57 protein-coding genes and 3 pseudogenes (1 of these 60 only partly in view) are annotated in these 55,023 nt (G+C 62.6%); 27 read left to right on the top strand and 33 right to left on the bottom strand.

Annotated elements, in window-relative coordinates:
* Positions 1-175, bottom strand: partial view of an AAA family ATPase gene (locus AC1Q6V_RS30225; protein ID WP_439673233.1) — the beginning only. 536 nt of this gene lie to the left of the window's left edge; the window shows 175 of its 711 coding nt (coding positions 1-175); the start codon lies at positions 173-175; its stop codon lies beyond the left edge, outside the window.
* Positions 176-1,033: 858 nt separating this feature from the next.
* On the opposite strand from AC1Q6V_RS30225, the gene AC1Q6V_RS30220 reads away from it, so the two are divergent.
* A complete protein-coding gene (locus AC1Q6V_RS30220; protein ID WP_492344656.1) occupies positions 1,034-1,966 on the top strand; it encodes a hypothetical protein in 933 nt (310 codons plus the stop codon).
* A gap of 480 nt (positions 1,967-2,446) precedes the next feature.
* Here the strand turns inward: AC1Q6V_RS30220 and AC1Q6V_RS30215 are convergent, their stop codons facing one another.
* A complete protein-coding gene (locus AC1Q6V_RS30215; protein ID WP_492344655.1) occupies positions 2,447-4,579 on the bottom strand; it encodes a site-specific integrase in 2,133 nt (710 codons plus the stop codon).
* Between the two features lie 163 nt (positions 4,580-4,742).
* Here AC1Q6V_RS30215 and AC1Q6V_RS30210 point away from each other — a divergent pair, with 163 nt between their 5' ends.
* The 5 genes and pseudogenes from AC1Q6V_RS30210 to AC1Q6V_RS30190 all read left to right on the top strand — a co-directional run.
* The gene (locus AC1Q6V_RS30210) at positions 4,743-5,732 is read left to right on the top strand and encodes an AbiTii domain-containing protein (RefSeq protein ID WP_232348064.1); all 990 of its coding nucleotides are present in this window, start codon (positions 4,743-4,745) and stop codon (positions 5,730-5,732) included.
* A 139-nt stretch (positions 5,733-5,871) separates the two neighbouring features.
* Positions 5,872-6,696: a hypothetical protein gene (locus AC1Q6V_RS30205; RefSeq protein ID WP_115737219.1), complete on the top strand. Its 825-nt coding sequence runs from the start codon at positions 5,872-5,874 to the stop codon at positions 6,694-6,696.
* A gap of 49 nt (positions 6,697-6,745) precedes the next feature.
* Positions 6,746-7,768 (top strand): DUF4238 domain-containing protein, encoded by a 1,023-nt coding sequence (locus AC1Q6V_RS30200; protein WP_115737218.1) that lies wholly within the window; start codon positions 6,746-6,748, stop codon positions 7,766-7,768.
* Between the two features lie 325 nt (positions 7,769-8,093).
* Positions 8,094-8,405, top strand: coding sequence for a hypothetical protein (locus tag AC1Q6V_RS30195; RefSeq protein WP_232348065.1), 312 nt, complete (start codon positions 8,094-8,096; stop codon positions 8,403-8,405).
* Positions 8,406-8,639: 234 nt separating this feature from the next.
* Positions 8,640-8,843, top strand: a pseudogene (locus tag AC1Q6V_RS30190) (transposase); the annotation flags it as partial.
* A gap of 97 nt (positions 8,844-8,940) precedes the next feature.
* Here the strand turns inward: AC1Q6V_RS30190 and AC1Q6V_RS30185 are convergent.
* The 6 genes and pseudogenes from AC1Q6V_RS30185 to AC1Q6V_RS30160 all read right to left on the bottom strand — a co-directional run.
* Positions 8,941-9,477 (bottom strand): annotated as a pseudogene (locus AC1Q6V_RS30185) (IS110 family RNA-guided transposase); the annotation flags it as partial.
* A 44-nt stretch (positions 9,478-9,521) separates the two neighbouring features.
* Positions 9,522-10,352: a group II intron maturase-specific domain-containing protein gene (locus tag AC1Q6V_RS30180; protein WP_478210278.1), complete on the bottom strand. Its 831-nt coding sequence runs from the start codon at positions 10,350-10,352 to the stop codon at positions 9,522-9,524.
* On the bottom strand, positions 10,261-11,022 hold the full coding sequence (locus AC1Q6V_RS30175; RefSeq protein ID WP_492344654.1) for a reverse transcriptase N-terminal domain-containing protein: 762 nt from the start codon (positions 11,020-11,022) through the stop codon (positions 10,261-10,263). Before AC1Q6V_RS30175 ends, AC1Q6V_RS30180 begins: the two co-directional genes overlap by 92 nt.
* A 554-nt stretch (positions 11,023-11,576) precedes the next feature.
* Complete coding sequence (locus AC1Q6V_RS30170; RefSeq protein WP_171517101.1) at positions 11,577-11,726, bottom strand: hypothetical protein; 150 nt, start codon at positions 11,724-11,726, stop codon at positions 11,577-11,579.
* A gap of 62 nt (positions 11,727-11,788) precedes the next feature.
* A complete protein-coding gene (locus AC1Q6V_RS30165) occupies positions 11,789-12,097 on the bottom strand; it encodes a hypothetical protein (protein WP_145987316.1) in 309 nt (102 codons plus the stop codon).
* Between the two features lie 425 nt (positions 12,098-12,522).
* Positions 12,523-12,918, bottom strand: a complete 396-nt coding sequence (locus tag AC1Q6V_RS30160; RefSeq protein ID WP_115737216.1) for a DUF305 domain-containing protein — start codon at positions 12,916-12,918, stop codon at positions 12,523-12,525.
* 185 nt (positions 12,919-13,103) lie between these two features.
* Between AC1Q6V_RS30160 and AC1Q6V_RS30155 the strand changes: the two genes are divergently transcribed.
* On the top strand, positions 13,104-13,328 hold the full coding sequence (locus AC1Q6V_RS30155) for a hypothetical protein (RefSeq protein WP_232348066.1): 225 nt from the start codon (positions 13,104-13,106) through the stop codon (positions 13,326-13,328).
* A gap of 85 nt (positions 13,329-13,413) precedes the next feature.
* Here the strand turns inward: AC1Q6V_RS30155 and AC1Q6V_RS30150 are convergent, their stop codons facing one another.
* On the bottom strand, positions 13,414-13,665 hold the full coding sequence (locus AC1Q6V_RS30150) for a hypothetical protein (protein WP_232348067.1): 252 nt from the start codon (positions 13,663-13,665) through the stop codon (positions 13,414-13,416).
* 370 nt (positions 13,666-14,035) lie between these two features.
* Here AC1Q6V_RS30150 and AC1Q6V_RS30145 point away from each other — a divergent pair, with 370 nt between their 5' ends.
* Together AC1Q6V_RS30145 and AC1Q6V_RS30140 are read left to right on the top strand one after the other, a co-directional pair.
* Entirely contained in the window at positions 14,036-15,673 is a 1,638-nt protein-coding gene (locus AC1Q6V_RS30145) for an FAD-dependent oxidoreductase (RefSeq protein ID WP_439673229.1), read from the top strand.
* The gene (locus AC1Q6V_RS30140) at positions 15,670-16,317 is read left to right on the top strand and encodes a c-type cytochrome (protein WP_115737214.1); all 648 of its coding nucleotides are present in this window, start codon (positions 15,670-15,672) and stop codon (positions 16,315-16,317) included. The genes AC1Q6V_RS30145 and AC1Q6V_RS30140 overlap by 4 nt, the downstream gene beginning before the upstream one ends.
* Before the next feature lie 827 nt (positions 16,318-17,144).
* Here AC1Q6V_RS30140 and AC1Q6V_RS30135 read toward each other — a convergent pair.
* From AC1Q6V_RS30135 to AC1Q6V_RS30110, 6 genes are all read right to left on the bottom strand, one after another.
* On the bottom strand, positions 17,145-17,483 hold the full coding sequence (locus tag AC1Q6V_RS30135) for a copper-binding protein (protein ID WP_115737213.1): 339 nt from the start codon (positions 17,481-17,483) through the stop codon (positions 17,145-17,147).
* On the bottom strand, positions 17,480-20,653 hold the full coding sequence (locus tag AC1Q6V_RS30130; RefSeq protein ID WP_439673228.1) for an efflux RND transporter permease subunit: 3,174 nt from the start codon (positions 20,651-20,653) through the stop codon (positions 17,480-17,482). Before AC1Q6V_RS30130 ends, AC1Q6V_RS30135 begins: the two co-directional genes overlap by 4 nt.
* Entirely contained in the window at positions 20,650-22,227 is a 1,578-nt protein-coding gene (locus tag AC1Q6V_RS30125; RefSeq protein WP_439673227.1) for an efflux RND transporter periplasmic adaptor subunit, read from the bottom strand. The genes AC1Q6V_RS30130 and AC1Q6V_RS30125 overlap by 4 nt, the downstream gene beginning before the upstream one ends.
* Positions 22,224-22,523, bottom strand: a complete 300-nt coding sequence (locus AC1Q6V_RS30120) for a hypothetical protein (protein WP_492344653.1) — start codon at positions 22,521-22,523, stop codon at positions 22,224-22,226. Before AC1Q6V_RS30120 ends, AC1Q6V_RS30125 begins: the two co-directional genes overlap by 4 nt.
* A 194-nt stretch (positions 22,524-22,717) precedes the next feature.
* On the bottom strand, positions 22,718-24,409 hold the full coding sequence (locus tag AC1Q6V_RS30115) for a site-specific integrase (protein ID WP_439673226.1): 1,692 nt from the start codon (positions 24,407-24,409) through the stop codon (positions 22,718-22,720).
* A gap of 133 nt (positions 24,410-24,542) precedes the next feature.
* Positions 24,543-25,319: a slipin family protein gene (locus AC1Q6V_RS30110; protein ID WP_439673225.1), complete on the bottom strand. Its 777-nt coding sequence runs from the start codon at positions 25,317-25,319 to the stop codon at positions 24,543-24,545.
* 262 nt (positions 25,320-25,581) lie between these two features.
* Here AC1Q6V_RS30110 and AC1Q6V_RS30105 point away from each other — a divergent pair, with 262 nt between their 5' ends.
* Positions 25,582-26,256: a c-type cytochrome gene (locus tag AC1Q6V_RS30105; protein WP_439673224.1), complete on the top strand. Its 675-nt coding sequence runs from the start codon at positions 25,582-25,584 to the stop codon at positions 26,254-26,256.
* Positions 26,257-26,354: 98 nt separating this feature from the next.
* Here AC1Q6V_RS30105 and AC1Q6V_RS30100 read toward each other — a convergent pair whose 3' ends face one another.
* The 10 genes from AC1Q6V_RS30100 to cueR form a co-directional block, all read right to left on the bottom strand.
* Complete coding sequence (locus tag AC1Q6V_RS30100; RefSeq protein ID WP_439673223.1) at positions 26,355-26,678, bottom strand: P-II family nitrogen regulator; 324 nt, start codon at positions 26,676-26,678, stop codon at positions 26,355-26,357.
* A 45-nt stretch (positions 26,679-26,723) separates the two neighbouring features.
* Positions 26,724-27,329 (bottom strand): ubiquinol-cytochrome c reductase iron-sulfur subunit, encoded by a 606-nt coding sequence (gene petA / locus AC1Q6V_RS30095; RefSeq protein WP_439673222.1) that lies wholly within the window; start codon positions 27,327-27,329, stop codon positions 26,724-26,726.
* 58 nt (positions 27,330-27,387) lie between these two features.
* Positions 27,388-28,047 (bottom strand): methyltransferase family protein, encoded by a 660-nt coding sequence (locus AC1Q6V_RS30090; protein ID WP_151073220.1) that lies wholly within the window; start codon positions 28,045-28,047, stop codon positions 27,388-27,390.
* A 66-nt stretch (positions 28,048-28,113) separates the two neighbouring features.
* Positions 28,114-28,323 carry a DUF2933 domain-containing protein gene (locus AC1Q6V_RS30085; protein WP_151073219.1) on the bottom strand — a complete coding sequence of 70 codons (210 nt, stop codon included), beginning with the start codon at positions 28,321-28,323 and terminating at the stop codon, positions 28,114-28,116.
* A gap of 114 nt (positions 28,324-28,437) precedes the next feature.
* Positions 28,438-28,566 (bottom strand): hypothetical protein, encoded by a 129-nt coding sequence (locus AC1Q6V_RS30080; RefSeq protein ID WP_439673221.1) that lies wholly within the window; start codon positions 28,564-28,566, stop codon positions 28,438-28,440.
* Positions 28,567-28,640: 74 nt separating this feature from the next.
* Positions 28,641-28,877, bottom strand: coding sequence for a DUF2933 domain-containing protein (locus tag AC1Q6V_RS30075; RefSeq protein WP_492344652.1), 237 nt, complete (start codon positions 28,875-28,877; stop codon positions 28,641-28,643).
* Positions 28,878-28,932: 55 nt separating this feature from the next.
* Positions 28,933-29,250, bottom strand: a complete 318-nt coding sequence (locus tag AC1Q6V_RS30070; protein WP_439673219.1) for a hypothetical protein — start codon at positions 29,248-29,250, stop codon at positions 28,933-28,935.
* Positions 29,251-29,403: 153 nt separating this feature from the next.
* Complete coding sequence (locus AC1Q6V_RS30065; protein WP_439673218.1) at positions 29,404-29,733, bottom strand: hypothetical protein; 330 nt, start codon at positions 29,731-29,733, stop codon at positions 29,404-29,406.
* 502 nt (positions 29,734-30,235) lie between these two features.
* Positions 30,236-32,527, bottom strand: a complete 2,292-nt coding sequence (locus AC1Q6V_RS30060) for a heavy metal translocating P-type ATPase (protein WP_439673243.1) — start codon at positions 32,525-32,527, stop codon at positions 30,236-30,238.
* 140 nt (positions 32,528-32,667) lie between these two features.
* Positions 32,668-33,096 (bottom strand): Cu(I)-responsive transcriptional regulator, encoded by a 429-nt coding sequence (cueR, locus tag AC1Q6V_RS30055; RefSeq protein WP_439673217.1) that lies wholly within the window; start codon positions 33,094-33,096, stop codon positions 32,668-32,670.
* Between the two features lie 258 nt (positions 33,097-33,354).
* Between cueR and AC1Q6V_RS30050 the strand changes: the two genes are divergently transcribed.
* The 7 genes from AC1Q6V_RS30050 (at position 33,355) to AC1Q6V_RS30020 (ending at position 41,955) form a co-directional block, all read left to right on the top strand.
* The gene (locus AC1Q6V_RS30050) at positions 33,355-33,756 is read left to right on the top strand and encodes a hypothetical protein (protein ID WP_439673242.1); all 402 of its coding nucleotides are present in this window, start codon (positions 33,355-33,357) and stop codon (positions 33,754-33,756) included.
* A gap of 70 nt (positions 33,757-33,826) precedes the next feature.
* A complete protein-coding gene (locus AC1Q6V_RS30045; RefSeq protein WP_439673216.1) occupies positions 33,827-35,128 on the top strand; it encodes a TolC family protein in 1,302 nt (433 codons plus the stop codon).
* Positions 35,125-36,669, top strand: a complete 1,545-nt coding sequence (locus AC1Q6V_RS30040) for an efflux RND transporter periplasmic adaptor subunit (RefSeq protein ID WP_439673215.1) — start codon at positions 35,125-35,127, stop codon at positions 36,667-36,669. Before AC1Q6V_RS30045 ends, AC1Q6V_RS30040 begins: the two co-directional genes overlap by 4 nt.
* Positions 36,666-39,836: an efflux RND transporter permease subunit gene (locus AC1Q6V_RS30035; protein ID WP_439673214.1), complete on the top strand. Its 3,171-nt coding sequence runs from the start codon at positions 36,666-36,668 to the stop codon at positions 39,834-39,836. Before AC1Q6V_RS30040 ends, AC1Q6V_RS30035 begins: the two co-directional genes overlap by 4 nt.
* Positions 39,833-40,186: a copper-binding protein gene (locus AC1Q6V_RS30030; RefSeq protein ID WP_439673213.1), complete on the top strand. Its 354-nt coding sequence runs from the start codon at positions 39,833-39,835 to the stop codon at positions 40,184-40,186. Before AC1Q6V_RS30035 ends, AC1Q6V_RS30030 begins: the two co-directional genes overlap by 4 nt.
* Before the next feature lie 783 nt (positions 40,187-40,969).
* Entirely contained in the window at positions 40,970-41,476 is a 507-nt protein-coding gene (locus AC1Q6V_RS30025) for a CzcE family metal-binding protein (RefSeq protein WP_492344651.1), read from the top strand.
* 131 nt (positions 41,477-41,607) lie between these two features.
* Positions 41,608-41,955 carry a hydroxyquinol 1,2-dioxygenase gene (locus AC1Q6V_RS30020; protein WP_151073210.1) on the top strand — a complete coding sequence of 116 codons (348 nt, stop codon included), beginning with the start codon at positions 41,608-41,610 and terminating at the stop codon, positions 41,953-41,955.
* Positions 41,956-42,658: 703 nt separating this feature from the next.
* Here the strand turns inward: AC1Q6V_RS30020 and AC1Q6V_RS30015 are convergent.
* Genes AC1Q6V_RS30015 through bufA1 form a run of 4 tightly spaced genes read right to left on the bottom strand, consistent with a single transcriptional unit; the run spans position 42,659 to position 45,123 of the window.
* The gene (locus AC1Q6V_RS30015; RefSeq protein ID WP_439673211.1) at positions 42,659-43,129 is read right to left on the bottom strand and encodes a DoxX family protein; all 471 of its coding nucleotides are present in this window, start codon (positions 43,127-43,129) and stop codon (positions 42,659-42,661) included.
* Positions 43,130-43,145: 16 nt separating this feature from the next.
* Positions 43,146-43,934 carry an HvfC/BufC N-terminal domain-containing protein gene (locus AC1Q6V_RS30010; protein ID WP_439673210.1) on the bottom strand — a complete coding sequence of 263 codons (789 nt, stop codon included), beginning with the start codon at positions 43,932-43,934 and terminating at the stop codon, positions 43,146-43,148.
* On the bottom strand, positions 43,906-44,796 hold the full coding sequence (gene bufB, locus AC1Q6V_RS30005) for an MNIO family bufferin maturase (protein ID WP_439673209.1): 891 nt from the start codon (positions 44,794-44,796) through the stop codon (positions 43,906-43,908). Before bufB ends, AC1Q6V_RS30010 begins: the two co-directional genes overlap by 29 nt.
* 12 nt (positions 44,797-44,808) lie before the next feature.
* Positions 44,809-45,123 (bottom strand): BufA1 family periplasmic bufferin-type metallophore, encoded by a 315-nt coding sequence (gene bufA1 / locus AC1Q6V_RS30000; RefSeq protein ID WP_439673241.1) that lies wholly within the window; start codon positions 45,121-45,123, stop codon positions 44,809-44,811.
* Between the two features lies 1 nt (position 45,124).
* Between bufA1 and AC1Q6V_RS29995 the strand changes: the two genes are divergently transcribed.
* The gene (locus AC1Q6V_RS29995; protein ID WP_492344650.1) at positions 45,125-45,913 is read left to right on the top strand and encodes a sigma-70 family RNA polymerase sigma factor; all 789 of its coding nucleotides are present in this window, start codon (positions 45,125-45,127) and stop codon (positions 45,911-45,913) included.
* Positions 45,910-46,563: an NrsF family protein gene (locus AC1Q6V_RS29990; RefSeq protein ID WP_439673208.1), complete on the top strand. Its 654-nt coding sequence runs from the start codon at positions 45,910-45,912 to the stop codon at positions 46,561-46,563. The genes AC1Q6V_RS29995 and AC1Q6V_RS29990 overlap by 4 nt, the downstream gene beginning before the upstream one ends.
* Positions 46,564-46,834: 271 nt before the next feature.
* Here AC1Q6V_RS29990 and copK read toward each other — a convergent pair whose 3' ends face one another.
* Together copK and AC1Q6V_RS29980 are read right to left on the bottom strand one after the other, a co-directional pair.
* A complete protein-coding gene (gene copK, locus AC1Q6V_RS29985) occupies positions 46,835-47,116 on the bottom strand; it encodes a periplasmic Cu(I)/Cu(II)-binding protein CopK (RefSeq protein WP_439673207.1) in 282 nt (93 codons plus the stop codon).
* A 97-nt stretch (positions 47,117-47,213) separates the two neighbouring features.
* The gene (locus tag AC1Q6V_RS29980; protein ID WP_439673206.1) at positions 47,214-47,549 is read right to left on the bottom strand and encodes a hypothetical protein; all 336 of its coding nucleotides are present in this window, start codon (positions 47,547-47,549) and stop codon (positions 47,214-47,216) included.
* Between the two features lie 274 nt (positions 47,550-47,823).
* Between AC1Q6V_RS29980 and AC1Q6V_RS29975 the strand changes: the two genes are divergently transcribed.
* The 8 genes from AC1Q6V_RS29975 (at position 47,824) to phaP (ending at position 53,241) form a co-directional block, all read left to right on the top strand.
* On the top strand, positions 47,824-48,396 hold the full coding sequence (locus AC1Q6V_RS29975) for a TetR/AcrR family transcriptional regulator (protein WP_439673205.1): 573 nt from the start codon (positions 47,824-47,826) through the stop codon (positions 48,394-48,396).
* A 58-nt stretch (positions 48,397-48,454) separates the two neighbouring features.
* Positions 48,455-48,688: a hypothetical protein gene (locus tag AC1Q6V_RS29970; protein WP_439673204.1), complete on the top strand. Its 234-nt coding sequence runs from the start codon at positions 48,455-48,457 to the stop codon at positions 48,686-48,688.
* Entirely contained in the window at positions 48,670-48,990 is a 321-nt protein-coding gene (locus tag AC1Q6V_RS29965) for a carboxymuconolactone decarboxylase family protein (RefSeq protein ID WP_492344649.1), read from the top strand. The genes AC1Q6V_RS29970 and AC1Q6V_RS29965 overlap by 19 nt, the downstream gene beginning before the upstream one ends.
* Before the next feature lie 786 nt (positions 48,991-49,776).
* Complete coding sequence (locus AC1Q6V_RS29960; protein WP_439673172.1) at positions 49,777-50,229, top strand: DUF302 domain-containing protein; 453 nt, start codon at positions 49,777-49,779, stop codon at positions 50,227-50,229.
* A complete protein-coding gene (locus tag AC1Q6V_RS29955) occupies positions 50,207-50,413 on the top strand; it encodes an MGH1-like glycoside hydrolase domain-containing protein (protein WP_492344648.1) in 207 nt (68 codons plus the stop codon). The genes AC1Q6V_RS29960 and AC1Q6V_RS29955 overlap by 23 nt, the downstream gene beginning before the upstream one ends.
* Positions 50,414-51,103: 690 nt before the next feature.
* Entirely contained in the window at positions 51,104-51,637 is a 534-nt protein-coding gene (locus AC1Q6V_RS29950; RefSeq protein ID WP_439673175.1) for a hypothetical protein, read from the top strand.
* A 667-nt stretch (positions 51,638-52,304) separates the two neighbouring features.
* A complete protein-coding gene (locus AC1Q6V_RS29945) occupies positions 52,305-52,502 on the top strand; it encodes a hypothetical protein (protein WP_492344647.1) in 198 nt (65 codons plus the stop codon).
* A 172-nt stretch (positions 52,503-52,674) separates the two neighbouring features.
* Positions 52,675-53,241: a TIGR01841 family phasin gene (gene phaP / locus AC1Q6V_RS29940; RefSeq protein WP_439673177.1), complete on the top strand. Its 567-nt coding sequence runs from the start codon at positions 52,675-52,677 to the stop codon at positions 53,239-53,241.
* 294 nt (positions 53,242-53,535) lie between these two features.
* Here phaP and tnpC read toward each other — a convergent pair whose 3' ends face one another.
* Both tnpC and AC1Q6V_RS29930 read right to left on the bottom strand, forming a co-directional pair.
* Positions 53,536-53,877 (bottom strand): Tn3 family transposase post-transcriptional regulator TnpC, encoded by a 342-nt coding sequence (gene tnpC / locus AC1Q6V_RS29935; protein WP_439673178.1) that lies wholly within the window; start codon positions 53,875-53,877, stop codon positions 53,536-53,538.
* Positions 53,870-54,949 (bottom strand): annotated as a pseudogene (locus AC1Q6V_RS29930) (Tn3 family transposase); the annotation flags it as partial. The gene tnpC and the pseudogene AC1Q6V_RS29930, both read right to left, overlap by 8 nt.
* Between the last annotated feature and the right edge of the window lie 74 nt (positions 54,950-55,023).

Below are 55,023 nucleotides of genomic sequence, written 5' to 3'. Positions count from 1 at the left end.
TCGTCATTGCTTCTGGTGCGGCGCCGTCTTTCGCCCAGGTCTTGACCGGATGGTTTGGATCGGCATCGATGACCGTGACACTCTTTCCGCGCTCGGCAATTTGAGTAGCGAGCACCAGTGACGAGGTCGTTTTACCTGCACCCCCCTTAGGGCTCACAAAGACAATTGTTGGCATCGCGTTGCTCCTCCGGCGTTGACTGGATAGCTGGTAGCTACCGGCTAGGCTGAGTTAGCTGGTGGCTATCAAGTAGCGGATAGTATATCTGGTCGCTACGTGGCTATCCAGTATCTTTGTGGTAGCTGGTAGCTATCCAGCATTACGATCTGGTACCAGTACGCTATGTGGCAGCTATCAATCAGATAGCAAACAGCTATCTAAAACTAGTAGTACTCCATTGAATTTAAAGGGATTACCTGAGATAGACAGTATAAGTGGACTAGCCAAGAGATATCGGATAGCTAGCCAAAAGATACCTTTCAACTGGAGGTCGCTGGGTTCAGAAGTGTGGGGAATTTGCATCAAATTTAGGGGGGGTACCAGATAGCTATCAGATATCGATGCTAAGAGATGCAGCGCTTAGTTGACCGCCTAGCGGACGGAGATCGAACAAATGCGGCACACATCAATGTGTTACCAGAAAGCTATCTGGCTGCTATCCGATACTAGAAGGCTATCGGATATCGGAGGGATATCCTGATGGTTCCGATGGTCCGTTTTGGTCGGTGCCAGACACTCGCAGCACCAGATAGCTGGTAGCTATCTGGTACCTCTGTATCCCTAGGCCGAGCTGTCAAGATTGCCATTCGGCCTGGTAGCTATTAGGTAGCAGAAAGGCTGTCAGATGGCCCCGGCGGCGCCAAACGGTCGCATTCGACCAGCTCATCGGCGCGAGGATTCAAGTTGTTTTATTGGCTATCCGATAGCTATCAGCTAACTTCCTCGTTGGGGCCGGACTGGATGGCTGCTATTCGTGCATTGGTGAGGGCAGGGGCGCCGTGAGGCTCTGGCCCCGAATCGGAGAGCAAACCGGCGATGACCTTGATGGCGCGCATTGCCCTTGTTCCCACCAATTGCAGAAACTTGACCCGCCGCGCCGCGCAGTGGATAACGTCAGCTTTCCGCCAATTGCGAGGAGAAATGTCTACCTTCAGTCCGTCCTGGATAGCGGCCGGTCGTCGGGTCTATTCGTGGCAGCACCCACTCACCAAGCATGTTATTGCCTTCGCTGTGTTTTCCGTTGCCGCATGGTTTCACAGGTACACGCTGCTTTGGTCTGACCGGCAGTTCCCGCCTTGGGCGATGGTGAAGTGTCTTCGCGCGCTTGAGCGGCTGGTTCACCCCGACTTGCCGGCTTGGATTGAACATGCAGCCACAGGCCTGTGGATCGGGTGGGCTTGCTTTATTTTGCTAGCGGCGGCGGCATGTTCTGCGGCAGCATGGGAGGCGGGGAGAGGGTGGGGCTGGTCAAAGCGACCGTGGCTGGCGTGGCGCACGTGGTGGGTCCGCGCTGCTGCCGGACTAGGCTGCGCGTGGATCGCCTATCAGGCGACGCTGCTGAGCCCATATTCGCATTTCGAATATTGGATGGTGTGGCCGGTCACAGCATTCACCTTTTTGTTGGGCGTCTATTCGCCAGAGGGTTTCTCCTATGCGATTCGCCGACCAGACATCGCAGTCATTGCTCTTGGCTTGCCAGTCTGGCTCAAGTTCTGTTTCGCGTGGGAAGTGAAACAATGGTGGACATGCAAGTCGACCATTCCCGAGTCAGCGCTCCAGTTAGCAATCTCCGGGACGGGATTTCTCGCCACGGCATTCTATCTCCGCAGTGCGCTGTCACCTCTCGTCCTTCGAGGTGAGGAACATGCTTCGGTGTACTTGCCCCAGCAGCAAGCAACAGCACGGCGGCGTCGGCGCCGCCGCCGAATCCTGATTGAAAAGTGCTTGCGTCGCGTCGGGAAAAATTAGCGCGGCGTCGGCCACCCGCAAGTCGGTCAGGCGATAATCAGGTTACCATTCGCCGCCAAACGATATACCTCCTGTGGGCCGCGACAACGCAGGTGGTGCAGGGGTTCCAGGAGCAGGGCTCATGGATCCGTCGTCGATCTCCGTGGCGATTCGGCTCAAGGCTCGCGTGGGAAGGCTCCGCACGTCCGGTGACTGGGCTTGGCTTACTGGCAGCTGTGTTGTCGAGCAAAGGCGCCCCTTCCCATAGGGGAGCGGCGCCCAGTTATGACTATTCCAGTCGGCTAGCCGGTAGCTATCGGATACCAAGCAGTACGCCGCGTTGTCTCGCTGTGCAGTTATATACTGAAAATCTCTTTGCTCGGTTGGGGCGCAGCCACGACGCTGCGGGAGCTGGCAGCGGCCATTTCCACTGACAACCAGCATAGTTAAGCTGGCAGAACGTCGGTCCGGCATGCTGATTGGCCAAGAGTTTGGGACTTCTCAGGCATTCTTGAACTCGGCCCAGACCTTCTGCATCGCTGCCATCCGGCGGGCCTCTTCGGTAGTGACGTAGCGCGTGGTGGTATCAAGCGAGGCGTGGCCAGCGTTCTGCTGCACTACCTCCAACGGCGCTCCGGCTGCCAGCGCGTGCGAAATGTGTGTATGCCGCAGCCAGTGAGTACTGGCCGCGGCCAGGCGCTCAGATCCACGCTCATCCGTGTCGCGTAGCGCCGCCGCGCACAACGCGAAGAAATTTTTCATCTGTTCCGCTAGTGTGTTCACGCTCAGGCTGGCAGCAGGATTCACGGTTTTGCGCCGTGCCCATGCCGCGCGTTCGGGCGCATCGACCGCTTGCCCAAGCAGCGCGACACCGCGGGGCAGCCGGCCCTTTGCAGGGTCAGCTTCGAAGCCGCGGCTGGCCAGGTAGGCGCCCAACTGGTTGACCACGGCTGGCGACACCGGCACGCGGCGCAGCTTTGTGCCCTTGCCAAGCACTTCCAGCCACCAGCCCTCAATGCGTTCGGCGGTCCCAGGGCGTGGCAGGCTCACCCATTCCAGATGGTCGGTTGTCGCTGCCACGGCTTCCGACAGGCGCAGGCCCGTGGCATACAGTAGGGGCAGGGCGAACTGTAGCCGGGAGTTCGCGGAGGTCGGCGGCAGGGCGGCGAGTTGGGCCAGCACGAATTCCCACTGCGTCTGCGTGAGGCTTCGGCCCACGTCCAACTTGGGAGTCGCGCTGCGCGGGGCATGCACGCCATGCCACGGGTTGCCCATCAGGTAGTTCTGGTCGACCAGGAACCGGTAGAGGTTGTTGAGCACCCCGAGCGCATAGGCTTGGGCCCGGTGCGACAGCGGCCCTTCAAACGGGCGCCAGATGGGGCTCCAGCGTTCGCGCGAGCGCGGCGCGCACCAGTCGGCGGGTGGTGCGCCGAGGAAGTCCCGGTAGGCTACGCAATCCTCCTGCGACATCGAGGACAGCGGCTTTCCGCGCACCAGGATGGCCCACAGCAGGAAGCGTTCGGCCTCCTTGCGGTAGGCGCGCTGGGTGTGCGACAGCGTCTGCAGCCAATCCCGCGGGCCCGGCGCGGTGCTGACATCGCGACGCCGTTCGCGTAGCCGGGCGACCTGCTCGAGCGGCAGGCCCGGCTTGGCCCGCAGCCAGGCCAGCACGGCCTCATAGTCGTTGTGGGCGGAGAGCAGGCATTGCGCTTGCGGGCGGCGATAGATACCGTTGCGGCCGTCCAGCTCGGCCGGCACCACCAGCTTGTCCAGTGGCACCAGCGCCGTGGCGGGCGGTACCACGCGGGCCAGCTCGTGCGCGTAGCGCTGCCGGCGCGGCACGGCCACATGTTGGCCGACGCGGCGCGTCAGGGTCTCTGCATGGGCGGCGAGAAAGCGCTCGACCGCACGGGCCTTACCGGCCCCGATGCCCGTCAGAGCGCGAGTCCAGCCGCTGCCCAGCCCATTGATGCGGTCGACCAGGTCGCCGACGGTGGCCACGCCAGCCGCTTCCAACCGGTCAGCCATTGTGTCGGCTAGCCAGGCGCGGCAGCCGTCATCCACCAGCACTGGGCGCGCGTACAGGCTTTCCAGCCAGTCGATGGCGGCCAACTGCCGCGCCATTAGCGCGGTGCGCTTCTTCTCGCGCACCAGTGCGGCGCCGAACTTTTCCTCATAGGCTGCCAGCTGTTCGCGCTCGCTAAACCCGTCCAGGCCGGCTGCCGCGGCGAATTCCTCCAACGAGGGCAGGCCCAGCCCCGGGCGACCGATCTGGCGGAAATCCACCTTGACCAGTCGGGCAGTACCGGGACGCTCGGCGCGCACGGCGGCGGCGGCCAGCTCGGCGCGCAGCCAGGCCGTGACCCGGCGCACCTTGGGGTGAGCGGCAAACGCGGAGGCGTCATCGCCAGCGGCGGCGAGCGCATCGGCCTCGGCCTCGATTTCCCCTTCTTCGGCCAGGTAGCGCTCCCACATCGGCCGGGCGTTCAGCCCTTGCACGATGGCGCGCAGAAAGCCGAAGTGGCCGCGGTGGAGGTGCCGGCGGGTGACGGAGCGGCGCCGCCGGCGAACCGGCGATGCGTTGGCCGCCGGCGCGTCGGCTGGGGCGCTGTCACTGTGATCGGTCGAGGCCATAGCGGTTCTTCGATGAGGCTGGCGGTCCAAGTGCTGGGCACCGCCAAGGCCAGTCCTGACGCGGGTTGCGCCGATGGATCACATTCTATCGCCAAGTGTAGGATTGTAGGTAAGCTATGCGTACCTTATTTTGTTACTCCATGATAAGAAAGATTATCAACGGATGGCAAAAGAGCACTTTGATGCCGGGAGTGGCGGCGGCGCCATGCTAGAATCCGCCAAACCGGTTTTGGAGCTCGCGGTGTCCCTGATCCATGACATACAGGCGGAGGCCATCGATGCGACGTCGAGCGTGACGGCGCTGCTTCGCAAGTGCAAGCTGCTGGCTGCGCGGCTCGACCATGCCGAACTGGCCCAGTGGGTGGGATACGAATTGGGCGGATATCCCAACGGCGCTGCGTTGCCGCCGTACCGCCTCGCGACGCCAATGTCCTACGGGAACTTTGCCGGTGCTTTCAGCGCTCGGGCGGAGAACATCCAGATTCCGGTAGAGGTCTTGCCGGAGCACTTGCAAGAGCACTATCGAACGGCCCGCCTTGATCAGCCTGTCAGTACCTATGAAAACCTGGTCCGTGCAGGCACCCCCGGGCGACTCCACATCCCATGGCCGATTCCTATGGCAATAAGACATGCATCGAAGATCACTCGCGACATGCAGTGCATCGAGGCGTGGCAGGACCTGCCGACCGGCGTGATCGACAGATTGTTGGATGCCGTGAAAAATGCGGTGCTCGGCTACGCGATCGAGATCGAAAAGCTCAGCCCGGACGCCGGGGATCTGCCCATGGGCTCGAAGCCCGTCAGCGAGGACAAATTGACCCAGATCTTTAACACCCAAATTGCCGGCAACGTCGGCAACGTAGCCAACGGCGGTAGCGGCGTTTCCCAACGAGCGACGGTGAACGTGGGGGCAGGGGACTGGGATACGCTGCGTCGTTACCTCCAATCGCTTGGACTGCAGGACGCGGACCTGGCCGGTTTGCAGGCTGATCTCGACACGGCGCGCGCCGCTGGCACGGGTATGGACGGCAAGCCGTCGAGCTGGGTTGGCAAGCTGATCGGGAAGGCGGCTTCCGGGGTCGCGGGCGTCGGCGTGGAAGTCGCTGCCGGCGGGATTGCCAAAGCCATTGCCGCCTACCTGGGTCTGTCGTGACAGGACCCAAAATGAAAAGGGCGCTCCGCAGGGCGCCCCCAAAGCAGGAAGTCGGGGGTCCGCCCACCCTTACAGGCAGCTGCCAACACTGATCCCGACTTTTCACTGCCAACTATAAAGATCTTTGCACGTCAAGTCAATGGACCACCTGTCCGACGAAGAAATAGCGGCAGTAGCCGTTCTCCTGTCAAGTGAGCGATTGAGCACCTTTGAACGGCTCGCCGGCTCTAACCGCGGCGCCATTGCCCTGCACCAGGAAATGCTGCGCCTGGGCGCCTCCCTGATGACGGTGACGGCCGTGGTCGAGATCGCCCTGCGCAACGCGGTTTGTGACCGGCTGACCGAACACTTTGGCACCGCCGACTGGCTGCGGAGGCCTCCGAGCCATTTTCGTTGGGATGACGAGCTTAAGGGAAAAATTGGCCTTGCAGAAAGTAGCGCGCGCAAGGCGGCCTATGCAAAGCTGACACAGGAACAGAAGCGGCAACTCGACCCGGTGGCGTTTCGAAAACACGGCGGCACGCCCCCTGCAGGCTTGTCGCATGAGAAGGTGTCCAAGGCCCGGCAGGCCGCGATAACGGTGCCGATGGGCCAAGTGGTGGCGCAGCTGACCATGTACTTCTGGAAGCGACTGTTCTCGGCGGACTACGAACACGCATTGTGGAAGCCCGCGCTAAAGCGCGTCTTTCCTGACAAGTCTTTGACCCGGGCGGCGGTCGCCACGCAACTGGAGGCGATCTACCAGTCCCGTAACCGAATCGCCCACCATGAGCCGGTGTATGGTCGTCGGCTGGTGCAGACTGAGGCGGCGATTGACTTCGTCGCGCGCCACCTGGGCAACCGCGGGCATGACGGGGCGACACCCCTGGAGAAGCTGCTCGAACTGGAACTGAATGAGCTGAAAGTTCGGGCCGACGCGATGCGACAGCGTTTGGCCGCCTTGCAGGCGGGGGAGCCAGATTGACTGATAGGGAAGAGCTGATGTTGATGCCACCAGACCTCGCCGGAGAGGAATGGAACTCTACTGCACGCCAGCACCGCAAGGAGCCAGCGTGACCACAAATCCTCCGAAGGGCAATGACGCTCGCAATCATCACTATGTGCCGCAGTGCTACCTGAAGGGCTTCGCACGCAACCGCAGCAAGAATGCGCAATTGTTCGTGGTCGATACAAAGACGAAGCGGGCCTTCGTTACGACCCCTCGTAACCTGGCGGCTCAGCGCGATTTCAATCGCGTCGAGATCCCGGGCCACGACCCAAATATCGTGGAAGCTGGCTATGCCGACTTAGAAGCCCAGCTTGCCCCCGCCCTCGTGCGCATTGATCAGCACGGGGACTTCTATAGCGAAGAAGACAAGGCCCTGGTCCTGGAACTCATCGCGCTGCTGGCGACGCGCAATCCAGGATTTCGGGAAGCCAGGCGCCAGGCCTTGGAGAAAATTTACAAGATCGTGGGGGGCATGGTGGTTTCCACCCAGGAGCGCTACGAGAGCCAGTTCGGCCAAGCACGTGCGGCTGGCTACCTCAAGGGAGAGCCGCTTCCCTACGAGGAAATGCGTGAATTCATAGAAAGCGAGCGCTATACGGTCGAGGTTCCCTCCACCAGTCCCACCAGTCATGTGGCTACCGAGTTGAAGTTGCTGGCTCACATGCGCGACCTGATTCACCGCCGCGGCTGGACTCTCTTGAGAGCACCATCCCACTGCGGGGGCTTTGTGACATCCGATCATCCAGTCGTTCTCGAATGGGATGACCCCGAGAGAATGAACAGCAAGATCTATTCACCGGGGTTCGGATTGCGAAGCACCACGATTTTTTTCCCCGTAACGAAGCACTTTGCGCTTCATGGGCATTTTGATCAGCAAGACGGTCGCACCATTCAGATCAACGAGCAGGGAGTCGCCGCGATCAACTTCAAGGTGTTCTTGCATGCCCATCGTCAGATCTATGCCGAGAGCGAGCGTTTTGGCTTCATTGGCGTCAACGGCGAGATTCAGCGTGGCAGCGCTTTGCTGGATTTGATCGCGGGCAGATAGCGGGGCATGCCAAGATAAACGTCGGCTATCATAAGCCTTGCGGTCATAACCAACAACATTTCGGTTAGTTATAAGCGCCTGCGGTTGAGATCTGTCACGGCAATGAGTAGTCGCACCTTCCGCGTGAAATCCGGCGATGGTCACCCGCAGAGCCGTTGCAGCACGACTTCACGACAGCGCCGCCTCTTCTCCGCACCCTCAGATGACCAGGCTTGGTTCCCCGCGCGTATCGGCACATTGTGGTTCCCGCACCCTGGTAACCCTTTGATACAGCATCGCGCCGAGGCCCGATGCTATGCTGCCGCCAGAGGCATCACGATACCTAATGCTCAGCATGCAGTCGAAACGCACACAGACCTACTGGCTGGCTCTGGCCGCCGCGCTTTGGGCCAGCCCTGCCTTTTCCGATGATTCTTACTATCGCGCCGGCGGTAAGGAATACAAGGAGAGATTCCACAGTGGCCGCTGCCAGGTCGAGCGCGAAGGCAAACACAACGGAGATTTCAAGGAAGAACGCAAATGCAAGGGTGGGCCGCGTGGCTATGGACAGAAAGAGAAGGTTCGGGACGGTCCTTGCCTAATCGAGCGAGAATGGAAGAGCGATGGGGAGTACGTGAAAAAGGTCGAATGCAAGTAGCCTTGCCATAGGCTGGCGTATTCGGCTGGTCGAAGAGTTCACGCGAATCAGCGTGCATTCCAAGACACCAAGCCAAGCGGGTGCTTGATGCCGACGGTAGTGATCTTGAAATCGATTGGGAGGTTGTGGACCTGCAGCTCCGAGGTTCAAGACCTTATCGCGCACCAATTCCTCCATCGACGTTCGGATGGCGCGCGACATTATTAATAGTTTGCCACCGTCCTCGGCTAGACTATCGACGGGCTTGGCGATTTCTCTTGCGCAATCGCCGGCGTGCCAGCCTCGAAGCTGCGCTCGCTGGCCAGCCAGGCCATGAGCCTGGACGCGGCCAATCTACGGGAGATCCTGCCTGAGAAGCGCTACACGCTGATCGTCGCCTTGCTCAACCATATGCGCGTGCGCACCCGCGACGATCTCGCGGAGATGTTCATCCGTCGCACCGAGGAAGGGCTGCCTTCCTCGGCGGCGAACAAAAGCTTCGCGCCTGACATGGGCTCACACCTTCGCCGCATGTTGCGATCGCAAATTATAGCTGGATGAGCATCCGGAACGAGCCTGGCAACTCATTGGTCGCATCCTCGATCAGCTCCGGCACCTGCCTGGCAATGTTCCCAATGCCCTGGGGAACAACCAACCCAAACTCAGCCAGCAGTCCGCGGATCTGATTGGCCTGCGAGGTACGCGCTTTCACGAAACCCTGACGCGCACGGTGCAGTGCCAGCACCGCCTGCTGCTCAACATTCTTGATCGGCACGAATCTCATGTTCGGTCGTGCTACCGCTTCGCAGATCGCCTCAGCATCGGCCGCATCGTTCTTGTTGGTCTTGACGTACGGTTTGACAAATTGCGGCGCCATCAGCCGCACCGTGTGCCCAAAGCTTTGCAGCTTACGGGTCCAGTGGTGCGCGCTGCCACACGCCTCCATCCCAATCACACTCGGCGGCAGAGTCGCAAAGAACTCGGCCACCTGGGCACGCTTGAGCTGCTTCCTCAACGTCGCTTTGCCAAGCTCATTCACACCGTGGATCTGGTCGGGTAGCAGCGACGCATTACTGCGCCGCCGCCCCCTCAGAACCGGACGTGCAGGTCGCCCCGCATCCGGCTCAAGCCATTCCTTCAGCGCCATTGGGTGGCACCGGGCAACCCGACAGAGCGTTTCGCGGATCGACGGCGGGCAAGGTAGAGGTCCCATGCCGGATCAAATGGATTGGCCAGTCCCCGGATTTTGACGTGGCGCTGAATCGCGACCGTCGTTGCGCGGAAGAGTTGTAGGCCGCAGGTGTCATCCTCGGTCGAACTCCTCGTTGCAAAATCCCAGGACCGGTGTCCGTCTCGCCGGAAGTACCGTTGCCTGACCCACCGGGCTCCTTTCGTGGGGTGCCTACGTCTTGCCCACTTCCAGAGCAGGTGCCAGATGTGCGAGTCGATCGTCGAGAAGGCCGCTTTTGCCACGACGTGGCGATGATACATAGCCCAACCCCGAATGATTGGGTTCAGCCTACGGATCAACGCCTCTTGGGTGACACTCGCGTTGCCCTTGATGACTTCCCTGGCCTTGTCGAGCAGCGATTTGATACTTTTCTTCGCTGGCTTGATCAGCAGTTTGCCGCCGTACTTGCGCACGTTTTGGCCAAGGAAATCGAAACCCTCCGCTATGTTGGTGATCCTGGTCTTCTCTTCGGAGAGTTCCAGACCTCGGGCGGCCATAAACTGCCTGACCGCGGGAAGCACCCGGGATTCCAGCACATCTTTCGACACGCCAGTCACCACAAAGTCATCGGCATAACGGACGACGTTGAGCTGAGCCTTGCTGCGAGCAAGTTTGGATGTTCCCACACTTGCATGGACTGCCGCTTCAAGCCCATCCAGCGCCATATTCGCGATTACGGGCGAGATAACACCCCCTTGGGGTGTAACCCGCCCGCGACTCGAACAGAGTTCCCTCATCGATATCTCCGGCCTGAAGCCACTTTCGCAGAACCCCCTTATCCATCGGTACGTTCTCCAGGAACCAGGAATGACTGAAGTTGTCGAAACAGCCTCGAATGTCACCCTCCAGAACCCATTCTGGCGAGGCACGCTTAGCCAGAACGTTGAAGCACTGCTCGATGGCATCGGCGGTCGAGCGTCCGGACCGAAAGCCGTAGGAATTGGCATCCGCTAGAGTCTTCGCGACGGGTTCCAGAGCGAGCTTCCATAAAGCCTGCATCGCCCGGCACCGCATACAAGGAATTCCTAACGGACGCTTCTTGCCGTTACCCTTGGGAATGTAAACCCGCCGCAGCGGCATCGCCCGATAGCCGCGATGACGTAGCGACACCATTCCGTTCCATCTGGCCGCCGGGGACGACCATATCCTGCCATCCATCCCCGGCGTCCTCTTACCGCGATTTTCCGTCACACGCTTCACGGCCAACATCTTGCCGCTATGCGAGCGGGTCAGCAGACGTTGCAGGGCTTTCACCTTGCCCCATCGGCCTTCCCGGACCACCTTGGCGATACGCACCTGAAGCCGTTTCACCTCTGCCTCAATGTGCGGCCAGTTCGCCTGATCCCACATCTGTGCAGCGTGCGAGGACGCACCAGCTCCCGACACTTTCGCATCGTACGCCGTCATCTGCTTTCCCTCGTATAACGGTTGGTCAAAGTTCTCTCGCCATGAATGACCCTGCGGAAGTCTGCCCACTTTCGTGTCGGGCAATGTTGCAGCCCGTATCCCGGCCATTACAGCCGGGCGTTCGCTTTCTCCGCATTCCTTTACCCACCGTGCCAACAGCGTTCCTTACGGTTCGCCTGCCGTCACCGGCAGCATGATGGGCTTACCCTGTTCCGCATGAATCTCCGAGCGGGGCGGACCCTTCCTCTTCGCCGGCGGCTGGTTGTCCATTGGCCCAGTATTCAAAGACCACTCCTCACCGCATACCGTTTTGGTTCAAGCCTGTCAGCACGTTTGGCTTGTCAAAGATCACGACGTTTATCAGAAGTTCACATATGTTGGTCGTACCCACTCATCCCTTGCTCCTCTCCGCCTTCGTGCTGGCAGATTCCGCTTCGCCTCGCGGCTGGGCGTACCGGTTATCCGGCGGCTACGTTGTCCCCAGAGCTTCACACCGAGCTGTTACCGGCTCCGCATGTCTGGGTAGGGAACGGTTGATGGAACAACCGGTTTCGTCAGGCCATACGTTCTCCTGTGAAACAGAAATTCAGGCGACTTGCAGGTCGCACAAACACATTCTTCGCCAAGTCGATGCCGATCGTCGTGACCTTCATGAGGGATGCTCCTGTTTGAGAGGTTGCCAGGCTCACCAGTTTGGCACTCATGTACCTTCACGGGGAGGGGGCGTCCATCCCATTAACGCCCGGTGCGTCATACACCTTACGCATCACTTGGCCGGCCTATTGCCGTTATTGCAGAGGACAGTAGCGCGGGCGCGATTCGAATTGGCGATACGATCCAGGAAGTCCTGTGTGTTGGCATGCTGTCGGACGGTGATCTCGCCTCGCGCCAATAACTGATCGTTGATGCATTCCAGTTCGGCGATTGCCCATTGCTCCGCAAGCACGACTAGGTCAAACAGCGTCGGCGCTCGCATGACGGTTGGCAGAGCGGCCTCGGTACCGCATCGTCTTGGATTGGACCAAAGATGCATGCCTGCACGCAGCGTGATGCCATGCCAACTGAACGATTTCATCTTCGACTCATGGGAATGTGGTCTCGTTACCACTGCCTGTTGGGCATACGGCTGCGGGATGGCAGCTCCGCGTGCCAAGGTAGCCAGGCGTGGCTAGGGCCTTCCGCGCATACTGAAGACCCCCGGATTCGATTGCTAAGTTGTAATGCGTGCGCAACATCACGGTTAACTCGTGCGTTCTATATTTGATAGTGCCTGATCGACGCTGGCGGGGTAAGCGGCGCGTCCATCTTGCCATAGCTGGTGCCTCTCTCCCCGGGGTCCAGCATGCTTAAGTCCCCGCAGCACCTAGGCTGCGGGGACTTCGTTTTTTCCGATGCACAGATTTCGACGAAAAAGCCCGAAATCGGCATCCGGCGTACCAACCCCGGATGCCGTTGTGCCGCTTGTGCTCCTCAGATCAATTGGGGCGCCAGAGGCCAGGGTCACCTGGGTGTCTTGCCTTGGTCTAACCAGCGATCGAACTTGCCGATATCGCGTTGTGCATCCTTGATGATCTGTTTCGCCAAGGCTTTCATTTCTTTCGAGTCGCCTTTTGCCAGTTCAGTCTTGGCCATGTCGATCGCCATCTGGTGGTGCATCTTCATCATCGTGGCAAAATCCTTGTCAACGTTGCCTGACGATTGCATCGCCAACATTTTGTCCATGCCTGGCGCCATCGAGCCGTGAATCTCTTGTGCGGCGGAGCCGCCTGGCACGGCGCTTTGACCGTGTTCACCGGAAGCATGTTGCGCAAGGCCGGATGAGATGCCCGTCAGCAAAAGGCAAGCCGCCACAACAAGCCGGCGATTCGCATGCAGTTTGGGTTGTAGGATCAGCATGACGGATGCTCCGCAAGAAAGAAGACATTGGCTGTGCACCGCTCCTTTTCAGGCGCACATACATCTTCAGTCATCCCCGCGATGTTGGCCGCGAGGGCTACCGTGTACCGGCTGCAGCGACGGCTGGTAGTCTGGAATGTTAAAGTCACGCTCCAGCATTTCACGTCAATGCCCATGCCTTCGGCATGCCACGTCTCGTTGCACATCCGGATGAGCGCATCATGCCGCCGATCTGCGCCGGTGATGCGGACATTGAGCGGCTCCAGCGAAGTGAAGTGGTGCCTGCTAAAGACTTCGAGAAAGGCGTGCTCAAAGCCCTTGCCCAGTTGAACTCATTCGAGGATCTCGATGGCGGTCTGCTGCTCCGGCCGGACTCGGGGCTGATAGGGAACGCCGTACCAATCGCGTAGCATCGCGAGTAGTCGCAGGATCTCTTCCCGCTGGGCACGATTCTCCTGACGAGCATTTGACTTGATCTTGTTCTAAAGTTGGCCGCTACGGCGCGGGTCGGTACCAGGTAGCCAACTCGGTCATGCGCAAGGCGGAGTAGTGATGGTCGATCAGGAGCACCATCAGCGCAACTTCGAAGTTGGCTGTGATGGCGCGACCAAGGACGGCAGACCAAGTGGGCAGGGCCGACCCGTCGCCATACAGATGCGCCACGTGGGGAGATACTGGGCGCGGCGGCGTGATCGCGGGTGCCAGCCCCTCCCTCTGCGACGCGTCGTTGGGCCGTGTGCGGTTCATGGCAGCCTCTCCTCATCGATCTCTCGTTGGTATGCGGACCATTGTAGAAGGCACATCGCTTCAATCAAGAAGTAGTCAGGTTTGACTTTGCTCACATGGCGAAACATACAAGGACACGTAGTAGAACATGCGCGCGCGTGGCGGATGGCAACGGCGCAATATGAAAGTGGCAGTGTGGCAAATCGCGATTTCTCTTAATTTTTCGCTCGCATTGATTACACGATAATGACGCGTGCGTAAGGTTCCCCTTGGCACGCGCCATGCGTGCATAAGCCGACTGACGACGACGTTGAGTTGGCACTTTAAATGCCGTGCTGGTGGAAGTGTCACCAAACTGCGCATGGCCAACTGAGGGAGGCTACGGATGGGCATGACATCACTGAGGGCGGCGACTTCTACATTGCCGCACCGGGCGGCGCTGACCGGCCGGATTCAGGTTGAGGTCATCGTGGTCGGCGCGGGCATTGTCGGCCTGACTACCGCGCTGATTTTGGCCCAGCAAGGGCGTTCGGTGGCTGTCATTGATGCGCATCGCATTGGGCGCGGCGCTACGGGCGGTTCGACAGGCAATCTCTATGCAACGGTCGCTGACGGTCTTGCGGCCCTTGTCAAGAAATGGGATGCCCAGACAGCGCGAGCAGTGGTGGCTTCACGCACTGAAGCCATCGCCTGGATCGAGCAGCAAACCACTGTCAGGCATTCAGACTGCGCGTTTCGGCGCTGCCCGATGTTCCAATACGCGATTAGTGAGCAAGCAGAAGGGCGACTTCAGGACGAGTTGGACGCGGCGAGATTGGCGGGCATGGCCGTTGACTGGACTGACCACGTGCCAAAGCCGCTACCTGTACCTTGCGGGCGGGTTCTGGTGTTGCCCGGGCAAGCCCAATTCCATCCACTGCGCTACATGCATGCCCTGGCCGCGCACGCCGAGCAATGTGGAGTGCAGGTCTACGAGCACAGTCCGGCCATGGAGCTGGATGCGGGGTCAGGGGTCGTGCGGACCCCCGCTGGCAGGCTGGTCGGCCGCCACATCGTGCTGGCGACGCATACTCCCATTGGGTTTCATTTTATCCAGGCGGGTATGCAAGTTCGCCGCGAGTATGGCCTCGCCTTTCGGCTTGGGGGAGATGCTCTAGCGCCAGGCATATTCTGGGCGTTGGGCATGCCGCGTTTATCCGTGCGTTCATTCGAAACCGACGGCCAGCGGTATTTGCTTTGCATTGGTGAACATCACGAAACGGGTCGTCATGATGCCGCCGCGGCTCTGGCGCGATTGATCGCCGAAGCGCAGACCGCCTTGCAGTTAGGCGAGCCGGCCTGGCGGTGGTCGGCGCAACACTATCACTCGCCCGACGAATTGCCCTATATCGGTCAGGACAGTGCTGGCTTCTATGTCGCCACGGGCTTCTCTACCGACGGCCTTGTGTACGGCACGCTGGCCGGTCGACTGATTGCTGACCAAATCAATGGTGAGAATCGTTGGAGCGAATTGTATCGCGTGCGTCGGTTTCATCCTGAGCGGGCAGGGTCCAACATGTTCAAGGCGAACGCCGGCGTTGCCAAGGAGTTCTTCTACGACTATGTGACGCACCGCAGCGCCAAGCCGGCGCAGGCGCAGGCGCTGGCGCCGGGGCAAGGGGCGATCGTGCGGCTGGGGCACGAACGGGTGGCGGCCTATCGCGACGCAGCCGGCGCGCTTCACGTGGTATCGGCAGTATGCACCCACATGAAGTGCATGGTGCACTGGAATGCCGTCGAACGCAGTTGGGATTGTCCATGTCATGGCAGCCGGTACTCCCCCGATGGCCAAGTGCTAGAAGGCCCGGCGCTGTCCCCGCTGCGCAATCAACTGGTCCTCCTTCAAAACCACGAAGTCGGGGAGTGCCATCCAACCGAGACGGCGTCAAATGACACGCGCGGGCGTCCCGCTATGTCAGCACGCCAGTCCGATGACGAAGGTGCGCGGCGTAACGCTTCCGACGCGGCCAGCGACGGAGACTCGCAATGAGAACCTTCACAATTTCGATCATTGCGCTGCTGCTCCTTGCCGCCGCAGCTGTATTCGGGATCGCGTACTGGGGCGCCTATAATGTGGCCGCCGACGAACCGCACTGGCCGATTACAGAGAAAGTCCTGGCGATGGTGCGTTCGCGCGCCATTGGCCAGCAAGCCGACAAACTGGAGCCGCCGAATCTGAATGATGCCCAGCGCGTTCTCAAAGGCGCCGGCCAATATGCATCCATGTGCGTGGCTTGCCACCGCGCACCGGGCTTGCCCGACAGCCAGTTGACGCGTGGACTGTATCCCGCGCCGCCGCGCCTGGACCAGGGCCGGGCCGATCCGAAGCATGCCTTTGTTGTGATCAAACACGGCTTGAAGATGACCGGCATGCCAGCGTGGGGCAGCGATCACGACGACGAGGCAATCTGGGATCTCGTCGCTTTTCTGGATAAGCTGCCCGCCCTGACGCCAACCGAGTACCGCGACATGGTCGATCGGTCACCTGGCGACAACAATGAACAGTTCGGTGCTGAGATTGGTGGGCACCGTGCGGCTGGCCCGCGCCAACCCGCAGCGCAGGCATCGGGCCAATCAGGAGCGGAAAAAGGAGGTGGCAGCACAGGCGGTAGCCATGATGCCGCGCAACATTGATCATCATCCCGAACGAGAGCATGCTCCCAAGGCAAGTTGCACACAGCGGTACCAAGTACGGCCCACATCTTGGCGCGGTTTGGCGACCTCCCCCTCATTCCGTCAAGCTCATGCCGCGTCGATGACGAGCTTGCCATTAGGCATTGGGCGCGTCGGTTCGACCAAGCGCCGTTGCCCGGGAGATCGCGACGGCGATGATGGCAACGCAAGGTATCGCTCAACCGATCGCAATCCGTGCCGACGACGTCAGGAAGGGAGCGCCATGAATAGGTCGACCATTTGGAGAACCATCTTGACCGTACGCGCTACCATCGGCGTGATCGCCCTCTTGGATGCGGTCGGCATGCGGTTGATGCACCAGCGCATGATGGGCGGACTGAGTTGTTGCTAATCTGGGCGGCAGCGTAGTGCGCCGAGCAAGGGCGTGACCGCCCCGTTGATGCCGCGGCAGGCACGAACCGGTGCTGCATCGCATTCCGCTGCGAACGAACCGTTGTCGCCGCTATTTGCGACGTCTCGTCGATTTTCTGTTGCGCTTACGCGACGCCGCGCCGCGCGGATTGCGCATTCTCGAGGCAGGGCCATGTCGGCGTCTGACATACCAGGCAAACAGGCCGAGCATAACTAGGATGGCGGCCAGTCCGAATAAGACGACAACAAGGACATCGTGTGGCAGATCAAAAGGGGGGCGGCGCACGGTCTGATTCGATTCGGAATTGGCCAGTCAGGATCGTTGCGCAAATGCGCCCATCGGCCGGCTAGACGTTGCTAGCATCTACAGGACGCGCACGGCCACTGGCAGCGCAACCGTGCGCGCATAGCGCGAATTATTTGCGCTGCATGTCCACGACCATGGGCGCGCCATCCACCTTGTCGAAGGTCACCGACACGGCTTCGCCTTCCTTGAACTGGCTAAGCGAGGCGCGATCCTTGACCGGAAACGCCATGGTCATGCCGGGCATGCCCAGGTTCTCGATGGGGCCGTGCTTGAGCGTAACCTTGCCGGCTTGCGCATCGATCTTCTTGATCTCTGCGGGCACCCGTCGAGGCGCCTGTGGTGAGGCGGCCGGGGCCTTCATGTCCATGCCGTCCATTGAACCCGCGGCGAATGCGACCGGCCCAGTAAGGATGGCCACGACGGCCGCGAGGGTTTTGAGGTATTTCATTGCGATTCCTCCTGAGGTGAGAGGTGGTGGGGGGAAAGGGAAGTCTGCTTGAGCTGGCGGCGGCGTAACAGCAGGTACACCGCCGGCACCACAAACATGGACAGCAGCGGCGCCGTCACCATGCCACCAACCATCGGGGCAGCGATGCGCTGCATTACTTCTGAGCCGGTGCCGTGCGACCACATGATCGGAAGCAGGCCGGCCAGAATCACCGCCACGGTCATCGCCTTCGGGCGCACACGCAGCACGGCGCCTTCCTGGATCGCATCGAGCAGGGCCGCGAGATTGCTTTGACCATCCTCAAGCCGTTCCTGCCAAGCGTGTTTCAGATAGAGCAGCATGATGACGCCAAATTCCGCAGCGACCCCGGCGAGTGCGATGAAGCCGACAATCCCGGCTACCGACAGGTTATAGCCCAGCAGATAGAGTAGCCAGAAGCCGCCGATCAAGGCGAGCGGTAGCGTCCCCATGATGAGCAGCGCCTCATCCAGCCGGCCGAACACCAGATAAAGCAAGACGAAGATGATCAACAGGGTGAACGGCACCACCACCTTCAGCTTGGCGGTAGCGCGCTCGAGATACTCGAACTGCCCTGACCAGCTCAGGGAGTATCCGCCTGGCATCGGGACGGCTTTGGCCACCGCCGCCTGCATGTCCTGCACGGCCGAGCGCAGGTCCCTGCCGCGAATGTCGACGTAGATCCATCCGGAGAGCCGCGCATTTTCACTGCGCAGCATCGGCGGCCCTTGCACGACCTGGATGCGCGCAACGTCGGCCAGGGTGATCTGCAGCCCCTTGTCGGTCACGATCGGCAGACTGCGCAGTTGCTCGATGGAGTCCCGATAGTCGCGCGGATACCGGACATTGATTGGATAGCGCGCGAGCCCGTCGACCACTTCACCGACGTTTTCGCCGCCGATGGCCGAGGAGACGATGGCCTGAACGTCTTCAATGTTCAGGCCATACCGGCCGGCAACCGCCCGGTCGATATCCACGTCGATGTACCGGCCGCCAGTGAGCCGTTCGGCCAGCGCGGAGGTGACTCCGGGGACCGTCTTGACGGCCTCCTCGATGCGAGTAGCCAAGCGATCGATTTCCTTCAGATCCGTACCGGCGACCTTGATCCCCACTGGGCTTTTTATGCCGGTGGCGAGCATGTCGATGCGGTTGCGGATCGGCGGCACCCAGATGTTAGACAGCCCTGGCACCCTGACGACTCGATCGAGTTCCTCCACCAGCTTGTCGGTGGTCATGCCGGCACGCCATTGGTCCTTGGGCTTGAACTGGATCGTGGTCTCGAACATCTCGATTGGCGCTGGATCAGTAGCGGTATCGGCGCGGCCCGCCTTGCCATACACCGTCGCGACCTCCGGCACGGTCTTGATGAGCCGATCGGTCTGTTGCAGGAGCTGGGAGGCCTTGCCTGCGGAGAGACCTGGCAACGCCGAGGGCATGTAGAGCAGATCGCCTTCATCCAGGGGGGGCATGAATTCGCCGCCGATGCGCATAATGGGCCACGCGGTGGCGACAAGCAGCACGGCGGCAATCGCCAGGGTGGTCTTCGGATAGGTGAGCACCTTGCCAAGCAGCGGCTGGTAGCCGCGAATCAGCCAGCGATTGAGCGGATTGGCCTGTTCCGACGGAATCTTGCCGCGGATCATGTAGCCCATCAGCACCGGTACTAAGGTGACGGACAATCCCGCAGCGGCCGCCATGGAATAGGTCTTGGTAAAGGCCAACGGCGAAAAGAGGCGGCCCTCTTGCGCCTCCAGTGTGAACACCGGAATGAACGACAGCGTGATGATCAACAGCGAGAAGAACAGGGCAGGCCCGACCTCGGCGGCCGATTCGCCAATGACGCGCCAGCGCTCCTGTGCGCTGAGTTCGCGCTGTGGGTTGTCGGCATGCCAATGCTCAAGATGCTTGTGCGCGTTCTCGATCATCACCACCGCGGCATCAACCATGGCGCCGATGGCGATGGCAATGCCGCCCAGCGACATGATGTTGGCATTCACGCCCTGGTAGCGCATCACCAGGAAGGCGGCCAGCACGCCCAGCGGCAGCGAGACGATGGCCACCAGCGCCGAGCGCAGGTGAAACAGAAACACCAGGCAGACCAGCGCCACGACCGCAAATTCCTCGATCAGCTTGGTGGTGAGGTTGTCCACCGCCCGCTCGATCAGCGCCGAGCGGTCATACGTCGTGACGATCTCGACGCCCTTGGGCAGGCTCTTCTGTAAGGTGGCGAGCTTGGCCTTGACCGCTTCGATGGTTTCCAGGGCATTTTTGCCCGAGCGCAGCACGATGACGCCACCGGCCACTTCGCCCTGGCCATTCAGTTCGGCAATACCGCGCCGCATCTCGGGGCCGAGCTGCACGGTGGCAATGTCGCCCAGCCGTACCGGGATGCCCGCGTCGCTGGTGACCAGCGGAATCTGGCGAAAGTCGTCCAGCGTTTTCAGATAACCGGTCGCCCGGACCATGTATTCCGCTTCGCCCAATTCCAGCACCGAGCCGCCGGTTTCCTGGTTGGCGCCCTTGAGCGCTGCCAGAACCTTGGCTTGGGACAGGTTATAGGCGCGCAGCCGATCCGGCATCAGCACGATCTGGTACTGCTTGACCATGCCGCCGAGCGAGGCCACTTCGGCGACGTTAGGCAGGGACTTGAGCTCGAAGCGCAGGAACCAGTCCTGCAGTCCCCGTAGCTGGCTGAGGTCATGCTGGCCGGTCTTGTCGACCAAGGCATACTCGTAGATCCAGCCGACGCCGGTTGCATCGGGCCCGAGCGCGGGCTTGGCTGCCGCGGGCAACCGCGACTGCACTTGGTTCAGGTACTCGAGCACGCGTGAGCGCGCCCAGTACAGGTCTGTCCCGTCTTCGAACAGCACATAGACATAGGAGTCACCGAAGAACGAGTAGCCGCGCACGGTCTTCGCCCCGGGCACCGACAGCATGGTCGTGGTGAGCGGATAGGTCACCTGGTTTTCTACGATTTGCGGCGCCTGGCCAGGGAACGGCGTGCGGATGATCACTTGCACATCGGACAGGTCGGGCAGGGCGTCGAGCGGTGTACTTTGTACCGCCCAAAGTCCCCACGCGGTCACCATGACGGTGGCGAGCAGTACCAGGAAGCGATTGCGGATGGAGGCGAGAATGAGTCGGGCGATCATGGCTTGGCTCCCGCAGTGGTGTCCGCCGTCTCGACCGCCGACAGGGTCGCCACGCCGTCCTTATCCAGTCGGAAGCGGAACCTGACCTGATCCCCGGACTTGAATCCCTTGGGCATGCCGGCCGGCGGCGCGCCAAACTCCATCGTCATGGCGCCCCACTGCGCCGAGGGAATGGCGCCATGGGAGATCGTCATGCTCTGCTCGGTCACGGCCTCGATTCGCCCAACGCCTTGATGTTCCGGCCCGGGCGCCGCAGCGGCGCCAGGCGCCGACGCGCCGGCTGCAGAGGCGGCTGTGGGGGCGGTCATGCGCTGAGTAGTGCCGCGCAGGCTCGCCTCCGAGTCGATCAGGAACTGTCCTGATACGACCACCTTCTGACCCGCTTTGAGCCCTTCAATGACTTCGGTTTGACCGCCTGCCGCCGCGCCGGTCTTGACCTCCACGGGGCTGAAGCCGCCTTGGCCGGATGCGACCATGGCGATGGTGCGCGTGCCGGTGCGAATCAGCGCCTCGGTTGGCACGAGCACACGATCTGGCCCTGGGGCGGCGTCAAAGCGCACCGAGACAAACATGCCGGGCAATAGCTGACGGGCCTTGTTCTGCAATTCGATGCGCACCTTGACCGTGCGGGTGCCGGCGCTGATATCTGGCAAGATGGCGTCGACCTTGCCCGACAGCGGGTGGCCGGGCAAGGCTGCCGCGGTGGCCGACACTGTCTGGCCGGGCCGCAACGGGGCGGCCTGGCTCTCAGGCACCTCGGCGATGACCCAAACGGTTGCTAGGCTCGCAATGCGAAACAGAGTCGTTCCCGGCGAAACCGTCATGCCATCGCGCGCCCCGATTTCGGTGACGATGCCGTCGACCGAACTGGTGATCGTCAGCCGCGGCTGCAGTTTGCCGGTGGACTGGACCAACCGGATATGGCTCTCGGTCATGCCCACCTGACGCATGCGCGCAATGGCGGCCTCACGCAGATCGCGCTGGAGGCTGCCGTCCATCCGGCTCACGGCCAGATATTCCTCCTGCGCGGCGACCCATTCCGGCGCATAGATTTGCGCCAACGCTTGACCTTTGCGGACCGGATCGAGGGTGGTCCGGGCATACGCGTGTTCCACGAATCCGCTGGTGCGCGCCTGGAGCACTTCGATGCCGCGTTCATTGATCGCGACATTGCCCGGGACCTGCAAAGCGGCCTCCAGCCGGCCGGTCTTGACCTCGGCCGTGCGAATGCCAAGGTTCTGTGTGACGCGGCTGTCAATCGTGACGGCCGCACCGCCGCTGGCTTCTTCGTATACCGGCGACAACGGCATGTCCATGTACGGTGACTTGCCCGGCTTGTCAAAGCGCTGTCCTGGCACCATCGGGTCATGCCAGTAGAGGATGCGCTTGCCAGTTTTCGGGTCGATATCGCCCGCCTTGAGCGCGGCACTGCTGGCGCCGCTCGTGTCCCTGCCAAAGCTCGCCGATGCGGGCGACTGCTGGCGCCCTTGCTGTTGACCGAGGTAATAGGCCGCTCCAACGCTTGCCACCACCATCAGGCCTGCCACCGTCTGTGCGATCGTGGTCTTGTTCATGGTTGAGCTCCTTGCAGTGACGTGGGCTGGGCTGCCGTGGGTAATGGCATCAGGAAAGCCAGATCCGCCCAGAGTCGGGCGGTAGCGGCTTCAAGCTTGAGGCGCTCGAGCGAAATATTGAGCGCCTTGCGACTGGCATCGGCGACGGCGGTCAGGGTGCCTGCGCCCGCGCGATAGGCGGTCAGGGCCGCTTCGGTCTGGGCCTTGGCCAGTGGCACGGTGGTGTTCCGATAGCGCTCGAGCCGCGACTGGCTGAGCGACAGCTCCGCCTGCTTGCCACGCAACTGTCCGATCAAGCCACGGCGTATGACCTCGGCTTGCGCGCGCGCGGCGTCGGCCTGCGCCAGCTTTGCGGCGAGTTCCCGGGGTCATGCCAAGATACAGCCAATCCGCTATCATAAGCCTTGCAGTTATATAGAAAGAAAATAGGCTCTTCATTTCAATATAAGCCCGGGTTCGCTGGCCGCCCCAAGCGGAGCACCCCAAGTCGCTATGGAGCGGAGAACGCAGCCCCGAGTTGGCGCGCTCGTTTCACCTCGTCGCCGTGCAGGTAGATCGACGTGGTCGAGATCGACGCGTGCCGCAGATTGTCCCGGACCGTCGTCAGTTCCGCGCCGCGCGCCAGCGCGTGCGTTGCGTGAGTGTGCCGCATCCAATGGGGACTCGCCTGCCGCAGCTTTTCGGCGGCGGCCGGATGGTCGGCCTGAATCAGGGCCGCTGCTTGCACGAAGAAGCGCCGCAACAGGCCCCATAGGCGCGTGCCGGTGATGCCGTTGGCAGGCTCCTGGCCGAGGCTGCCGATCAACGGGGTATGCGGGTCCCAGCGCGCCGGCGTGACCGGCAGGCCGCGCTCCACCAGATAGCGGTCGAGCGCCACGCGTGCCAACGGTGGCAGCGCCACCTTGCCCGCCTTGGCGCCCTTGCCGACCAGGTTGAGCCAGTGGTCGCCATGGGGATCGATCTCGATGCCGCCAAGCGTGGCGCCAACGAGCTCACTCGCACGCAGTCCCGTGGCGTAGCCAAAATCCAGCACGAAGCGCAGCCGCTGCGCCGCCACAGCATCCCAGCCGTAGGACCACTCCAGTCCGTTGGCGAGCGTACGCACCAGCATCCATTCACCCTCGGTGAACGCGTGCGACGTATCCAACGGCGCAGTCCGCCCGCTGCCGCGCACCTTGATGCCCGCGAACGGATTGGCCAGCACATAGCGTTGTTGGATCAGCCAGCGGTACATGGCTCCGAGCACCGCCAAGGCATAGGCCGTTGAACGCGGTGACAGGCCCTGCGCAAACGGGCGCCATTCGGGCGAGGTGCGTGGCCGCGGCGGTCCCACCCAACGCTTGTGTGGGGTCGGCCGTCGCAGGAAACTGCGGTAGGCAATCGCGTCCTCGGTGGTGAGCGACGACAGCGGCCGCTCGCGCTCGACGATTGCCCACAGGATCAGCCGCTCGGCTTCCTTGCGATAGGCCCGCTGGGTGGCTGGCGACTCGTGCAGCGCGAGCCAGGCCTGGACCGCCGCGTAGTCGTTGTCCGCATTGAGGGTGCAGGTTTGTCGCGGGGCGCGGAAGGTCCCGGACGAGCCGTCGACTTCGTGCGGCAAGCGCAGATGCTCCCAGGGCACGATTTCCCCGCGGTCGACCGCAGCGATCAGCGCGCGGGCGCGCTCGGCAAGCTGTGGGTGGCTGGCAAAGAAGGCTTCGATGCGCCGGGCGCTCGCTGGGCCCAGGCCAGGCACGGCCGCCCACCAGCGGCGTCGGCGCGGAACGCGCACCGTCAGGTCCGCCAGCGTCTCGATGCCGTGCGCGCGCAGCGCGCCCACGGCACGAGCCGGCAGCCATTGACCGATGTCATCACTGACCTGCGGTTCCGGCGACGGTAGGCGGCGCAGCACGTCGATCGCCTGGTGGATGGCCTTCGCCCGCCCGACTCGCTCGGCCGCGCCGTGTGCGAACAAGGCGGCCAGGTCCTGGCGCTGCCGGCGCCGCGCAAAATCGGCGAGCAGTCGCCGGATCTGGCCGAGGATGCCGCGCGCGGACTGGCCGCTGGCCTTGCGCTCGCCGAGGTAGTGCACCACCGCGTCGCGGGCCGGCAGCCCCTCGTACCAGGCGCGTAGCGCGGCCAGCGAAGCCGCATCGGGAAAGTCAGGCGGCGCGGGATGGCTCTCGGCATTGGCTGGCAGCATTTTCATGCCTGCCAGTTTAGTGCATCGATGAAGCTATTACGATAAGGATAGTTATCACTATAGATGCGGTGAAACAATCGCTTGCCAACAACCATTCTGATCTGGCGGTCGTCACCATCTGAGCGTCAGGACGTTAGACTCGGTCTTGCATGTCGCTGTCTTGCGGCATTGTGCTCAGTGCACTGAGGAGATCAATTGACAGCGGGAAGATAATCGTCGAACTCTTGTCGCCCGCGATCTGTGTAAGCGTCTGCATGTAGCGGAGCTGCATCGCCTGGGGCGCCTTGGCGAGCATCTGCGCCGCTTCCAGCAGCTTCACCGAGGCCTGCAATTCGCCCTCGGCGTGGATCACCTTGGCGCGCCGTTCCCGCTCAGCCTCCGCCTGGCGTGCGATGGCCCGGATCATGGTCTCGTTGAGGTCGACGTGCTTGATCTCAACGTTCGAGACCTTGATGCCCCAGCTGTCGGTCTGGAAGTCGAGGGATTGCTGGATATCAAAGTTGAGCCGCTCACGTTCGGCGAGCATCTCGTCCAGCTCATGCTTGCCCAGCACCGAGCGCAGCGTGGTCTGCGATAGTTGACTGGTGGCTTCAAGGAAGTTGGCCACCTGGATAATGGCGGGTTCGGGGTCGACCACGCGAAAATATACGACCGCGCTGACCTTGACCGACACATTGTCGCGTGAAATCACATCCTGCGGGGGGACATCCAATACCACGGTGCGCAAGTCGACTCTGACCATCTGCTGGACTACTGGTATGACCAGCACGAGCCCGGGTCCCTTAACCTTCCAGAAACGCCCCATCATGAATACCACTCCGCGTTCGTACTCTCGCAGAATACGAAAGGCGGAGATAACAAGCAGCGCGATCAGGAAGAGTACGCCGCTGGCGGTGATTTCGAACGCCATGATCAGGCTCCCTGGTTGATTGCTTCGGTACTGTTGAACATGGGAACGTGGCATGCGGTCATAATGCGGGGATGCGTCAGGCCAAACTCCGGCTGTGAGCCAGGAGGGAATGCCGTGGAGCAATACCGCCCCGCATACCAATTCAGTGTAGGAGAACCTGTACCTCACTGCTGCCGACTTTCCAAGAAGCACACCGGATAATGCAATCCGATGATTTTCGTCGCCGTCATTGACCTGCGCACAAACCGGAGGAGCTCTTCCCATGCTTCCACAACCTACCCGACCTGCGAGCGCTGCCATCCTTGCTGTACTCGCCTTTAGCGCTCCGGCTCGCGCCGAAGGGGATCTCGTGCGCGGTGCGCAAGCCGCCCGCGCCTGCATGGCCTGCCATTCGTTTGCGCCGGGGCGTCACATGACGGGGCCGAGCCTGGCGGGCGTTTGGGGTCGCAAGGCGGGCACGATTGATGGCTTCATGCGCTACTCGGATGCCCTCAAGCGATCAGACCTCGTGTGGGACAAACGAAACCTGGATGCATGGCTCAAGAACCCTGCGGCGCTTGTGCCAGGTAACGCGATGGGTTTTCCCGGCATCGCCGATGCGCGTACCCGAGCCGATCTGGTCTCCTATCTTGAAGCGGTTTCCGCCGGTCGTGTGACGGTACCCGATCGGGGCCTGCCGAATCTGAAGGTAGTCGATACGGCATCGCGCGTCACCACCATCCGCTACTGCGGTGATGCGTACCGCCTTACCACCGCTGACCAGAAGACCCACATATTCTGGGAGTTTAACTTGCGGTTCAAGACGGATGGCAGCGCAGACGGCCCGCCTGCCGGCGAGCCGGTGCTGGTCGGCGCCGGTATGCAGGGCGACCGCGCTGCGGTGGTCTTCGCGCGCCCCGAGGAAATCTCCAGCTTCATTCGCAGGCAGTGCCCATAGCAACACTCAAGGCACCGGAAGCCGCGCCGCGTAGATGGCCCACGACTCGATGGCACCAGCGTTGTACACTGCGGGCGACGACCAACGCGGCGGCATCGTTACTCCGCATTCGGCTCCCCCGGGGGAATGTGAAGACGCAGGAAAGTCTCGACCGGAATTACCGCCACGATCCCAGCGCCCGGCACGGTCGATTGTCCTACTTCGACAATCGCGTTGATGATGGCTTCGATCTCGGCGTCCTCCGCAAAGATCTCAATCTTGGTGTGCACGGTGCTCAGGTCGCTTGAGAAGAAGTTCCGGTACTCGCCGTACCCCTTGACTTTCGTTGCCGTCAGTCCGGGCGCGTGGACGGCTGCGAGCCGCTTTTCTATGCTTTCCAGCAGCTCGGAGGGAACGATGGCGATGACACATTTGGTGCTCATGGAGGTCTCCTCTACAACTCCGATACAGGCGATTGGCGGGCTTAATCAGGCGGACCCATTGCGATCCTGGCCGACCACCAGCCGGGTTTCGCCCTGGTATTCATATGGCGGAATCTCCAGATTGAGCGGCGCGGGCACGTTGCGGAACACGCGTCCGGCCAGATCGAACTTGGAGCCATGACAGGGGCAAAAAAAGCCCCCAGGCCAGTCCTCGCCCAAATCCGCCGCGCCGACCTCCGGGCGATAGGTCGGGACGCAGCCCAGATGGGTACAGAGGCCGATCGCCACAAAGAAGTCCGGGCGCAGCGCGCGGAACGCATTGCGCGCGTAGGCGGGCTGCTGCGCCTCCTTGGACATCGGATCGGCCAGCAGGCGATCGTGCCCGCCCAGACGATCCAACATGTTGTCGGTCCGGTGCAAGATCCAGACTGGCTTGCCACGCCAGGCAATGGTGACCAGAGACCCTGGCGCCGCCGAGTCGAGATTCACCTCGACGGGTGCGCCCCGCGATCGCGCGGCCTGGCTTGGCGCCATGCTCGCCACGAAGGGCACCATGGTGCCGACCAGTCCTACCCCACCCAAGGTTCCGGTGGCCAGCAGCAGTAGCCTGCGCTGGCGTGCGTTCTGTGAAGCTGCCGTTGGATTGTTCATCGCAATTTACTCCAATCCAGGGTCCATGTGGCCAGCAACGTGACTGGCTGCCAACGGCTCAGTCGCCGCGTGCGCCGAGTAGCTGGGCCCATTGGCCGCGGCCTGGCAGGAACATCGGCACCTTTGTTCGATACGCTTCGTAGGCCGCCCCGAAGCGGCGTGCCATGTCTTGCTCCTCCTTGCGGGCAAGCCGCACGTAGGCGAACACAATGAGCGGGAACAGCGCCACGGTGATCAGGGTGGGCCAATGCACGATCTGGCCGAACACGGCCAGCATGATGCCGGTGTACTGGGGATGGCGGACTACCGCGTACGGTCCCTCCTGGGCCATGCGCCCCTCGCGGCTTGCCCGATAGACGGCACGCCAGCCCCGGACCAGCAGCACGACACCGGTGAGAATGAAGATGCCGCCAAGCAGCATCTCGATGATGGCGCCAGCCGGACCATAGCCAAGAAGCGTTGCCCAGAGGTGCCCACTGTAGGCGGTGCGCGGGATATCGAGCCCAAGGAAGCCCGTCAGCAGGTAGATCGTGAGGGGAAAGCCATACATCTCGGTGTACAGCGCGATGATGAATGCTTGAACCAGACCAGCCCCGGCCCACTCCCGCCAGCCTTGTGGCGCCACGTATCGAAACAAGACCCATGAGACCAGGACGACCACGACCGCTACCAGGCCCCAGTGGCCGTAGTGCGCGCTAAACCCAGCGATATCATTCACGGTACGCCTCCCCAACGGTAGCGTCATTGGCGGCTCAGGCAGACGCTGCCTGAGCATCCGCGCGCCTTACTTGTCTTCCCGCTGTGGCGGCTTGCGTTCGTCGCGCGGCTTCATCTCCTTCATGCCGAAGTACATCGCCAGCGGGCATGCCAGGATCAGCAGGATCGGCGCAACGGCACGAATGGCGCCCTGGTACTGCGGGAATACCACGTACCCGACGACAAGCAGCACGACGAATCCGATGGCAAACTTGATCATTGTCTTGATGCTGCACATGCTTGTTACCTCCTTGCATGTTCCACACGATTGCGAGTCCCTGACGTCACGATCGCACAAGGGCAGGCTCTTGCCTGCCTACCTTTTGGCGCCGCATCATCGCGCGCACCCGGGCTAACAAAGGCCGAACCCGCCCATCATGCGTTGATGCAGCACGAGCATGCCGACCGCGCCAAGGGATGCGAGCACGCCGATGACGGCGAACACGATCAGGAGGACTCTCCATATCAACGATTTGTTCACGCGCTACCTCTCATCTACCTTGGCGGCCCGGGCACGCATCCGCTGCGCGTGCCCTGCGACCTCCGACCGTCCAGTTACTCCTTGATACGGAACGGATCGGGCTTCTGCGCTGGCAGGCGCTCGGTCATCGCGCTCACTTGATCATCGTGCGCCCCCATGCTCTTCATCATCAGCCACATCGACAGCGGGCAGAGCAAGAGCAGAAAATAGGGGCCAATGCCCAGGACAAGCGCACGGACCGGCGGCCATACGGCATAGGTCGCAGCCAGCATCGCCATCAGGGCGATGCTGGCTGCGACCATCGTCTTCATATTGCATTTCATTTGCGGCACTCCTATCGGGAAGGTTTGACTCGGAACGGCGTCCTTATTTCGTCGGTGGCGTCTGGATCTTGTCGGCGTACTTGCGCATGATTTCGCCCATCGCCTGCATCATGTCCGCGTGCATTTGCATCGAGAGCTTCTCGTTCCCAGGAGGCAGCCCCATCATGGGACAACTGCCCATCATGCCGCCGCTCATCATGCCGCCACCCATCATGTGGCCCATCATCATGTCGTGCCCTTTGTCCTGTGCACCCGCCTTGGGGCCTTCGGCACCATGGCTTGAGCCGGCCGCCACGGACCAGCCGCTGGCGCCAAGCATTACGAGGGCTAGGGTTGTAGCCATCAGCGACTTCGCATTCATGTCGATCTCCATATCGATGGTGGTGCAATGGTCCCGCGCCAATCGGGCGCCGGACGCGCTGGCGAAGCCGGCCCGCCCGCCTCCACTTAGTCGATTCCGCGGTCGGATCGCGCTGATGCGTGCGCCTCGCCTGGTCGGCCGAAGCGCACTCGATCATTTGGACTCTGGCGAACCTTTCGGGCTGCCGCTACCTGTCGCGCCGGAATCCATCTGCTTCATCATTTCGTCGCAGCGCGCCAGTTGTGCCTCTTTTGCGGCAGAGGCGCTCGCGGTTGCATGTTGCGCGGTAGTGCGCGCGCGATGGATGACGTCCCAGTCCGGGCCGGCGAGCGCCTGCGCGGTCGCAACGCCGAGGGAAGCAAGAACGATAGTCTTGAGAGTGGAGTGCATGATGATCTTCCCCAGAATTCGGTTTGGCGCAGCCGCGCCGGGGGCAGCGCCCGCGCGCTTGGCCAGAGCAACGGAAGTCGTGCGCGTGGTCAAACTGGACTACGCGCGGGGATAGATCAGATTCGCAAGCGGGCTGTCGCGAGATAGATCGGCGCGGGCGAGGAGTTCGCGCTGTCAGCCGTGTGCAGGGGCCATATGGCGTACGGCGTCGGTGGGAAGACGTGCCAAAGCTCGACCGCGGTCGGCAAGGCACCGAGATCAGGTGGGTGACCGTTGCTGTCGGCCCAGTGCCGACCGTCCTGTTGACGGTCAGCGCACAAGGCCGGCTGCGCGTGGTCCATCTCCAGGCAGGTGGCCATTGCCGCCGGTGCCATTGCCCCCTCGGACTCCTGCGGGCATAGGTACCCGGCCACTGCGAGGCGCGCAAAGAGTACCGTCGCCAACAACAGCAGCGCAAGCAAGCGGGCGAAGGGGCTATGACTACGCTTCATACATCAGGCCAGTGACTGGTTTTCAGTCTAGCCCTGCCCATATTGGGCGGCAAGGCGAGACGGGCACGGGTTGGTCGAGTCGCATCACTCGTAATTTCCAATAATTAGGCCACACGGTGCCTCAGCCGTAGCGCGTTGGAAATCACCGAGACCGAACTCAGGCTCATGGCCAGTGCCGCGATCATTGGCGACAGCAGCCAGCCGGTGAACGGATACAGCAGCCCCGCCGCCAGCGGGATGCCCAGCGCGTTGTAGACGAAGGCGAAGCCCAGATTCTGCCGCATGTTGGCGATGGTGGCTTCGGACAGTTCGCGGGCGCGGGCGATGCCGCGCAGATCGCCCTTGACGAGGGTCATCTGCGCGCTGTGCATCGCCACATCGGTCCCGGTGCCCATCGCCACCCCCACGTCGGCTTTCGCCAATGCCGGGGCGTCGTTGATGCCGTCGCCGGCCATCGCGACCACGCTGCCTTCCCCTTGCAGTTTCTCGACGAGCGCCAGCTTGTCGGCCGGCGTGACCTCGCCGTGGAACTCGTCGATGCCAAGGCGGCCGGCCACCGCCCTGGCCGTGGCAACGCCATCACCCGTCGCCATCACCACGCGCACTCCGGTTTGCCTGAGCGTCGCCAGCGCTTCGGGCGTACTGGCCTTAACGGGGTCGGAGACCGCAAGCACCCCGGCCAATTTCCGATTCACCGCCAGATACATGACGCTGGCGCCTTGCTGCCGGAGGGTATCCGCCTGCGCCGCCAGGGCTTCGACGTTGATCTGATCCTGGTACATCAGGGCGGTATTGCCCAGCACGAGCTGATAGCCATCGACGCGGCCGCGTATCCCCATGCCCGTGTCCGAGGCGAAACCTTCCGCCTTCGCCAGGGTCAGGCCCCGTTCACGCGCGGCGCTGACGAGGGTCGCCGCCAGCGGATGCTCGCTGCCCTGGTCGAGGCTCGCCGCCAGGCGCAGCACCTCGGTTTCCGTGAACGGATCGACGCCAAACGCCCGTTCGAAGCTCGGACGCCCTTCGGTCAGGGTGCCCGTCTTGTCGACGATCAGGGTGTCGACCTTGCGGAAGTGCTCGATGGCCGCCGCATCCCGGAACAGGATGCCCTTGGTCGCGCCGTTCCCGCTGGCCACCATGATCGACATCGGTGTGGCAAGCCCCAGCGCGCAGGGACAGGCAATGATCAGCACCGCCACCGCATTGACCAGGCCAAAGACCCAGCTCGGCTCAGGGCCGAAGACGCCCCAGGCGAAGAAGGTGAGCAAGGCGATGGCCACGACCACCACCACGAACACGCCGGCCACCCGGTCCGCCATCCGCTGCATGGGCGCCTTGGAACGCTGCGCCTGGGCCACCATCTGCACGATCTGCGACAGTACCGTCTGGGCGCCAACCTTTTCCGAGCGCATCACCAGGCTACCCGAGGTGTTGATGGTGGCGCCGATCACGTGATCGCCGACGCGCTTGGAAACTGGCAAGGGCTCACCGGTGATCATCGATTCATCGATGGCGCTGGCCCCTTCGGTCACGGCGCCATCGGTGGGTACCTTCTCGCCCGGGCGAATCCGCAGCAGATCACCGACATGCACATGCGTCAGCGAAATATCGTCTTCGCTGCCGTCGGGATTGAGCCGGCGCGCCGTCTTGGGGGCCAGGCCGAGCAGCGACTTGATGGCCGCCGAGGTCTGCGAGCGCGCCCGCAATTCAAAGATCTGACCGAGCAAGGTCAGCGAAACGATGACGGCCGCGGCTTCGAAGTAGACGGCGATTCGGCCATGCATGACAAAGGTGCGGGGAAAGAGCTCCGGCGATACGGTGGCTGCGACGCTGTACACGAACGCCGCCCCCGTACCCAGGCCTATCAGCGTCCACATGTTCGGGCTGCGGTTTCGGAACGACTGCAGGCAGCGGGCGTAGATCGGGAATCCCGCCCACAGCACCACGGGCGCGGACAAGGCGAGTTCCAGCCAGCTTTGCGTTGCCGGTTCCAGGACCCCGAGGCGGTCCCCCAGCATCGCGAGCAGCACGACAGCAACCGTCAGCGGCAGGGTCCACCAGAAGCGATGGCGAAACGCGGCGAGCTCGGGATTCTGGTCGTCCTCGAGACTCGGCATGACCGGTTCCAGCGCCATGCCGCACTTTGGGCAGGTGCCGGGACGATCCTGGCGGATTTCGGGGTGCATCGGGCACGTGTAGGTGGCGCCCGACGCTACTTCGCCTTCGTCGGGTGCCGATTCGCTTTGTTCCTCGACATAGCGCGTTGGGTCGGCCTCAAACCGCTGCTTGCAGGCGCTACTGCAAAAGAAATACTGTGCCCCGGCGTAGCTCGCCTGGTATGGCACATCACGTTTGACTGCCATACCGCACACAGGATCGCGCGCACTGGCCTCAGGCATGGGCGAGCCGTTGGCAGAGACGCGCTGGTCCCGTTGATCTGGCGCGTGCTCGTTCGCGGTGCCGTGCCCGCAGTGAGTCTGCATGTCGTCCCGCGCAGCGGCCATGGCCTCTGCGTGCCGTTGCCGATCGCTCGTATTCATCAATGCCTCGTTGCTTGCGCCACCAACCGTTGTGGCTGAGTTGCACGGCTGATTTCATCGAGGATCGGACAGGCGGGGCGATCGTCGCCTTCGCAATGCCGCGACAAGTACAGCAGCGTGTCACGCATGCCGGAGAGCGCGGCGATTCGGGCGTCCAGTTCCTGAATCCGCTGTTTAGCGATCGCCTTCACCGTTGCGCTCGCGCGCCGCTTGTTCTGCCACAGTCCAAGCAGCTCTCGAATCTGGGCCATCGAGAAGCCCATCGCCCGGGCGCGCCCGATGAAGCGCAGCGTATGGATGTCTGCTTCGCCATATTTTCGGTAGTTTCCGGCGCTGCGCGCCGCAGAAGTCACCAAGCCGATACGTTCGTAATAGCGGATCATCTTGGCCGAGACGCCGGATACGCTGGCGGCTTGCCCGATATTCATGATGTGCCCCTTACACCTCATCGAGTCGCTTCCCGCCAACATGCCTAACCTTGGACCGCTTGCTGGGTCGCAGTCACAGGCCGGATCTCGATAAGTTCACGATAGACCTTGCCCCCATGGGAAGGTCAAGAACACGATTGGACGAAACCTGCGTTGGACAATGTCGGGCGTGGCAAGGAACATCTACGCCGAATGGACAGGTTGCATTCCAAGCAAAAAACAGTATCCTTCCGACTGTCATTCCACCGAAAATCACTTTTGCGTCACACACGCCGCCGGCACCCTTGGTTCGCCGGCCTCCTGCTCGCTGTTTTCCTGGCAGTTCAACTGGCAGCGGCCGCGTACGCCTGTACCGGCATCCGCTACCAGGTGGAAGGCGGCGGCACGAAGGCAGCATTGACCGAATCCTGTGCCGACATGGCGGCGAGCGGTGACGACCAGGGCGCTGACCACAGCGCCCTCTGCCTGGCGCACTGCCAAGCAGATTCGAAGAGTGCCGATCATGTCTCGCCACAGCTGCCGGCATTCCTGCCGGTACTGATGCGCGTCGTTGAACCGACGCGCGTGGTCCTGGCCGAGGTTCGCATCGCGCTGCGCGCGGAGGTAGAGGCGCGTGGCCCACCGCCCCTGAACATCCTTCACTGCAGTTTTCAAACGTAGCCTCCGGATCGACGTCGATTTCGTGCTGCCCGCCTAGACTCGGGTAGCTGTCGTCGCTCATGGAGGCTTTATGCTTTTTCCACGTCGCCTGACGCTGGCGCTGCTTTGCGCGCCCGCTATTGGCCTGGCGGTGCCGCATGCCGCGGCTGCGCAATCCGCTCCTTCTCTTTCCCTCGAGGAAACCGTCGCGCTCGCGACCACTCACGCCGGCGATGCCGAATCCTCGCGCGGTGCCGTCGAGGCGGCCGTGCAGATGGCGGTTGCCGCCGGTCAGTTGCCGGATCCGGTGCTTAAGCTCGGGCTCAACAACGTCCCCGTGAACGGGCCGGACCAGTTCTCGCTCAGCCGGGACTTCATGACCATGCGGTCCATCAGCGTGATGCAGGAGTTCACGCGCCCGGACAAGCGGCGTGCGAAGGCGGCGCGCTTTGAGGCCGAGGCGGCGGCCGCCGAGGCGCAGCGTGAGGTTGGGCTGGCCAACGTGCAGCGCAATGCCGTGGGTGCCTGGCTCGATCGGTGGTACGCCGAACAGGCCGGCGTCCTGCTCGGTCATCACGGCCATCCCCTCGAACTGGCGCTGCAGGCGGCATCCGCTGCCTATCGCAGCGGACGTGGCACGCGAGCAGACGTACTCACAGCGGAGCTGGAGGTTCAGAAGCTGCATGATCGGCAGGACGAAAACCGGATCGCTGCGGCGACCGCCGCGCTCAATCTGGAGCGCTGGGTCGGACCGGCGGCCAGGCGCCCGCTCTCCGAACGCCCGCGTCTCGACGTGTCCCAGCAGATCAAGCAGCTTGCACAAGGCCAGTTCGACGCGGTGCCGGAGCTGGCGGCCGCGCAGCGCGAGGTGGCCCGGGCGGAGGCGGAGATCCGAGCTGCCATCGAAACCAAGAGGCCGGATGTCACCGTCGAACTGATGTACAGCCAACGCGGCTCCGCCTTTTCCAACATGGGTTCTCTGAACGTCAGCTTTCCCGTGCCGTGGGATCAGCCCAATCGTCAGGACCGTGAAGTCGCTGCCAAGCTGGCCCAGGCGCAGGAGGCGCGGGCCAAGTCTGAAATCATCCGGCGCAATACGCAGACCATGGTCGGGGCCAGGCTGGTCGAGCTGCAGCGCAACCGGGATCGGCTCCAACGCTACGACGAGAAAACCTTGCCGCTCGCCACCATCCAGGCGGAGGCGGCCCTGACCGCTTACCGGGCCAACACCGGATCGCTGCTGGCGGTCGCCGAGGCCAACCATCGCGTCATCGACACGAAGCTGGAGCGGCTGGCACTCGAAGCCAAAACCGCGAAGCTATGGGCGGACCTGACGTTTCTGGTCCCGCTGCCCACCGCGCAGACCGAGCCCGCCATCAAGGAATTCCAATGAAAAAGCACATTATCGCCACGGCGGCAGTCCTCGTTCTCGTTGGCGCCGCCCTCTATGGCGCCTACCGCTTTGGCGTCACGCGGGGCACACAATCGGCGCAGTCGTCGCAATCGTCGGCATCGCCCGGCGCGCAAGCTGTGCTCAAGGCGGGCGACACCGACCCGAAGACGGGCAAGAAGATCCTGTACTGGCATGACCCCATGGTGCCCGGGCAGCGCTTCGACAAGCCGGGGAAGTCCCCCTTCATGGACATGCAGCTCGTGCCGGTCTATGCGGAGGGGGATGGCAGCGGCAGCGGCATCTCGGTCGAAAGCCGCATCGCGCAGAGCCTGGGCATCCGCACCGCCGAGGTCAAGCCGAGCCGAATGAGCCCGGTGCTGGAGGCACCCGGCAATGTCGCCATCGACGAGCGCAGCGTCCAGGTGATCCAGGCACGAACCAACGCCTTCGTCCAGCATGTCGCGGTCAGGGCGACGCTTGACCCCGTCCGGCGCGGGCAAGCGCTGGTGACTCTGTACTCGCCCGACTGGGTGGCCGCGCAAGAGGAATATCTCGCCGTGTCCCGCCTGGCCGCGGGTGAACATACCGACCTGCGCGGCGCGGCCAGGGCCCGCATGTTGCAGGCTGGCATGACGCCGGGCCAGGTCAGCGCGGTCGAGTCATCCGGCAAGCTCCAGCCCAATCTTGGCATCGTGAGCCCGGTCGACGGCCTCGTGACCGAGGTTGCGGTCCGTGAGGGCATGGCCGTTTCCCCCGGCATGACCCTGTTCCGCCTGGCCGACCTGAGCCAGGTCTGGGTGATAGCCGAGGTACCGGAGGGGCAGGCTCGTGCCATCGCTCCCGGCGTGGCGGTCAAGGTATTGCCGACCGGCGCGCCCGAGCCGTTGGTTGGCAAGATCGATACCGTCCTGCCCGACGTCAATCCGGCGACGCGAACGATCAAGGTCCGCATCGTCCTGCCCAACAAGGGCAGGCGCCTGTTGCCGGGCATGTTCGCGACAGTCCGGTTTGACAGCGGCGATCAGAAGGAGGCGCTGCTGATTCCGGTGGAGTCCGTCATCCGTACCGGCCAGCGCAGCATCGTCATGGTGGATGCGGGCAAGGCGGGCTTCGTGGCAACGGAAGTCAAAACCGGGCGCGAGGCCGCGGGCATGGTCGAGGTGCTGGACGGACTGAAGGCCGGGCAGAAAGTGGTCACCTCCGGGCAGTTCCTCATCGATTCGGAGGCCAGCCTGCGTGGCACCGCCGAGCGCATGAGCGCCGCGCCGGCGGCCTCGCCGCCGGCTGCGGCTGCACCCGAGCACGAGGGCGTCGGGCGCATCGAGGCCGTGACCGGCGAGGGTCTGACCATCTCGCATGGGCCTATCCCCTCGGCACAATGGGGCGCGATGACGATGGACTTTGCGGCGCCGCCCGCCGGCTTGCCTAAAGGGCTCAAGTCCGGTGACGCCATCCGCTTCCGCTTCCACCTGAACAGCGACGGCATGGCGATCCTGTCCTCGGTCGAGCCCGCCGCCAGCGCCCAGGGAGCCAAGCCATGATCGCCCGGCTCATTCTCGCGTCCATCCGCAACCGCTTCCTGGTCCTGCTGGCCACTGTCATGCTGACTGCATGGGGACTGTGGGCGGTGCGCAGCACGCCGCTCGATGCCTTGCCGGACCTGTCCGATGTACAGGTGATTATCCGCACACCGTTCCCCGGCCAGGCGCCGCAGATTGTCGAGAACCAGGTCACGTATCCGCTGACCACCACCATGCTGTCCGTGCCGGGCGCCAAGACGGTACGGGGCTATTCGTTCTTCGGCGACTCGTTTGTCTACGTGCTGTTCGAGGATGGCACGGACCTGTACTGGGCGCGCTCCCGGGTGCTCGAATACCTGAACCAGGTGCAATCCCGCCTGCCCGCCGCCGCCAAGCCGGCGCTGGGCCCAGACGCCACCGGCGTCGGCTGGATCTACGAGTACACGCTGGTGGACAAGACCGGCCGGCACGACCTCAGTCAACTGCGCGCGCTGCAGGACTGGTTCCTGCGCTTCGAGCTGAAGTCGCTGCCCAATGTTGCCGAGGTCGCCTCGCTTGGCGGGATGGTGAAGCAGTTCCAGGTCGTCCTGATGCCGGACCGGCTGCGCGCCTACAACCTGTCGCAGGCCAAGGTGCTGACGGCGCTCAAGGGCGCCAATCAGGAAACCGGCGGCTCGGTGCTGGAGCTGGGTGAGGCCGAATACATGGTCCGCGCCAGCGGGTATCTGAGGACGCTCGATGATTTCCGGCAGATCCCGCTGGTGACCAGCGATGCCGGCATTCCGGTGCGACTGGGCGATGTCGCCACGGTCCAGCTCGGTCCCGAGATGCGGCGCGGCATCGCCGAACTCGACGGCCAGGGAGAAGTGGCCGGCGGTGTCATTGTGATGCGCTCAGGCAAGAACGCGCTGGAGACCATCGACGCGGTCAAGGCCAGGCTCGCCTCGCTGCAGAAGAGCCTGCCGGCCGGCGTCGAGATTGTCACCACCTATGATCGCTCCGCGCTGATCAACCGGGCGGTGGAGAACCTCACGCACAAGCTGATCGAAGAATTCATCGTCGTCGCGCTGGTCTGCCTGGTCTTCCTGTTCCACCTGCGCTCGGCCCTGGTGGCCATCGTTTCGCTGCCGCTGGGCGTGCTGGCGGCGTTCCTGGTCATGCGCTACCAGGGCGTCAACGCCAACATCATGTCGCTGGGCGGCATCGCCATTGCCATCGGCGCCATGGTCGATGCCGCGGTCGTCATGATCGAGAACGCGCACAAGCATCTGGAACACTGGCATGCGGACAATCCCGGGCGGGAACTGACCGGGCACGAGCGCTGGAGCGTGATTGGCGAGTCGGCGGCCGAGGTTGGGCCGGCACTGTTCTTCTCGCTGCTGATCATCACGCTGTCGTTCATCCCGGTGTTCACGCTGGAGGCGCAGGAGGGTCGGCTGTTCTCGCCGCTGGCGTTCACCAAGACCTACTCCATGGCCGCGGCAGCGGGCCTCTCCGTCACCCTGGTGCCGGTCCTGATGGGCTACATGATCCGCGGGAAGATTCCCTCGGAGCAGTCTAATCCGCTGAGCCGCTGGCTGATTCGCGCCTATCAGCCGGTGCTGGCCAGGGTGCTCGCCTGGCCGAAGACCACCGTGGCGATTGCGGCAATTCTGCTGGTCGCGACTGCTTGGCCGATCATGCGGATCGGTGGCGAGTTCATGCCGCCCCTTGACGAGGGTGACCTGCTGTATATGCCGTCGGCACTGCCCGGGCTGTCCGCCGGCAAGGCGGCGCAGTTGCTGCAGCAGACCGACCGCCTGATCAAGACCGTGCCGGAGGTGGCCACTGTGTTCGGCAAGGCCGGCCGCGCCGACACCGCGACCGACCCGGCGCCGATCGAGATGTTCGAGACCACGATCCAGTTCAAGCCGCGCGACCAGTGGCGTCCCGGCATGACGACCGACAAGCTGGTGGAAGAGCTCGACCGCGTGGTGAAGGTGCCCGGCCTGTCCAACATCTGGGTGCCGCCGATCCGCAACCGGATCGACATGCTTGCCACCGGCATCAAGAGCCCGGTCGGCATTAAGGTGGCGGGCACCGACCTGAAGGAAATTGACCGACTGGCCACGAGGATCGAGGATGCTGTCAAGGCGGTACCGGGCGTCACCTCTGCACTCGCCGAACGCCTGTCCGGCGGGCGCTACGTCGATGTCGACATAGACCGGATGGCCGCCGGGCGATATGGGCTCAACATCGAGGATGTCCAGAGCATCGTGTCCTCGGCCATCGGTGGCGACAACGTGGGGGAAGTGGTAGACGGGCTGGCGCGCTTTCCCATCAATGTCCGTTATCCGCGTGACTACCGCGACTCGGTGGAGCAACTGCGCAGCCTCCCCATCGTCACCGACCGGGGTCAGCAGATCACCCTATCCGACGTCGCGCGCATCCAGGTCGTGCAAGGGCCACCGATGCTGCGCAGCGAAAACGCCCGCCTGTCCGGCTGGGTGTACGTGGACATTCGCGGGCGCGACCTGCGCTCGGCCGTCCACGACATGCAGGCCGCCGTGGCCAAGGCGGTGCCAATGCCGGCCGGCTATTCCCTCAGTTGGTCGGGGCAGTTCGAGTATCTGGAGCGAGCCACCGCGAAGCTGAAGGTGGTGGTGCCGTTCACGCTGCTGATCATCTTCGTGTTGCTCTACCTGGTGTTCGGCCGCCTGGATGAGGCGCTGCTGATCATGGGCACGCTGCCGCTGGCGCTCATCGGCGGATTCTGGCTGCTCTATCTGCTGGGCTACAACCTCTCGGTGGCCGGCGTCGTCGGTTTCATCGCGCTCGCCGGCGTGGCGGCCGAGTTCGGCGTCATCATGCTGCTCTACTTGAAGCAGGCCTGGAGCGAACGCGAGGACAGAGGCCACACCAGCCTGTCCGCTCTGCTCGACGCCATCCAGGAAGGCGCGGTGCTGCGCGTGCGCCCCAAGGCCATGACGGTCGCGGTCATTCTGGCCGGCCTGGTTCCCATCATGTGGTCGCACGGCACCGGATCGGAGGTCATGCAGCGCATCGCCGCCCCGATGGTCGGCGGCATGGTCACCGCACCGTTGCTCTCCCTCTTCGTCGTGCCGGCGGTGTATCTGCTGATCCGCCGGCGCCAGACCAAGCCTGTCTCACTTTCCACCCACCCCTCAACTGCAGAGGAACCGCAATGAAACCCATCCAGACCCTTGCACTCATGCTTGCCCTCGCTGCCGCGCCGGCCGCCTTCGCGGCCGGCTCAATGGACGGCATGGACATGAAAGGCATGGACATGAAGCCGTCAGCCGAATCGAAGCAGGCACCGCACCCCGTTGCGGCGGAAATAAAGAAGATCGATCCGCAAGCCGGCAAGGTCACGCTCAAACATGACCCGATCGAGAACCTCGGCATGACCGCCATGACCATGGCGTTCCCGGTCAAGGACCGCACTTCGCTGAAGAACTTCAAGGAGGGCGAGTCGGTTTCGGTCACGTTCGACAAAGTCGACGGCAAGCCGACCGTCGTGGACATGCAGCGCAAGTAAGCCGCATGTGGCACACCCGCCGCTGATGGCAGTCGTGTGCCTCATGCGAGAGGGCAGCGCACGGACTTTATTTTTCGGATTTGCTTGACCTTCCCATGGTTGGAGGGCCTACCTTGACGCCATCGTTTCCACAACTGCACCGGAGCTCAACGTCGTGAGCATGAAGGCCATAAACTTGCACACTGCATCGACTGCCGCCGCCGGGCGGTGGTGTGCGCGTGGCCTGCTTGATGTCCGCCGGCGCAGCCTCTACGCAGAGACGAATATAGGGGGCCAGCGATGAGGGCTCGGGGCACGATAATTCGCCGACTGATCGGCTTAGCCCTGCTGACCAGCCTCTTCTTCACGCGTCTGGCAGCAGCAGGTTACGTGTGCCCGATGGAATTGGCAGACGGGCCGGCAGACCAGAACAAGGTATCGCGCGCCGATTGCCTGAGCGCGGGTGACGACCAGTTGGCGCTCTGCGCCAATTCGTTTGGCGACGGGCGTCTGTGGACAAGCAATAACGGCCATCCGCCAGAAGGCGAGACCCCACCGGTACAGGAAGTCCGCCATCCCTGGTCAGTTCGGCCCGGGCGCGGCATTTCCCTGCACCCCTTACCATCCTACCTGGTGGTATCTGCGCCGGTCTATCTTCAGACGGCCAGACTCCGACTCTGATTGACCCGAATGGCGGCAACGCTTGCCGCCACTTGTAAGAAGCGGCGCACGCACGTCATGGCTCGAACAGAGCACGCCGAGTCGTGCCGCGCCCATGACAGTCAACATTCGGGACAATCCACCATGAAAGCCATTCGAATTCTTACCACCGTCACGCTCGCCGCGCTCAGCGCATCGGCCCTTGCGGGACCGAACTGGGACGTCATCAACAGTGCGCGCCTGGCAGCGCAACCGCAAAGGGTAGCCAGTGCAGGCGATGCCGCCGAGCAGGCAATGTGCGACCACTGCGCCCAGATGATGGGGCAAATGCCCGCCGGTGCAATCGATATGCACGGGCAAATGATGCATCGCTCCGCCGGCCAGTCGAGCCGCGCGGCGGCGCTGTTTGGCGAGCGGGCAACGGCACCCGCAGGCACTCGCTCGGTCACCATCACCCCGGGGATGAAGGCAGTTCCCGTCAGCGCCGGCGAGACCGTGCGCTTTGATTTCGGTTCGACCTCGGCCGCCTGGACGTTCGCCATGCGGCCAGGCAACGCCGCCGTCGAACTGAGCACCTTGTTTCCGGAAATTCCTGCCGCAAAGGGCGTCTGGGCCTATCTCAGCGGCACCAACTTCTACTCGGGCCATTGAACCGAGTCGGGCAAGGTCCCAAGGTATTCCAGAGACTACGCATTGCGCATCGTGTCACTGGATATGAAAAGCAGACGGATCATAAGCCGGGCAGCACCGGCCCTCATATCCGAACGATTGGAGAAAGCATCATGAAATCGATCAAGAAAGTCATCCTCGCCAGTGTGGTGCTGGCAACCCTCGGCGCAACCTCGGGTGCAGCCATAGCTGTGCGACAGGTGGATCCCTTCCACGATGGCGCCCATGTCGCCGACACGCGCAATCCCTTTACCGATGGGGCCCGCTCGGTGACCGATCCACGCGACCCGTTCACGGATGGCGGGCACGGTTCGGTGGCCCCCCGCGACCCGTTTACCGATGGCGCAAGGGGCACGACAGGGCGCGTGGAAGCTGGGCTGCAGGCCGCCGGCGTGCGGAAGCCCGATCCGTTCACCGATGGCAGCCATGGGCTGGCTGGCTCGGGAGCCAAGGCAACTTAACGCGGCTCAGCTTTGCTGATCGGCATGGGCCAGGAGCGCCGGAGCGCTCCTGGCTCTCAGTCCTGCTCTCAGTCCCCAACTGAAGGGATGAAATGTCTGCGAGAACGCCGAGGCTGTCCGCTGCGCGGCATGCCATCAAAGCTCAGCCGACGATGCCGACCCTCGAACGAACGCTAGCACAGCATCGTGAACAGATCACCCGTCTTTGACCTTCCGCACGACGTCATTGTGGCAGTTCTGATTGCCTTGGCGCTGACGTTCTGTGCAATTGGCTTGTTCGCCTGGTATCTTCGCCGTCAGTATGGTGCCCACCGTCCACGCACGCCCAGTCGGGAGGCTCCCTCGCGCAGGCGTCGTCGCAAAGTGGCAAAAAAAAGCAAGTAGCCGCAGAGTCCCGGCAGGCAGACGGCGGTGATCGTTATGCGGGTCAAAGCGGCGTGAGGTCAGAGTGACGCGCTGCGTTCGGCTGGCGATGCTACCTTGCTCCCTTGCAGCTTCCGCAGTGAAGCTTCACCGATCCTCTGGAGGCGGGGCTGCGCGACGCCTCCGCCGACTAGGCTGGCAATGCCCTTCGAGACAATCGTTTGCACCGTTTGCCCAGGCCAGCAGGAGCACAACGGCGGCAATGAGCGTGAGCGTCATCGAGCCCCCCTTTTGGCATCGCGTCCTGCCCCGCGGAACAGCCGACGCAAAGCACAGCGTGTCAGTCCGCTCCTAGGACACGCCGGCGAATCAGCCAGTCGACCGACAGCTTCCCCGGGCCGCGCGCCAGCAGCACCAGCAGCATCGCCGCCCACTGAATGTGCGTGGGCCACGCCTGCGGATAGACGAACACCTGAATCACCGTCGTCATGCCGAGCAAGACCAGCGCCACAGGACGCGTCGCCAGGCCCAGCATGAGCGAGACCGGTGCGACCAGCTCGATCGAAACCGCCGCGTAGGCGGCCGCCTCGGCCGGGATCAGGGGGACGTTGTAATCTTCCCGGAAGAGATAGAGGGCCGACTCCCAGTTGGCGAGCTTAGCCATCGCCGAGTTCCAGAAGACCGTGGCGAGCGCGAGTCGCAGCGGGATGGCCAGGACAGTGTGGGGAAAGCGATCCAGCCATGCCAGCACGCGCCGCGCGCGCTCGGCAAGCCTCAGGGATGAAGCAGTGGAATGGGTGAGATGGCTCATAGGAACGGGTCCATGGTTAGTCGAATGGCCGCCCGGGCAGGCCGATGGCGGTGAAGCAGCCGGAGGCCAGCAGTGTGGCAAGCCAGGCGTGCGTGTCTGGCGGGGTCTCCTCCAGCGCGGCGTGTAACGGACGCCCCGCGAACAGGGCTGCCGCGAAGTGCCATTGCCATGCGCCCAGGCGGTCGACTTCGACGCCCGACGGGGTCCGGTGGACGAGCAGCCAGACCGGCCCGGCGTTCAGGTCGATGGCCCCCATGGCACCGTCGTCGCGGGTTAGCACCGCCCGCCAGATCGCGTCGATTGGGAAGTCGGATTGCAACAGTCGCACGGCTGGATGCGGCGTGAAGCAGATATCGCGCCGTTCGGCGTCCTCCAGCAGCGCGAGGCGATCCAGATCGAGTGGCTTCGCGTCGGGCGCGTGCAGCACGGTATTGACCGCCCATTCGAGCCGGGCGGTGTCCGGTAGATAGGCCAGCGAGTCGGCCTGCGGCAGCCCCGCCAGGAAGTCCGGGAACGCCGCGCCATATGTGTCCAGCCATGCGCTCCTTGGCGGGGAGTCTTCCATGAAGAGCCTGGCGGCGCCCTCGAAGAACTCAGAACCCACCAAGGCGTGGATGGCCGGATAGGACAGGCGCAGCGCCGTCACCAGTGTGCCGATGGCCGTGTTCCGGTAGATGCCGAGCCGCGCCTGCGGCGTGAGGCCGTCTGCGTCCACGAAAGTGGACATGTCACCATCCGCACCTTGCAGTAGGCCCTGGCCGATGGCGCGCTGCAACTCAAGCAGCGTAGGGGGATGCGATGGCATGCTGTTGCCTCTCCAGAGCCGCCTCGGCGATTGCCGCCTCTTCCATCAGGATCTCGAGCGTGGGTACGTCGGTGTCCCATTCGATCAGCGTGGGCACTGGTCCGAAGCGCTGGAGCGCGGCCGCGTACAAGGCCCATACCGCGGTCGCCACGCGCGAGCCGTGATCGTCGATGCGCAGGGTTCGCCCCTGCTCGAGCTCCCGCACGCTATGGCCGGCCAGATGGATCTCGCCGATCGCCGCTGGCGGTAGCGCATGCAGGTACGTCATGGCGTCCCACCCGTGATTGCTGGCGCTGACATAGATATTGTTGACGTCGCACAGGATGCCGCACCCGGTGCGGTACGCGACCTCGGCCAGGAACTCCCACTCGGGAATGGTCGAGTGAGCAAAGCGCAAGTAGGTCGACGGGTTCTCGACCAGGATGCGACGCTTCAGAGAGGTCTGGGTCTGCTCGACGTGCCGGCACACGACGGTCAGCGCTTCCTCGGTCATCGGCAGTGGCAAGAGATCCGCGAGATAGGTCCCGGCGGTCACGCTCCAGGACAGATGCTCGGAGACCAGTCCCGGTTCGATCCGCGTCACTACCTCGCGCACGCGCGCCAGATGGGTCATGTCCAGCCCTTCCGCACTACCTAACGACAGGCCAACGCCGTGCAGCGAGATCGGGTAATCGCGTCGAATGGCGTCCAGGTAAGCGGGCGCGCTGCCGCCCCCCATATAGTTCTCGGTATGCACCTCAAACCAAGCGACTGCGGGGCGCTCCGCCGCCACTACCTGATGGTGCCGGAAGCGCAGTCCGACCCCGGCTCGCGCCGGGATCGGGCCGGGCCCGTGTTGCAGCGCAACAGACGAGGCATCCATTGCTCTGCTCGATCAGACGGCCTTGAGGCTGCCGCCCTGGATTTTGCCGCAGTCGCCGGCCGGCAACAGCACGAACGATTTGGTGTCGCGCGCCTTGGTCGCTTGTCCCGCGCAGGAATGCGCGCCTTCCGCGCAGTCGTTCTTCGACACGGCATTGATGCCGTAGCACTTTTCCAGCTTGCCCTTTTCCATCCTGGCCATGTTGTCCTTGACGATCTGTGGCATGTCCTTCATGGGCTGCTGCGCCAGTGCGGGTGCAGCGGCCATGGCGAGGGCGAGCCCCAGGGCGGACGACAAGGTCGAAGCGGCCAACATATGCTTGCTCATCATGAATTCTCCTGAGTGTTGCGGCCCGAATCCGGGGCCGTGTCAGGAAATTCGACTGGATGCGACCAAAGGTTACGTCTCTCCAAAAATTTATTTGCGCGACAAACGGTTACTCATGACGCAGAATTCAGCCATGTCTACCCAAGCGCACCGTCGTGACGGCAAACCGAGTATCGTGAGCGATACCCTGAAATCGGCTTATGCTGACCGAACTTCTGAGCCAACTCGCCGGTCAGACGGCTCGATGGACTGGTCAATTGCGATGGCCCGCGCGCAAGACGGCGACCACGAGGCCTACCGACGCTTGCTCGAAGCCATCACCCCCTATGTGCGGGCGCTGGCGGCTCGCCAGGTCCGGAACCGCAGCGACATTGAGGACACGGTGCAGGACGTGCTGATGACGGTACACGCAGTCCGCCACACTTATGATCCGGCACGTCCGTTCGGCCCGTGGCTGGTCGCCATTGCCAACCGGCGCATCGTCGACGGCCTGCGCCGGCGGGGACGCGTCGGCTCGCATGAAACAGAACTCGATCCGGAGCAGGAAACCTTTTGGCCCTCTGAAGCGAACTTACAAGAGGAGACAGTGGACGCGCGCGCGGTGCGGGATGCCATCGAGCGGCTGCCTGCCGGACAGCGCGACGCAGTGCGGATGCTCAAGCTCGAGGAAATGTCGCTGAAAGAGGCCGCTGCCGCGAGCGGAATGTCGGTGGCCGCGCTGAAGGTTGCCACGCATCGTGCCTTGAAGACGCTGCGCAAGTTTTTCGAATCGCAAGGTAACAAGTCGTGAGACCCACCTCTAATCTGATCGACTCACTGGTGGCCGACGCAGCGCCGGTGCGGCGCTTGCGCCCGCCGATGGTGCGGGCGGCATGCTGGCTGCTGCTGGCCGCCCTGATTCTGGCGTTGGCCGCGTCCCATCATGGCCTGCGACCCGATCTGGCGGCGAAGCTGGCGCAGCCAGTCTTTGTCACCGGCGTGGCCGCAGCGATGCTGACCGCCGTGCTGGCCGCAGTGGCGGCGTTCCTGGCCAGCGTTCCCGGGCGGTCACGGCAGTGGCTGCTACTGCCGGTACCGGCGCTCCTGGCCTGGTTTGCCACCATCGGCTACGGTTGTCTGACAAATTGGGTCAAGATCGGGCCGGGCGGCATCTCGCTCGGCGAGACGGCCAGTTGCTTCGCCACGCTAACGATGGTGGGCGTGCCACTGTCGTTTGCCCTGCTGATCATGCTGCGCCATGTGGCACGGCTTTCCCCCGCGCCCGTGGCAATGTGCGGCAGCCTCGCTGTCGCCGCCCTGACAGCCACCGCGCTGGCTATCCTGCACCCGCTCGACGCCACGGTCATGATTCTGGTGTGGAACGTCGGCGTCGCGCTGCTATTCGTGGGCGTCAGCGGCAGGTATGGGGATCGGCTGTTCGGTTGGGTGGTGCCGCGCTGACGCGGTAGGGGCGCCGGGATCGCAGCATAAGAATTGGTGGCCAGCGCGCTACGATCCGCCAAAAGCCGAGCATGCTGTCAAGTCAGAACGACGAGCAACGCAAGAAGCCTGCCCGAAGCAGGTCGTCGAAGTGGGGTAGTGGCTGTAGCGGGCTGTCTTTCGCGTCCAAGCGCCGTGAAAAATGGGCGCGGATTTCGAACCAACGCGATCCGGCTGTGGCACCGCTAGGGTCAGTGCGAACCCGTCGCCCATACCCGACCGGATACACGAATCAGTGTCCGCGCCGGTCGACGTTGAGCACCTGGTCGAGCCGGACCACCTCGTTTCCCTTCATGGTAATCCGCGTGCCGTCTTTTGCCTCCAACACCTGACCTTCCTTCACGCTCACGGCGCGGCCGAACGGATTTTCTACTCCCATCTTGCCGTCCTTGAACACGTGAACGGTCGAGCCGTCCCTGAGCGCATAGGACTTCACGATGTCACTCCTGTCGGCCGCGATTGCAGACAGCGAAACGACGGTGCTGAGCGCGGCGATTGCAAGCTTGTTGTACATGACATGCTCCCTTCGGCAGGCAAGACTAGTCCGAAGCGAGTGTCCGGAGACACTCGGCTCCAACGCCTAGACTCGCAGCCCGGCTGCGCGTGGCAGATCAGACGCGATAGCCGTAAAGTGTGCCGTCGCCGGTACGCGCGTTGTCGAGCGCGTCGGCCACAAGATCCGGCGCTATTGCCCGCGTGCCATCCGTATACGGGTCAAACCGGCCACTCTTGGCGCCGTCCGTGAAGGGGTCGCGCTTGTCGCCAACCCTGGCGCCATCCGAATACACGTCGAATTTACCGGCCTTTCCGCCATCGGTGTATGGATCGCGCGGCGCCATGATGCTGCTGCCATCCGTGTAGAAGTCACGTAACGGTGCCGCATTTGCTACTGTCGTGCCCAAAGCCGCAGTGACCGCCGCGGCGATAACCCAAAGTCTCTTGTCCATCTTTCGCCTCCTTCCATAAAGGATCCGCGTCCTAGAGGAAACCAGGAAGCCTGGTGTACTTTAAGATTCGTCGCGAAGCGCAGAAAGGTTACAAGCTGGCTGTATAGCTGGCTGTCGACGATCCATACCATCCGCCGCGCCAACGAGCGGACGAAGCCTGCAAGCCGGCAAAGGGCGCGCCCTCGCGCGATGCAGACCGGACAGCTCCCTGACGCTCCTGTTCCGGCTCCCTGTTTCCGCGATTCTGGTACGATTGATCCAGAAAGGAACCTTCATGGCACGCTCCATTGAATTTGACAAATCCGAGGCGCTCTCCGCCGCAATCGAGGCGATTTGGCATCGTGGCTATCACGCCGTCTCGACCAGCGATCTGACGGCCGAGATGGGGCTCGCGAGGTCTTCCCTGTACAACACCTTCGGCAGCAAGCGGGAAGTCTTCATGACGGCCTTGCGGCAATACGGCACAGAGCGCGCCGCGCAGTTGGCGAAAAGCCTTGAGCGACAGCCCGTTCACAAAGGCCTGCGGGTGTTGCTGACCGCGATCGCGAAAGATAACGATGCAGGCAAAGGCTGCCTTCTGGTCAATTCGGCCGTCGAGGTGGCACCGCACGACGCAGAAATCGCCACCGTCGTGAAGGAGGGCTTCATACAGATGGCACATGTTTTCGAATCGGCGCTTTGCGCCGGCCAGGCGCGCGGCGAAATCCGCGCCGACATTGAGCCCACGGCGGAAGCCATCGCCCTTGTCAACGGCATTGCGGGCCTTCGTGTACTCGCCAAGGCCGGCTTTGACGCCAGGGCGTTGAAGCCAACCATTGAAGGGTTGCTGTCGAGACTTGAAACCTAGATTTTTTCTCTTTTCTGTATCGATCGATCCAATTTTCTTCCGTCACGAGGAGAACATCATGGAAAACGTTGCGCATCTTTCCTTGCCCGCCCAGTCACTGGAGACCGCCCAAGGTCGTGCCAAGGAGGCGCTCGAAACGGCCCTCAAGCAGGTCGGCATGATTCCCAATATGTATGCCGGGATGGCCAATGCGCCCGGCTTGCTCAAGACCTACCTGTTCGGCTACAACCTGTGTTTCTCGCGATCAGTCGGGTCAACGAGTGCGACTATTGCATGGCTGCCCACAGCATGATTGCCGAGGTAGTCTCCAAGACGCCGGCGCAGGCCATCGGCGCCCTGCGCGCGGACCAGCCGGTCGACGATCCGAAGCTGAGTGTGTTGGCGAGCTTCACACGGTTGATGGTCGAGTCGCGCGGCCGCCCCACCAAACAGGACGTGGAAGCCTTCCTTACGGCCGGATACGGCGAACGGCACGTGCTCGAGATCATTCTCGCGATTGGGGTCAAAACGCTCAGCAATTACGCCAATCACGTGTTCCACACCAGGCTGGACCCGCGGTTCGAGGAGCATGCGTGGGAGCCTCCGCGCAAATGAAGTTAGCGAGGCTTTCACGTGCTCCGTGAATGGCCCCGCCAACTCTGACGATTCCGACAACCGCAGCAATCTTTGGCATCGTGGCGTCATAGCCGCGGCTTCAACGCGCCTGCAGGCGTCCGGCGCTGAAATCAATGTCGCTGGTGTGATCGCCTCAGTGGTGCCTTTAGCTGGGTCACATGTATGATGGTCCGAGAAGCGCTGGAGTTTCGCGCGAGGCGGAGCGCCCAGCGGGAATCATCGCCACGTTGCTTTCCCTGGACCATTCCCCTTCTTTCAGACCGCCTGCGGAGGCGCGTTCCGTGTCCTGGTCCGGATTCGGCGAAATAGCCGGATCCGCCCGGGTAGCCAAATTGCGTGCCGTCGCCCACTTCGCGAACGTTGCCTGAAGGACTGGCACCGAACTCTGGCAAGCAGGCACACGCGCGGTCCGTGCAGGGACTTGCGAACCCTGGGTTCGCCGGTGAGTCGATCGGACGGGCACATGCCCAATGCAGGGCAGAGAATAAGTTTGGCGTCCATCTTTGCCTCCCTCAATGGCTACGGTCCGAGGCCTCTCAATATGAAGGTTCGCTCGCGGTGCGGAAAAGGTTTCCCCGCCTCGAACTGCGTGCCAGGATTCGTCGAATACCTGTAACCTTTTCGCGACTGCCGGCGAACTTGCAAGCTGAGGGCTTCGTCAGTGCTGCGCGTGTGGCAGGGAGTCGTCTTAAACTGACATCGCCAATCCCGCTCGTGTTGAAGCGGAACCAGAGGCCTTTTTGCCTTCATCCACAGGAGAACCACATGAAAGCTCCGCGTTGGTTGCTTCCGGCAATGCTGCTGCCGCTTGCAATGCCCCTGCAGGCAGCCGATGGCTTGGTCACCGTGCCAAGCCCGTTGGCGTCGAGGGCGGCCATGGACAAGCTTGAAGCAGCGGTAAAGGAGCGAGGGCTGACCGTGCTTGCGCGCATTGACCATGCCGCAGGCGCGGCAAAGATCGGTAAATCGCTGCGACCGACCGAATTGCTGATTTTCGGCAATGCGCAGGGTGGCACGCCCCAGATGGAGTGTGCGCAGTCGATCGGCATTGATTTGCCCTTGAAGGCGCTCGTATGGACGGATACGAATGGGCGGACATGGGTCAGCTACAACGATCCGGTGTTTCTGGCCCAGCGCCACGGAGTGCCTGACTGCCCTGCGGCAGGTAATTTACGCCAGGTCCTTTCCCGTCTGATTGACGCGGCAGTGGCGCCGTAGAAGAGAGTACCTGTTTCATGCGCTGCGACGATGCGGCTACGAGGACCATGCGAAAATCTTGCGCCGGTCGCTGTGCTGCGGCATCGAACGAAGCGGATTCCGCGAGTACTACAACCCATTCAGCGGGGAAGGCTACGGGGCAAAAGACTTTACTTGGTCCGGCCTAGTGATCGACATGGTGTGAGATCCAAATGGCCTCGAGCCGCAGCCTGACTGTCCACACCGAAACGGAACAGTTTGATCTAGCCCCTTTCATAGGCCCGCAGGGATACATCCTCCTCGCTCTGCTGCGAGCTTATTTCAGCTAGCGCTGTCACTCGGCCATGTTCGCGCGGCGGCATCTCCTGTAGTCGGGATCACACCCGAGAGCAGGGTTTAGTATGCCTTCAAGGCAAGAAAGCGTCTCTATGTACCCATTTGCTATCGCCATCCGCGAAAGTAGGAGGTCGCCCGACATCGAGATCGACGTGGTCCAACTAGAACAATAAAAACATGACCACACGAAGAGGTAAGCCTATGTCAATCAAAGCCGTTCAGGTCGTACTGACTGAAGAATCACGTTGGGCCGTAGAAACCGACGATCCGAGCACACGTGTTACCTATCCATCTCGCGGCGCGGCGATTGCCGCAGGCGTCCATATGGCTATAGCGGAAGACGCCATCCTCATGATCCATGGCATCGAGGGCGAGCCAAAGAAGAGGCGGCGCTGTGCCCCTCGATGACACACTGCACTCCATCCACCTTGCCTGAGCTACCGCAACGTTACTGTCGCTGCTGTCTATTAGAACGGTGCCGAGCGAGCCGACGATGTGGTCGATTGCCTAAGTTTCACTCGGAAGCGGCCAGATGAGGCCGCATCAATAGGAGGACGCGATGGAACTTCATATGCATTCACACCACTTTACGCGGCGGATGCCGGATTGGCGTGCCGCCGCTATCGCCGGCGTAGTCGCCGGGCTGGTCTTTCTGGTCGTCGAGCTTGGCGCGCTGTGGCTGATGGGTCAGAGCCCCTGGGGACCGCCGCGGATGATCGCCGCAATTGTGATGGGCCGCGATGTCCTGTCACAGACAGTGCCTGGCGCTGGCGTCATGCTTGCAGCGCTGGCGGTGCATTTTGCACTGTCCGTCGTGCTCGGCCTGATCATAGCCATGATCATGGCACCGTTCCAGTTCGATTCGAGCGTCGCCATGGCATCGCTCGTAGGCGCGGTGTTCGGCGTCGGCGTGTACTGGATTAACTTCTATGGTATGACGCAGTTTTTCCCTTGGTTTGCCGAAGCGCGCGGCACCTTGAGCTTTCTGGCACACGTCGTGTTTGGCCTGGTCGCCGCCGACGCTTATCTGAAACTCGAGAGAAAGATCGATAGCAAGATCGATAGCCCAGACAGGGCAGGCGCCACCGGCTGATCTGTATCCGCCCTTGACATGACCGGCCGCATCCCACCTTGGCGGTCGGCCACCATCAACTCTCAGGCGCTCGTTGGACTGACTCAGGGCATTTTGTCCGATGCTGCCGGGCGTGAGAGCGGGTCATCAGCTTTCAGCCTCCAAGCCGTTTCATCGACAGCCGCACGAAGGCTCTTGAGAACTGCTCGGCTCGCCGCTCGCAGTTCTGCGATGCAGGGCGCACACGACATCGGAACATCGCTTACCGCGTCGAACGCCAAGTGTCCAGCGCGCAGCACCTAGGAAGTTCCCTGACTTGGGAAACAGAGTGTAAATGCCTCCCGCGGCCCCTTGCTTGCAGGGTATGGTAGCTCTTCGACTCACCGACCGGAGAGGCGCCATGCCATCGCCCCCCGTACCTCTCCGGCGGTACCACCGAGTCAACTACCCGCTCCCCCACCTATCCTAGCGTCGCAGCAACACAGTTGGGTGGCAGCATTCATGTCGCGCCTTGATAATTCGTATATGGGGGTATTGAATGAACTTTCGCGGCGCGCGCGGTAGGCGCCGTGGTCAAGGGACCTTGCAGAAGGGGTCGCACTTCGCCACACGGGCACGGGCCAAGCGCCCGGTGCGACGACGGTGATAGACGCTTTTCCCGCAAACTAGAACGACGCAGGAGATGAACGTGCTGAGTCCTCATGAAATTGCCGCACTCATTCTGGTCAAGGACGCCCCGAATCCGGAAGAACTGGACCCCATGGCTATTGACACGCTGCTCGCGCATCGATATGTCACGCTCGAAAACCGGCCTTCCGGCCAAGCGTGTCCCCGCCTCACCCAGCGCGGCGATTCCCTTCTGAAGGCGGTCGGGCGGTTCCGCTAAAGCGCTGCCCCGCCCACACGATCCATAGCGGTGCCGTTTGCCGCAGGCCTGCCAGCAAGCCACGCGTTTCGGCTCGTTGGCCCCAGGTCAATCGCACAACCCCCTGTGGCGCGTCAGTGGCGGCACGATGCCTCCACAGCGGGCCGCCGGGTCCAACCTCAAGGAGTCCACCATGCCTATGTCGCCCAGCGAACAGCTTTCGGCCCTGTCAGCCGCCAACCTCGACCTGCTGTTCAGTCTGACGAACAAGACCCTCGCCGGCCTCCAGAAACTGACCGAACTGAATCTGCAGACAATGAAAGCGACCTTGGCGGAATCCCAGGACAACCTCCAGAAGGCATTCGCCGCCAAGGACATCCAGGAGTTGCTGGCGCTGCAAGCGAGCCTGCTGCAGCCGGCGACCGAGAAGGCACAAGCGTACCGCCGTCAGTTGGTCGAGATCACCTCTGCCACACGAGCCGAATTCACGAAAGTCGCCGAAGCGCAGTACGAGGAGAACAAGCGCAAGATGCAAGAGGTCATCGACAGCGCCACGAAGACCGCCCCGGCCGGCTCGGAGGCCGCCGTGGCCGCTTGGCAATCAGCGGTGAGCGCCGCCACCAACCTGTGCGACACGATGCAGCAATCGACCAAGCAAGCGATCGAAATCACCGAGAGCAATCTGGACATCGCCGCTGCTGCGGCATCGAACGCCGCGCGGCAAGCGACTGGACACGCTGCGCGCGCCGCCAAGCGGTAGCGTGCGACGCTCCAGTGGCGACACGGCCGTCCATGCAAATGGTCTTTCCAATGCCTCTTATCGGGCTCGGCCAACGATGCCTGCCGCGCAGCGCGGGAAACCTGTAGGAGAACTTTAGTGGGAGAGCATCATCATGACCCACGGATCGCTGTGACTGGGAGGCATGGGAAGCTGGGCGGGGCCGTCAGCCTGGACGATTCCACTTGTTGCTGACGCCCCCGCTTTGGCGGCTGCTCTTCCCCGCGCGCGACGCGGCCTCGTGATAGCGGATTCGCGTACAATCGGCCGGAGCCACTACTCGTAGCCGGACCGTAATCGTTCCAGTGGCTGCAAAGTGCGAACCGCTTGCCTGAGGACGGCGATCCAGTCGTCCAGTTCCTCGATGACCGCTTCGGCCTGCTCGACCAGCGTTGGGCCGCTCGTCGCGTAGGAAAGCGCGGCGCCGTTGATGACGGTGTGGGCCATGCCATGCAGGCGCAAGAGATCATCTCGTAAGCCCGCCGGGTCACAGCAGCGCACACGGATTGCATCCAACTGATCGAGCACGCGCAAGATGGCAAAGGTATCGAAAGTTTCCTGCAGCGTCTGCAGGGCTTCGGCATCAACCTTGCCGTAAGGGGTGTCGATGTCAGGCATGGCGGGGCTTGCGAACGGAATGAGCGGGTCCGGCGAAGAGGCTGTCGCGAATCCAGGCCTCCGGCAGCCGTTCCAGGTGCAGCTTGTAATCACCGAAGCGCTTGACGTTGCTGGTCAGATAGGGACTCAGAAATTCGATATCGGCTACGCTGACCGCGATGCCTTCCTTCACCATCGCGCGCAAGGCCTGCATCATGTCGGCGGTGTTCTGCAAAATCACCGCCGAGGCAATCAGGTCATTGTAGCGCAGGCGTTTCTGTTGTTCCTCGGGGTCGTTCTCGGCCAGCACATCGCCCCCAAACGAGAACCATTTGGCAAAGCCATTGTAGGACTCGATCTTGTTGGTGGTGGCGGTGATCTCCTGCCGTAGCTCGCGACTCCCGATCCACTCGAGCAGGAATACCGTGCGCACGACCTTGCCGAGTTCTTGCGCGGCCAGGAACAGGCGATTGCGGCGGCTTTCCGAGCCGAACCGGCGCAGCAGGAGCGGCGAGGAGATCGTTCCCGCCTGGATCGACAGCGCGACCTGCATCAGGTCCTGCCAGTGGAAGCCAATCAGGTCCCAGTCCACCGTGTCAGAGAACAGGCGGTCGATGTGCTTGTATTTCGCATTGGCATCGGCGCGGTAGAGCTTCAGATCCTGCCAGTTGCGGATCCGCGGCATCAAATTGATACCGAGCAGATGGGTGAAGGCGAACACCGCGGCGGACTGGCCCTGGGTGTCGGCATGTACCGTGTCGGCTTCGACGCTCAAGCCAGCCTTGAGCAGGCCCTCGATCACGTAGATGGCTTCCCACACGCCAGGCGGGATGAAGTGCCGGAACACCGCAATGTAGTTGTCCGCCACGTGTCGGTAGGCCACGGCCCCCATCTTACGGTAGCGGAAGTGATAACCGGCCAGCAGGTTGTTGTCGTAGAAGTCGTACTGGGTACCGTCGGCCGCGACGGTCTTGCCATCGCCCCAATGCTTGGGCAAATCGAGCCGCAGGTATAGCTCGATCAGCTCCCGCTGGGCCGTTTCAAGCCGCTCCAGACTCAGGTGCCGCCGGTTGACAAAAGACATCATATGGGGGTCGCCTCAGAAAACGGAAAATAAAGCACGCTAAGCCGGTTGCAGCGGTCGTAGCGGCCTGAACTTGCCCGCGC

The organism is Cupriavidus sp. GW823-FHT07B10 (genome assembly GCF_058794355.1).
The sequence above is the reverse complement of the archived record's forward strand: the minus strand, read 5'-3'. Positions and strand labels throughout refer to the sequence as shown.

Coding starts and splice junctions, on each gene's coding strand:
- AC1Q6V_RS30220 (WP_492344656.1), top strand. CDS start 1,034: ATGACCTTGATGGCGCGCATTGCCCTTGTTCCCACCAATTGCAGAAAC.
- AC1Q6V_RS30215 (WP_492344655.1), bottom strand. CDS start 4,579: ATGGCCTCGACCGATCACAGTGACAGCGCCCCAGCCGACGCGCCGGCG.
- AC1Q6V_RS30210 (WP_232348064.1), top strand. CDS start 4,743: ATGGCAAAAGAGCACTTTGATGCCGGGAGTGGCGGCGGCGCCATGCTA.
- AC1Q6V_RS30205 (WP_115737219.1), top strand. CDS start 5,872: ATGGACCACCTGTCCGACGAAGAAATAGCGGCAGTAGCCGTTCTCCTG.
- AC1Q6V_RS30200 (WP_115737218.1), top strand. CDS start 6,746: ATGGAACTCTACTGCACGCCAGCACCGCAAGGAGCCAGCGTGACCACA.
- AC1Q6V_RS30195 (WP_232348065.1), top strand. CDS start 8,094: ATGCTCAGCATGCAGTCGAAACGCACACAGACCTACTGGCTGGCTCTG.
- AC1Q6V_RS30180 (WP_478210278.1), bottom strand. CDS start 10,352: ATGAGGGAACTCTGTTCGAGTCGCGGGCGGGTTACACCCCAAGGGGGT.
- AC1Q6V_RS30175 (WP_492344654.1), bottom strand. CDS start 11,022: ATGACGGCGTACGATGCGAAAGTGTCGGGAGCTGGTGCGTCCTCGCAC.
- AC1Q6V_RS30170 (WP_171517101.1), bottom strand. CDS start 11,726: ATGAGTGCCAAACTGGTGAGCCTGGCAACCTCTCAAACAGGAGCATCC.
- AC1Q6V_RS30165 (WP_145987316.1), bottom strand. CDS start 12,097: ATGAAATCGTTCAGTTGGCATGGCATCACGCTGCGTGCAGGCATGCAT.
- AC1Q6V_RS30160 (WP_115737216.1), bottom strand. CDS start 12,918: ATGCTGATCCTACAACCCAAACTGCATGCGAATCGCCGGCTTGTTGTG.
- AC1Q6V_RS30155 (WP_232348066.1), top strand. CDS start 13,104: ATGCCACGTCTCGTTGCACATCCGGATGAGCGCATCATGCCGCCGATC.
- AC1Q6V_RS30150 (WP_232348067.1), bottom strand. CDS start 13,665: ATGAACCGCACACGGCCCAACGACGCGTCGCAGAGGGAGGGGCTGGCA.
- AC1Q6V_RS30145 (WP_439673229.1), top strand. CDS start 14,036: ATGACATCACTGAGGGCGGCGACTTCTACATTGCCGCACCGGGCGGCG.
- AC1Q6V_RS30140 (WP_115737214.1), top strand. CDS start 15,670: ATGAGAACCTTCACAATTTCGATCATTGCGCTGCTGCTCCTTGCCGCC.
- AC1Q6V_RS30135 (WP_115737213.1), bottom strand. CDS start 17,483: ATGAAATACCTCAAAACCCTCGCGGCCGTCGTGGCCATCCTTACTGGG.
- AC1Q6V_RS30130 (WP_439673228.1), bottom strand. CDS start 20,653: ATGATCGCCCGACTCATTCTCGCCTCCATCCGCAATCGCTTCCTGGTA.
- AC1Q6V_RS30125 (WP_439673227.1), bottom strand. CDS start 22,227: ATGAACAAGACCACGATCGCACAGACGGTGGCAGGCCTGATGGTGGTG.
- AC1Q6V_RS30115 (WP_439673226.1), bottom strand. CDS start 24,409: ATGCTGCCAGCCAATGCCGAGAGCCATCCCGCGCCGCCTGACTTTCCC.
- AC1Q6V_RS30110 (WP_439673225.1), bottom strand. CDS start 25,319: ATGGCGTTCGAAATCACCGCCAGCGGCGTACTCTTCCTGATCGCGCTG.
- AC1Q6V_RS30105 (WP_439673224.1), top strand. CDS start 25,582: ATGCTTCCACAACCTACCCGACCTGCGAGCGCTGCCATCCTTGCTGTA.
- AC1Q6V_RS30100 (WP_439673223.1), bottom strand. CDS start 26,678: ATGAGCACCAAATGTGTCATCGCCATCGTTCCCTCCGAGCTGCTGGAA.
- petA (WP_439673222.1), bottom strand. CDS start 27,329: ATGAACAATCCAACGGCAGCTTCACAGAACGCACGCCAGCGCAGGCTA.
- AC1Q6V_RS30085 (WP_151073219.1), bottom strand. CDS start 28,323: ATGTGCAGCATCAAGACAATGATCAAGTTTGCCATCGGATTCGTCGTG.
- AC1Q6V_RS30075 (WP_492344652.1), bottom strand. CDS start 28,877: ATGAAGACGATGGTCGCAGCCAGCATCGCCCTGATGGCGATGCTGGCT.
- AC1Q6V_RS30070 (WP_439673219.1), bottom strand. CDS start 29,250: ATGAATGCGAAGTCGCTGATGGCTACAACCCTAGCCCTCGTAATGCTT.
- AC1Q6V_RS30060 (WP_439673243.1), bottom strand. CDS start 32,527: ATGCCTGAGGCCAGTGCGCGCGATCCTGTGTGCGGTATGGCAGTCAAA.
- cueR (WP_439673217.1), bottom strand. CDS start 33,096: ATGAATATCGGGCAAGCCGCCAGCGTATCCGGCGTCTCGGCCAAGATG.
- AC1Q6V_RS30045 (WP_439673216.1), top strand. CDS start 33,827: ATGCTTTTTCCACGTCGCCTGACGCTGGCGCTGCTTTGCGCGCCCGCT.
- AC1Q6V_RS30040 (WP_439673215.1), top strand. CDS start 35,125: ATGAAAAAGCACATTATCGCCACGGCGGCAGTCCTCGTTCTCGTTGGC.
- AC1Q6V_RS30035 (WP_439673214.1), top strand. CDS start 36,666: ATGATCGCCCGGCTCATTCTCGCGTCCATCCGCAACCGCTTCCTGGTC.
- AC1Q6V_RS30030 (WP_439673213.1), top strand. CDS start 39,833: ATGAAACCCATCCAGACCCTTGCACTCATGCTTGCCCTCGCTGCCGCG.
- AC1Q6V_RS30025 (WP_492344651.1), top strand. CDS start 40,970: ATGAAAGCCATTCGAATTCTTACCACCGTCACGCTCGCCGCGCTCAGC.
- AC1Q6V_RS30020 (WP_151073210.1), top strand. CDS start 41,608: ATGAAATCGATCAAGAAAGTCATCCTCGCCAGTGTGGTGCTGGCAACC.
- AC1Q6V_RS30015 (WP_439673211.1), bottom strand. CDS start 43,129: ATGAGCCATCTCACCCATTCCACTGCTTCATCCCTGAGGCTTGCCGAG.
- AC1Q6V_RS30010 (WP_439673210.1), bottom strand. CDS start 43,934: ATGCCATCGCATCCCCCTACGCTGCTTGAGTTGCAGCGCGCCATCGGC.
- bufB (WP_439673209.1), bottom strand. CDS start 44,796: ATGGATGCCTCGTCTGTTGCGCTGCAACACGGGCCCGGCCCGATCCCG.
- bufA1 (WP_439673241.1), bottom strand. CDS start 45,123: ATGAGCAAGCATATGTTGGCCGCTTCGACCTTGTCGTCCGCCCTGGGG.
- AC1Q6V_RS29995 (WP_492344650.1), top strand. CDS start 45,125: ATGAATTCTCCTGAGTGTTGCGGCCCGAATCCGGGGCCGTGTCAGGAA.
- copK (WP_439673207.1), bottom strand. CDS start 47,116: ATGTACAACAAGCTTGCAATCGCCGCGCTCAGCACCGTCGTTTCGCTG.
- AC1Q6V_RS29980 (WP_439673206.1), bottom strand. CDS start 47,549: ATGGACAAGAGACTTTGGGTTATCGCCGCGGCGGTCACTGCGGCTTTG.
- AC1Q6V_RS29975 (WP_439673205.1), top strand. CDS start 47,824: ATGGCACGCTCCATTGAATTTGACAAATCCGAGGCGCTCTCCGCCGCA.
- AC1Q6V_RS29970 (WP_439673204.1), top strand. CDS start 48,455: ATGGAAAACGTTGCGCATCTTTCCTTGCCCGCCCAGTCACTGGAGACC.
- AC1Q6V_RS29965 (WP_492344649.1), top strand. CDS start 48,670: ATGGCTGCCCACAGCATGATTGCCGAGGTAGTCTCCAAGACGCCGGCG.
- AC1Q6V_RS29960 (WP_439673172.1), top strand. CDS start 49,777: ATGAAAGCTCCGCGTTGGTTGCTTCCGGCAATGCTGCTGCCGCTTGCA.
- AC1Q6V_RS29950 (WP_439673175.1), top strand. CDS start 51,104: ATGGAACTTCATATGCATTCACACCACTTTACGCGGCGGATGCCGGAT.
- phaP (WP_439673177.1), top strand. CDS start 52,675: ATGCCTATGTCGCCCAGCGAACAGCTTTCGGCCCTGTCAGCCGCCAAC.
- tnpC (WP_439673178.1), bottom strand. CDS start 53,877: ATGCCTGACATCGACACCCCTTACGGCAAGGTTGATGCCGAAGCCCTG.